Consider the following 56506-nt stretch of genomic DNA (forward strand, 5'->3'; position numbering starts at 1 on the left):
GGGGGCGAAGGGGCACTCGGAGGAACGCGGCGCCGGGAAGTCGGGGATGTCACGGCCCCGTGCGTCGGGGGTGGTGGGCGTGCTGGTCATGGTGTCCTCCAGTGGGGGCCGCCTCCGTGCGGAGAGGCGTAAGAGGCGTATGGGGGTGGGAGGCGTACGGCGGGTCACCGCGGGGCGGCGGCCGGTGCGGACCGGGACGCGGGGGCGTAACGGTCGAGGAGGTGCTGCCGGTGCAGGCGCGCCTGCTTGGGCATGTTCCAGCCGAGTACGGCGACCGGGCGGCCTTCGCCGTCGAGGTACCGTGCGACGAACCGGCCCTGTCCGACGGCACCTTCGGCGATGTGCACGGTGGCGCCGGGCGCGGGCAGCCCGTACACCTGGAGCTTGACGCCGAGCTGGTCGGTCCAGAAGTAGGGGACGGGGCTGTACGGGCGGTCCTCGCCCAGGATGTTCGCCGCGACCAGCACGGCCTGCTCGGTGGCGTTCGTGCGGTTCTCAAGCCGCAGTGACCGGCCGAGGCCCTCGTGGTGGAAGCGGGCCACGTCGCCCGCGGCGTAGATGTCCTCGGCGGCGCGGCAGCGGGAGTCGCACACGACACCGTCCCGCAGTACCAGTCCGCTGCCGGTCAGCCAGTCGGTGGCGGGGACGCCGCCGACCGCCGCGACGACGAGATCCGCGGGAAGGACTTCGCCGCCGGCCGTGCGGACACCGGTGACGCGTCCGTCGGCCGTCTCCAGACCGTCCACGAGCGAGCCGGGGCGCAGCCGCACCCCGTGCTCGCCGTGCAGCCCTGCGAGGAGTTGGGCGATGTCGTCGCCCAACTGCGCCTGCATCGGCGCCTTTTGGGGCCCGGCCAGGGTCACGTCGACGCCCATGAGGCGGGCCGTGGCGGCGATCTCGGCGCCGAGCACGCCGTCGCCGACGACCACGACCCGCTCGGCCTTCAGCAGTTCCTCGCGCAGCCGGCCGGCGTCGTCGAGGGTCCGCAGCACATGCACGCCCGCCGCACCCGAGAGACCGGGCAGCCTGCGGGCGTGCAGGCCCGTGGCCAGCACGACCGCCTCCGCCCGCAGCTCCGTCCCGCTCTCGGTGCGCACCGTGCGCGCGGCGGCGTCGAGGGCCACCGCGCGCTGACCGAGGACGAGTTCGGCGTCCAGGGCATCCAGGACGTCACGGGTACGCAGCTGGGCGCGCTCGGCCTCCCAGGTGCCGGCCAGTACCTGCTTGGACAGCGGCGGGCGGTCGTACGGCGCACCGGCCTCCTCGCCGAGCAGGGTGATCCGACCGCCGTAACCCTTGCGGCGCAGACTCTCCGTGACGGCCAGACCCGCGGCGCTCGCCCCGACGACGAGCACGTCGGACGGCGCGCTCACGCGTCCTCGTGCAGGTGGATGGCGGCGGCCGGGCAGACGCCCGCGGACTCGCGGGCTCCCTCGTACTGGTCGGCGGCGGGCGCGGCGTCGAGCAGGACCACGATCCCGTCCTCGTCCCGCTGGTCGAACACCTCGGGCGCGATCACGACGCACTGGCCGGCACCGCAGCACTTCTCCTCGTCGACGGTGATCCTCATGCTGTCTCCTCTGCTGGGTGTGTCCCTCGGTCGGCTCTGCCGGACGGACCGGCCCCGGAGGGCCGGTTCAGTGGGGTGTGGTGGGCGCGGCGAGCAGTCCCACCAGCGCGTCCTCCAGGGCGTCCGCGGTGCGTTCCCAGGTCGTGCCGGGCTCGGCCGCGGCCTCGGCCAGGGTGCGTTCGCGCTCCGCGCAGACATGGGTGATCAGATGGCGGGCCATCTCGGCGCGCAGGGGGCGCATCTCGGGCGGCACGATGTCGTACAGGCAGCGGCCCAGTCCCTGAAGGGTGCGGCGCAGGCTGTCGCGGGTGAGCGACTCGTCCTCCACCAGCGTCCGCATCAGCGGGTCGGTCATCACCTGCGCGGCGAACCGCGCGTGCCAGGAGGGGACACCGAGGGCCGCATGGTGCTCGGTCACCGGACGCAGCAGGCAGCGCACCCAGTCCCGTAGGTCGGAACTGTCTCCGGCCGCCTCCACATAGTGCGTGCGGAGCGTGTCGACCTGGCTGCCGTGCCGGGTCATGATGGCCCGTACGAGCGTCGCCTTGCTGCCGAAGTGATAGCTGACGGCGGTGGTGTTCCCCTGCCCGGCCGCCTCGCCGATCTGCCGGTTGGAGACGTTCGACAGTCCGTGCTCGGCGTAGAGCCGCTCGGCCGCCGCCATGATGGCCTCGCGGGTGTCGGCGCCGCGGCCGGTGCGGGACTGGACGCTGTCCACCGTGCCACCGGCGCCGCCCGCCGCGGCCGGTCGCGTCCTGTGCGTGTCACCCATGTCAGCCTCCTCGAACCGGCGTTCCCGATCACTAGACATCGGCTCGTCGATTAAGTCAACCGACTGACTTAAATGAGGCGGGTGCATTGTCCGGTACCAGCGGAGGCAATGTCGGAGGTATCGCGAAATACGGTCCGTAGTCATATGCCGTCGGTAATCTGCGGGTCTCCTGCTGCCGAGTGGATGGGATGAGGGGGATCCGCTCCGGCGGGTTCCGAACCGATGGTCTCCTTGCCGGAGCAGAAGAGCACCCGTGGTCCGGAACGGAAGAGCACCCGTGGTCCGGAGCAGAAGAGCACCCGTGGTGTGGTCCCTGCCGCGCGGGGCTGCGAACCGTTTCCAGCGGTCACGGTGGACGCGTCCGGCATCGTGCTGTCCCACAACGCGCAGGCCGCCGCTCTGCTGGCACGGGTCGCCGTCGGTGTGGCGCTGGGCGAGGCCGCGCCCGCCTGGCTGACCGAGGCCCACCTGCGGCGGGCCGGCGGCGCGGGGGAGGAGCCGCCGGCGTGGGCGGAGGGCCGGATCGGCGCGCACCGGGTGACGGCACTCGCCGTACCGGGCGCGGACGGTGCGGTGACCTGGTGGCTGGTCGGCGGGAACGCTCCGGCGAGTACCGCGCGGGAGCCGGCGCGTGAGCGGGTGCGAGCCGGACTGCTGCAGGAGCTCTCCTCCGAACTGCTCGCCTCGCCGGACGTCGACCGCTGCACGGCGATGACCGCGCAACGGGCCGCCCGGCATCTGGCGGACGCGGCGGTCGTCGTCGGGACGGGCGACGGACGCACCTTCCCCGTGACGCGGTGCACCGCCGACGGTCCCGTGGCGCAGCAGAGGATCGCCCTGGATCCCGGGCAACTGCCGGGTCTGGAAGAGGCGTTGCAGGGGCTGCCCGCGGTGTCCTCCCGCTGGATCGATCCCCGCCAGGTGCCGTCCTGGGCGGTACCCGAGGGCTTCGTGGGCGGCGTCGCCGACATCGGTTCGGTCGTCGTGGTGCCCTTGCCGGGCCACGGTGTGCCGACCGGCTGCCTCGTCCTGCTGCGCCGCCGCCGGGACGCCGGATTCACCCCCGCCGAGGAGTCCTTCGCCCAGCTCTTCGCCGCACGCGCGGGAGCCGCCCTGTCCGTGGCCCGCGACCACACCCGCCGGGCGCGCAGCACCGAGGTGCTGACGCGCGACCTGCTGCCGCCCGCACTCGGCCGGGTGCACGGCATCTGCTTCTCCGGCGGCTACCGCGCCTCGGTGGCGGGCGAACTCGTCGGCGGCGACTTCTACGACCTGTACCCGGCCGGCACACCGGAGGCCGAGACCGTCGCGGTCCTGGGTGACGTGTGTGGCAAAGGGCTGGAAGCCGCGGTCGTGGCCGGCCGGGTTCGCAACGTACTGCAGGCGCTCCTTCCCTTCGCCGCCGACCACACCCGCCTGCTGACCCTCCTCAACGGCGCACTGCTGTCCTCGTGCCGGACCCCTTTCGTGACCCTGGTCCTGGTCACCGCCGTGCGCCAGGACGCGCGGGTGCGACTGCGCATCTCCAGCGCGGGCCATCCCGCCCCGCTCCTCGTGCGCCTCACCGGCCGGGTGGAGGAGGTCCGCGCCTGCGGCTCGCTGATCGGCGTGTTCGCCGACATCGAGTTCAGGACCGCCGAAGTCGCTCTGCAGCCCGGTGAGACCTGCCTGCTGTACTCCGACGGAATAACCGAAGCGCGCGGCGGGCCGCTGGGTGACGTGATGTTCAGCGAGGAAAGGCTGCGCGCCGTACTGGCCCAGTGCGCCGGAATGCCGGCCGAAGCGGTCACCGAACGCGTGCAGATGATCGTCGCCCAGTGGGTGGGGCAGGGCCCGCACGACGACATGGCCGTCCTGGCGATCGGCGCGCCCCGCGACCGCCGTCCGACGACCGTGCACGAACCCACCGGAGGAAGGTGAACCACGTGACCGACGGCAAGGACGTCCGCTCTCTCGCCGAGCCGCGTGCGCAACTGTGGCAGGCACTCGGCGAGTGCGACGAGACGCGCGCCGTCGCCGTCGTGCGTGGCGCGCTCCACACGGCGGGGCGCGCTCCGGCGGCGGCGGAACACCAACAGGTGCCGGCGGGCGTGCACTTGACCGCCCAGGACACCGCGGCTGCCGGTCGGCTGCGTGCGGCGGGCGAGCGGGTGCTGCTCGAACTGATCGCGCCGGCGCAGGAACGGGTGGGTCTGGCCTGGGCGGCTGACGACATCACGGTGGCGCAGGAACACGCTGCGACGGCGATCAGCGAACGGTGCGTCGCGGCCGTCGCCGACGCCACCGCTCCCGCCCTGGCAGGCAGGTCCGTGGGAAGGGTTGTGGTGTCGTGCGTCGACGGCGAGTGGCACTCCCTGCCCGCCCGTCTGGTCGGCGAGGTACTGCGGTTACGGGGCTGGCGGGTCGACCAACTCGGGGCGCAGGTCCCCACCGAGCACCTGGTCGCGTATGCGCGCCGCACCCGTGCACAGGCGGTACTGCTGTCCTCGTCCATCCCCACCCTGCTGCCCGGCGCCCACAACGCGATCAGCTCGTGCCAGGCTGCCGGCATCCCGGTACTCGCCGGGGGCGCCGCGTTCGGCCCGCAGGGCCGCTACGCCCGGCTCATGCGGGCCGAATGGGCCAAGGACGCACCTGACGCGGCCACCCTGCTCGGCAGACGCCCGACGCCGCCCGGCGCACACGCGGCCCGCCTGCCCGATCTGGACCTGCCGCATTTGGCCGACCAGGAGTACACGATGGTCCGCCGCACCAGGCTCCAGCTGGTCAAGCAGACCCTCGCCGACGTCGAGGAGGGGTTTCCCGAGACGCGCCACTACAGCGAGCGCCAACTGGAGCGCACCGTCGAGGACATCGACTTCATCGTCAGCCACCTCGCCACCGCCCTCTACGTCGACGACCCCGACCTGTTCACGACGTTCATCACGTGGACCGCGGACATCCTGGCAGCCCGCGACATCCCGCCGCGGTGCCTGCTCCCGGCACTGGACTCGCTGCGGACCCAGCTCAAGGACTTCCCCCGCGCGGTCGGCATCCTCACCGCGGCCCGCGGCGTCCTCACCCCTCCACCCGCACCTCCCGGCTGACCACATCGTGCCTACGGCTGGTCGAGCACCGTCCCCGTCAGCACCGGCCGGCCGGGCAGCGGCTCGGCGTTGCCGTCGGTCAGGGCGAGGCGCATCGACTCGGTCGGCTCGGCCACCTGGTCCCGCAGGACCGGCACGACGAAGTCCACGCCGGTGCTCCCGGGCGGAATGTTCAGCCACGCCCACAGACTCGCGTCGGACAGCCGCCGCTCCGGGTCGGGCACTTCACCGGACCATTCCTTGAGCCACTGCGGGTCCACGTCCTTGGTGGACAGTTCGGCGCCGTCGGTGACCGGAAGCACCCGTACCGGCTGCCAGATGTCCACCGCCGCGGGCGCGTCCACGGACAGCCGCCAGGCCAGCGACTCTCCCTCGGTCACCCGGTCCGCGACCGGCGTCAGGGTGACCACCGGCTCGGGGTCGTCGTTCCCGACGGTGATCCCGCCCCGGTACTTGCCGACGACGGCGTGGTCGACGGCCTTGACGGCGATGTCGTGCTCCACGTCGTAGCCGTAGACCGTGTCGCCCTTCACCTCGACCGGCACGTCGATCGCGTGGCTGCCGGGCCGTACGGTCACGAGGCGGTTCTCGGCCCGGCCGCTGTCCGGGTCGAGGACGTACACGCGGACCTGCCCGCTGCCGTCCCCGGATATCTCGACCGGGATCCGGTAGGTGCGGGTGCCCGAGTCGCCCTCCTGCACGATCGTGCGGCCCACGTCGACACGCGGCACCGCGGCCGCCCGCACCGCCGACATGCCGGGCGCCCAGCCCCAGGCGTCCATCAGCCAGGCCCGCCCGGACCGCGAACGGGGCGTCAGCTCAAGGGAGGTGACATGTCCCAGATCGAGCCCGGCCCGGGTCGCGGCCGACAGCGGGACACGCAGCTCCTGAGCCCAGTGGGAGGCGGTGTTCGCGGAACCGGGCAGACCGTCCACGCGGACCTGGCCCAGCGTCACCCGACGGCCGGAGGAGTCGGTGACGGACACGTCGAACTTCGTGCCGGTCGTGTTCGGCGGTACGAAGACCCGCAGCGCGAGCTTCCGGGAGCCGCTCAGGGAGAGCGGCTCGGCCGGAGTGACACGCGCGGCCGTACCCGGCGCGGACCACTTCACATCCACCGCGCCGCGGCCCAGCTCCCGATCCGTCTCCCACGACGCGAAGTGCGGTGACGATCCCGGCGTCCCCGGGTCCAGACAGGCCGCGGCCGGGTCGGGGTCGACCGCCGCACACAGCCGGGCGCCGGTCACCTTCACCCCGCCGCCGTCCGGCAGGAAACCACCGCTGCGGCGCCCGCCGACCGCGTGCGTCAGCACCCGGGCCGGGTCCGCGGACGGGGCCCGCCTGCCGGAGCCGTCGAGCAGCGGCCGCACCCGGTCGTCCCCGGCGAGGAAGAGCCGGGCCGCGGCGGCGATGTACGTGGCGCCCGCCCTGTGCTGCTGGGCGGCGGTCAGCCGGGTCGCGGCACCCGGCGTGCACACCGGGTCCGGTTCCTCCTCCGGGTCGGTCCGGAAGTCGTCCTCGGCCGGTGCGGCTGCCTCGCCGGGGGTCCACTCGCTGTTGAAGAAGTTGTGGTTGGCGCCGACCATGTAGACCGCGCTGTGCAGTGCCGTGCCCCGGCCGGTCCCGCGCGTCCCGTCGACGAAGTTCTCGCCCTGCAGGTCGGACACATCGCCGTCGCAGCCCGGCAGCAGCGTCACGGACGGCACGTCGGCGACCGGATTCTGGCCGAAGATCGTCGGCCCGATGAGCATGGTCCCGCGCACCTTCCAGCGCACCGGGCCCCGGTAGCCGTCCTCGGCGGCCGGTGGCGGGTAGAGGCTGTCCATGGCGGCCCGGTTGACGCCCTCGCCACCGCGCGAGTGGCCCACGAGCAGGACACGGGAGAGGTCCGCCTTCGCCGCCTCGCGTACGACGGCCGGGGCGGCGGAGCGACGGGCGGCCCACCCGGCCCAGCGGGCGAGATGCTGCCGCACCAGCGAGGAACGCGCCTGCGCGCCGGCGTCCTCGGCCGCCCAGTCCTGGGCGTTGATGCCGTTCGCCGAGATCGACACCGTCACATAGCCCTGTGAGGCGAGCAGTTGCTGGTCGCGCAGATAGCCCAGGTGGCTCGGGATCGGCTTGTAGCCGTCCTCGCAGGGCCAGTCGCCGGTCACGTCGTCCTCGGAGCCCGGCTTGTAGCAGGTTTCGTGGCGGCCGTGCAGGAACAGCGCGAGCGGCCGGCTGCCGGTGACACCCTTCGGCGCCACCACCTCGGCGGTCATCTCCACCGGGGTGTCGAACCCGGGCAGGCGCACCGGGTCGAGGTCGTACGCCCCGGTGACCGTGCGGTACGAGCCGGGTCTGCCCGGATCGACGCCGTTCGCGGGTGACTGCGCGGGCATCCGTGGCACGCGCGGGCCGGATCTGCGCCTGTCATCGGGCACCGCGTCCAGCCGGCGCCCCGCGGCCGTCACCCGAAGGTCCGACAGCTGCTCGGGCGGCGTCCCACCGAGGTTGAGCCGGAAGGTCCGCCCGTCCTTCGCCGGCTCCGGCACCCCGAGCAGCCGCTCCCCGCTACGGAACTCGACCCGCGCGTCCCCCATGGGCACGGCCTTCGGCGCCCGCCAGACCAGCTCGGGCGCCCCGCGGCCCTCGCCGATCCGCCACCCCGGCGGAAGCGGCGTGCCGTCCGTCGCGCCGGTCGCGCCGAACACCCCTGCTCGCTGCGGCTGTCCGGCCTGTGCCGGTCCGGGCGAGCCCGCCAGGGCCGTCGCCAGTACCGCCACGGCGGTCACACATATTCGCCGGGCACGGATCAATGATCCACTCCTCAACACCCCGAGCGCAGACGTCCCGTCGGTCCCGGGCGCCTCCCGCGTCACCTAGCGCCACTTAGGACGGGAGCGGGGGGTCTGTGGGTTGTCCGTGCGGACACACGGGCGGAGGGCGGGCGATGCGATCAAGCCAGGGCGCCGGTCGGCGCCCTCGGCATGGTCGGGCGTCCCTGTCGTGGCGGCGCGGTCCGGGGTCCTTGTCGTGGCGCGACTTGGCGCCTCGGCATCCACTGGACGCCGGGGCGCCAAGTCCGGTCCGCCGGTCCGGCTACCACCAGTCCGTGCACTGCACCGCCTGGCCGCCCCCGCCACCGCAGGCACGGAACCGGTAGTTCGGGCTGTTGTCCGTCAGTTTCGCGGCGCTCGTCAGCTGAAAGCCGTCACGGCTCGCTCTGAACGGTCCGCACTGGAGGTGGACGGTCCTGCCGTCCAGGGTCCAGTCCATCCATACGTCGTCTCCGGTACGCGGGACCGTGAGCGCGGCGAATCCGTAGACCTTGTTGTCGATGCTGACACCTGTCAGGGTGCGCGCCCCGGACGAACGCGCGCACACTCGCCTTGGCCTTGGCCTCGGATGAAACCCCGGCCCGCCCGGCTTCCCGGCAGAGCGCGTTCCGGCCGGTGCAGCGCGTACGTGCGGGTCCATCCACCACATCCGGTCGCCGTCCGGTTGCGAATACCTCATGGCAACGACGTTCGCCGCAACCCGGTTCGGAACCAGCCCGACCCATCCGCACAGGAGGTCAGCCAGTGACTCTTCATGCCCGCCCGCGCCCGCTCAAGCCCACACTCACCCTGCTGGCCTGCGCCGCGTTGACGGTGGCCGTTCCTGCGGGGGTGGCCACGCCCGCGCAGGCCGCGGGCCGGTGCAACACCGCCGGCCACGCCTACCTGACCCAGCCCGGCAAGGTCTACTTCTCCGGCTACAACGGGGACCAGAGCCTCGGCGTCCCTACCTTCAACACCTTCCGCGGCGACACCTTCCGCCTGGGCGGGAACGGCATTCTGCCCGGCACGACGATCCGGTTCCAGGCCGTGAACGTCGACACCGGCGCGCAGATCAACTTCTACCGCGGCCAGCCGGTGTACACCACGCGGGGAGCCGGGGGCAACTGTGTCGTCAACGAAGAAGGCCCGCTGACGGTCACCGCACCCTCCGGCACCTACCGGGTCACGGCACTCTACGACCCGGGGAACACCCCGCCCGTCACCCCCGGAGACATCGTCGACCAAGTGGTCGACGTCGTGGTCTCCTGACTCCGCAGCGCGTGCGGCCGCCCAGGGCGGCCGCACGCTGCCGGACTCGCACTCACCGCCGGTGCCCCGCCGGATCCCGACGTCCACTCGGGACGTTTGTGGGCCGTCGCCTCCTACGGCACACGCGGCTGAGACTGAGCCCACCTGTACCGGCCTCCTCGCCGCCGGCGAGTCCGGAGGGAGAAGACCAAGCTCAGGGCGAGCACCACGGCGTGCGGCGCGCGTCTGAATGCCGCCTTGTCCGCACAGGTGCAGTCGGTCACTGTCGTAGCGATCATCTCGTCCCGTCCGATGACCGACCACCATCGGAGACCTCATGCTGCGGGTCCACTTCACCGCTGACGACCTCGCACGCGTACGCGTCGCGGCCGCCCCCGATCCCCTGTGGGAGATCACCAACAGTTTCCAGGCGCTCATCAGCAAGGACGCACCGCTGCTGTTCGGGCAGTGGCGTTCCCTCGTGCGCCCGCGGATGGGACGGGCGCACAGCCTGCTGGCCGCGCTGCTGCCCACCAGGGGGTACTCCCCGGACTTCCTCACCCCTGATCTGCGCGGCTCCTCCGGCCTGGCGAGTGCGGTCGAGACCGTGCTCGGGACACCCCGGCTTCGGTTGCGTCGCGATCTGGCCCTGCTTGCCGCCTCCGCCCACCGCCCCCACCCGATGCCGCCCCTGACCCGAGGGCTGGCAGAGGGCGAGCCCACGGCGCTGCGCCGCCTCGGTTCCGCTCTGCAGGCTCAGCACCACAGCGCGCTCGCCCCGTTCTGGGGTCGGATCGAGGCCCAGGTGGATGCCGACCGGGCGCTACGTGCCCGCTCGGTGCTGGACGGGGGCACCGACGGTCTGCTGGCCGGATTCCGTCCCGTGCTGCGTTGGTGTCCGCCCGTGCTGGAGGCGGACTACCCGGTCGAGCGCACCGTGTACCTGGGCGGGCGGGGGCTGCTGCTCCAGCCGTCCTTCTTCTGCCTGCGCAGACCCGTCACGGTCGCCGACGAAACGCAGACGCCCGTCCTGGTGTACCCGATCCAGCACACGCTCGGCTGGGCCCTGGAGGGCGCCGGCGCCGAAGGCAAGGCATCCCTGGCGGCGCTCATCGGCCGGACCCGGGCGGCCATCCTGGAGAACGTTGTCATGGGGGCGACGACGGGTGAACTCGCCGGCCGCCTGGGCATCTCCGGCGCGGCGGTCAGCCAGCACACGGCCGTCCTGCGCCACGGCGGCCTGCTGGTGAGCGTGCGCCGCGGCAGGCATGTCCTGCACACCAGCACGCCCACGGGTCTCGCCCTCCTCAACGGTGTGCGGCCTTCCGTTTAAGGCACTGCTTCAACGTGTGGCGCAGCAGAAGCCGGCAGGAACAGCCTGGGAGCACGCACCAACGACCAGGGGGTTCAACGCATGCGCACAGCACGTGCCCGACGTTCCGTCCTCGGCGTCCTCGGCGCCCTGATCCTGGCCCTGGCGGCCGTGTTCGCCGCCGGACCCGCCCAGGCCGCATCGCCCTCGCCCGGCGCCGCGGCCGACCAGCGTTTCTTCGCCCCGCCCGCGCCGTCGGACGCCCAGGCAGGTGCGTCTCTCGCCGCCGCGTCCCCGGGCATCTCACCGGCGGTCAACACCCAGCACGTACCGGCGGGCGGCTCGTTCAGCTGCGGTAACGGCAACTTCTGCGCCGCGGTATGGGACCCGACCACAAGCGACTGGAAGATCTTCTTCCTCTTCGCCTGCCAGCGGTACTCCGTGTCCAACTGGCTCGGCGGCGGCGCCTACTACAACCAGCAGACCGGCAACGCCACCGCAAGCATCTACGGTCAGAGCGGCAACGTCCTGGTCAGCGCTCCGGCTGACGGCGGCATCCTCCACGACATCAACTGGGACGCAGTCTGGTCCATCCGCAACTGCTGACCCACCGCCACACCAGACATGGGGCCCGGAGCGTTGACCGCTCCGGGCCCCACGTCGCTGGTCTGGCCGTGCCTGCTTGAGATCTAGAAGAACCCGAGCTTCTGAGGGCTGTACGAAGCGAGGATGTTCTTCGTCTGCTGGTAGTGCTCCAGCATCATCTTGTGGTTCTCCCGGCCGATGCCCGACTGCTTGTAGCCACCAAACGCAGCATGCGCCGGATACGCGTGATAGCAGTTCGTCCACACCCGGCCCGCCTGGATCGCACGCCCCGCGCGGTACGCCGTGTTCATGTCCCGCGTCCACACACCCGCGCCGAGTCCGTACAGCGTGTCGTTGGCGAGTTTGATGGCGTCGTCGAAGTCCGCGAACGACGTGACGGACACGACGGGACCGAAGATCTCCTCCTGGAAGATCCGCATCCTGTTGTCGCCCTGGAAGATCGTCGGCTGTACGTAGTACCCGCCCGCCAACTCGCCGTCGTACTCGATACGGTGGCCGCCCGTGAGTACCTTGGCGCCCTCCTGCTGGCCGATGTCCAGGTAGGAGAGGATCTTCTCCAGCTGGTCGTTGGAGGCCTGAGCGCCGATCATCGTCTCGGTGTCGAGCGGATGACCGGGTTTGATCAGCTCGGTACGGGCGACCGCCGCGTCGAGGAACTCGCTGTAGTGGCCCTGCTGGACGAGCGCCCGGGAGGGACAGGTGCACACCTCGCCCTGGTTCAGCGCGAACATCGTGAAACCTTCGAGCGCCTTGTCCCGGAAGTCGTCGTCCTTCGCCCATACGTCGTCGAAGAAGATGTTCGGCGACTTGCCGCCCAGTTCGAGCGTGACCGGTTTGATGTTCTCCGAGGCGTACTGCATGATCAACCGCCCCGTCGTCGTCTCGCCGGTGAACGCGACCTTCGCCACCCGCGCGCTGGACGCCAGCGGCTTGCCCGCCTCGACACCGAAGCCGTTGACGATGTTCACGACGCCCGGCGGCAGCAGGTCCGAGACCAGACTCATCAGGTAGTGGATGGACGCCGGGGTCTGCTCGGCGGGCTTGATCACGACGGCGTTGCCCGCCGCGAGCGCCGGCGCCAGCTTCCACACCGCCATCAGGATCGGGAAGTTCCACGGAATGATCTGCGCCACGACGCCCAGCGGCTCATGGAAGTGGTACGCCACCGTGTCGTCGTCGATCTCGCTGAGCGACCCCTCCTGCGCCCGGACAGCCCCCGCGAAGTAGCGGAAGTGGTCGATGGCGAGCGGGATGTCGGCGGCCAGGGTTTCCCGGACCGGCTTGCCGTTCTCCCAGCTCTCCGCGACCGCGAGCTTCTCCAGGTTCGCCTCCATCCGGTCGGCTACCTTGAGCAGGATGTCGGCCCGCGCCGTCACCGACGTGCGGCCCCACGCGGGTGCGGCGGCGTGCGCCGCGTCCAGGGCCCGTTCCACGTCCTCGGCCGTGCCCCGCGCGATCTCCGTGAACGGCTGCCCGTTCACCGGACTCGGGTTCTCGAAGTACTGCCCACGGGCGGGCTCCACGTACTCGCCGCCGATGAAGTGGTCGTACCGCGACTGGTAGGAGACGATCGCGCCTTCGGTGCCGGGCGCCGCGTAACGGGTCATGTGCTCTGCCTCCCGAGGAAGGGCCGCCCGCCGTTGGACGGCTCTCGCGGCGAGCGTAGGGACGGGGAGGTTGCAGATACGTTGCGTGGCGGATCCGGTCGTGCCCGTCAGCGCCGTGCCCGCCACGGGGACGCCGACTGCTCCGCCTCCAGCTCCGCCAGCCGCGCCCGTATCGGAGCCGTCGGGCGCACGGCGGCCAGCGCCCTCCACACTTCGAGGTCGTCCTCACCCCAGGACGCCTGGGCCCAGCATGCCAGCAGGTCGGGGTCACCCCCGCAGACGAGGGCCGCGCGCAGCCCGTCCGCGAGCCGTCGGCGCAGCCGCACCACCGCCGGTGCCTGGGAACCTGGCAGCAACGGCCCGGCGTACGCGGTCACAGCCGCCGTGATCGCCCCGGCGGCGAGTCTGCGTTCGACGACCGCGACATCGGACTCGACCGGAACCGCGAGCCGGTAGGGCCGCGAACCCAGGACTCCGGCCCCGAGCAGCCGACGCAGGCGGGCCAGTTCCGCGCGCAGCGTCACCGGTGTCACCGACTCGTCCTCGTACAGCGAGCACTGCAGTTCGTCGCCCGTCAGGCCGTCCGGATTCCTGGACAGCAGGATCAGCAGTTCGCTGTGCCGACGGCTCAGGCGCAGTGTGCGGCCGCCCGCCACGAGGAGGGCCTCGTCCCGGCCCAGAGCGGTCAGCTGCAGGGCGTCGGTGGCGGCCGGTATCGGAGCGAGCAGCGCCAGCTGGGACTCGGCGGCGCGCGCCACGGCCTGTACGAACCCCAGACTGTGCGGATGCGCCAGCCCGTCCCCGCCGGTGATGTCGACGGCGCCGAGCAGCCGTCCCGTGCGCGGATCGTGTACCGGAGCCGCCGCGCACGTCCACGGCTGGACGCGCCGGATGAAGTGCTCCGCCGCGAACACCTGCACCGGCCGGTCGAGCGCGACCGCCGTACCCGGTGCGTTCGTGCCCATGGCGGACTCCGCCCACCGCGCGCCCGGCACGAAGTTCATACCGTCCGCCTTCTGCCGGGTGGCTGGATGGCCTTCCACCCACAGGAGTCTGCCCTGTGCGTCGCAGACCGCGAGGAGGTGCTCGCCGTCCGACGCGAACGTGCCCATGAGTTCACGGAACAGTGGCATCACCGGCGCCAACGGGTGCTCCGCCCGGTACGCGCCGAGGTCTCCGTCGGTGAGTTCCACGTGCGCGGAGCCGTCCGGTCCGACCCCGGCCCGCGCCGAACGCCGCCACGAGTCGGCGACCACGGACCGCACCGGCCGCGAGACCGTACCCGCCTCGGTGAACGTCTCGTGGGCGCGGCGCAGTACGCGAACCCGCTCGACGGGGTCGGCGCCCGGATTCAGGGCCACCCATGGATCGGTCAACCCGGCCTCCCGCGAAGCGATGGGACTGGACGTGATGCGGATCGGACGTGACGAGGATCGGACGTGCTGGGAACTCGACGTGATACGGCTCCGGACATCGTCACTCGGGCGGCGGACGCGGACAAGCGTCCGTGACACTCCGTCCTCGGCCGGTCAGGCGAAGTTGACGAGTCTGATGTAGCGCGTCCAGTCCCAGTTCGGGCCCGGGTCGGTGTGGTCGCTGCCCGGTACTTCGTAGTGGGCGATGATGTGGGAGCGGTCCTTGGGGATCGCGTACTTGGTGCAGATCGCCGCGGTGAGTTTCGCCGACTCCTCGTACAGGGCGTTGGTGAAGTACTGCGGTTTGTCCACCCAGCCCTCGTGCTCGATGCCGATGCTGCGGGTGTTGTAGTCCCAGTTCCCCGCGTGCCAGCCGATGTCGCGCTCGCGCACCATCTGGGCGATGTGGCCGTCGGCGGACCTGACGACGTAGTGCGCGGACACCTGTTTCTTCGGGTTCTGGAAGATGGCGAGGGTGTCCGCGTACGTCGCCTGTGTCACATGGATGACGACGAAGTCGACGGGGTGGCTCGTCGGACGGTCGGCCACCGTGTAGTTGGACGTGCTTGCCGGGGACCACTCGGACTGCGGGTAGTCGAGGCCCCGCGGCGCGGCGCCCGCCCGCACGGTGGGGAGCAGAGCGGTGGACAGCGTGGCGAGGGCCGCGCTCTGGAGCAGGCGCCGCCGGCTGGGCAGGGTGGCTGGCAGGTACTTGGCTCGGTCCACAGGTTTCCTCTCGGCGGGTGCGGTTCAGGTCGTGGAGACAGGGGCTCAACGAGTCGGCGCCGCGCGGGTTTCGTGCCTGAACTCGTGGTCGCGCCGTCCTCACGTGAAACACGGTACGGCTCTTGCCGGTTGGGGAGGAGAGGCCTGCCCGGGTCCGTGGACAGCACTGTGACTGTGGACAACTCGGCCACCCGAAAGGGTGATTGCCGCCCCCGCGACCCGCTCAGGTGCCCCCACGCAGGCGCCCTCGCTCAGGCCTCAGGCCGACGCCCCGCCACCCACCGCCGCCGGATCGTCGAGCACGGCGCGCACGACGGAATGCGCGGCGCCCAGCAGCGGGCCCTCCGGGCCGAGCCGGGAGACCGACACCGCGCAGGCGGGCCCCGCCGTCCTGCGGGCCAGTTCCCGCTCCAGCGAGGGCAGCAACCAGGGCGCCAGCCCGGACAGTGCCCCGCCCAGCACGACGGCCTCCGGATCCAGCAGATTGACCGCGCCAGTCAGCGCGATGCCCAGCGCGGTACCGGCGTCGCGCAGGGCCCGCCGTACGTTCTTGTCGCCTTCCGCGGCGCGCGCGGCCAGCAGTCCGACCCGGTCCTCGCCCGGTTCCAGGCCTGCCGCGCGCAACACGGCCTCCTCACCGGCGTACTGCTCCAGACAGCCGCGCCCGCCGCAGGCGCAGGCGGGTCCCTCGGGCCGTACCGGCACATGTCCCAACTCGCCCGCGAAACCACGGGTCCCGCGCAGCAGCCGCCCGTCCACGACCACGGCCCCGCCGATGCCGATCTCCGCGGAGACGTGCAGGAAGTCGCGCGGCGCCTCCTCGTTCAGCCAGAGTTCGGCCAGCCCGCCGAAGTTCGCCTCGTTGTCGACGGTCAGCGGCAGGACGTCCGGCAGCAGGGGAGCGAGGTCGGTGTCGAGCCAGCCGAGGTTCGGAGCGCGCACCACGGTCCGGGCGTCGCGCGCCACCAGACCGGGCACGGCGACGGCGAGACCCGCGGGCCACAGCCCCTCCTGGTCCGCCTCGGCGACGATCTGGCGTACCAGCGCGGTCAGTTCACCCAGGACGGGCACGGGCGCACGGCCGCGGTTGGTGCCGTGCCGCACGACCCGAGCGCGCACCTTGCCGCGCAGGTCGACCGCGCACACGGCGAGGTGGTCGACGCCGATCTCCGCGCCGATCCCCGCAGGGCCGCGTCCGCTCAGGGCCAGCGCCGAACCGGGCCGCCCCACCCGCCCCGGCCGCTCGGGGCCCAGTTCGTCGAGGAGCCCGGAGCGGATCAGCTCGTCCACGAGGGTCGACACGGCCGCCCGTGTCAATCCGATGCGTGAGGCGACGGCGGCGCGGGACAGCGGCCCTTCGGCGTTCACGGTGTGCAGGACCCGTGCGAGATTGCGGCGGCGCATGCCCTGTTGCGTATCGGGCAGTCGTCGGCCGGGGCTGCTGGGGTGGGCCTCGTGGAGCGGTGCGGTCATCTGCCTGAGTCGGTCCTCGTCCGGCCGGTCCCCTGAGGGCTGTCCTGTCCGTGCTGGCGCCCCGGGGAGCCGGCGGCGACCGGCCCCGCTCCCCGGAGGCGAAGCCGTCAGCGCTGATCGGCCTCCCGCTCCAGCAGCGGGGCCGCGTCGGAGATTACCCCGGCGATCCGCGCGAGCGCCGCCTCGTCCCGTTCCCCGACTTCGAGGACCGGCCCGCGCGCCGTGTTCCAGCGCCGGGCCACCGCCGCCGGATCCTCGCCGGTCAGCACTCCCGCGGCCTGCGCGGCGGCACCGAGCGCGACCAGTTCCTTGGCCTCGGGCACCTGGACGGCACGCCCCGAGAGCCGTCGTACGGTCTGCTGCCAGGCCCTGCCCCGGGCGCCCCCGCCGATGAGCAGGAGCGGCGCCGAACGGTCCGCGTCCTCGTCGAGCACCAGGTCGAGCGCGCCGAGCAGGGAGTGGACCGCCCCGTCGTACGCGGCCTGGAGCAGTTGCCCCGCCGTCGTGTCGTGCCGCAGCCCGTGCAGCAGGCCCGAGGCATGGGGCAGGGCCGGGGTGCGCTCTCCGTCCAGGTACGGGAGCAGCGTCACGCTCGCACCGGGCTCGACGGCCTCGCGGTCGATGCCGAGGAGGGCGGCGACGCGGTCCACGGCGAGCGTGCAGTTGAGGGTGCAGGCCAGCGGCAGCCAGTCGCCGCGCGCGTCGGCGAAGCCCGCGACGGTTCCGGTGGGATCGGCGGGCCGCCGCGTCGACACCGCGTACACCGTGCCGGACGTGCCGAGGCTGAGCACCGCGGTGCCCGGACGCAGGCCCAGGCCCAGCGCGGCGGCTGCGTTGTCACCGGTGCCGGGAGCGACCAGCGTTCCCTTGGCGAAGGGCAGACCGGCGGAGTCGCGGACGGTGCCGACGACCTCGCCGGGCCTGACCACCCGGGGCAGCAGGGTGGGGTCGAGCCCCACGTGACCGAGGACCTCCTCGTCGTACGCCTCCGTCCCGGACGCCCACCAGCCCGTACCGGAGGCGTCGCCGCGGTCGGTCGTGCCCTGCCCGGTGAGGAGCTCGGTGAGGTAGTCGTGAGGCAGTCGCACGGCCGTGGTGGCGCGGACGGACTCGGGCTCGTGCTCGGCGAGCCACGCCCATTTGGTGACGGTGATGGACGGACCCGGCACGCTGCCGGTGCGCTCCGCCCAGGCCTTGGGCCCGCCCAGTTCCTCCACGAGGCGGCGGGCCTGCGGCGCCGACCGTACGTCGTTCCACAGGAGCGCGGGACGCACCGGGGCGCCCTGCGCGTCGAGGGTGACGAGCCCGTGCTGCTGACCGGCGACGGACACCGCCGCGGCCTCGCGTGCCGCGTCCCCGCACTGGTGCAGCGCCTCGCGCAGCGCGTCCCACCACTGGCGCGGATCGCTCTCGCGGCCCGCTCCGGAGGACACGGTGTGCGGCGCCTGGCCGCTCGCCACCACCTCGCCGGTGGCCACATCCACGACCAGGGCCTTGGTGGATTGGGTGGACGTGTCCACGCCAACGACGAGCGGACCCTCGGCTGCTGACATCGGGCTCTCCCTCTTCCGCGGCTCCGCGGGGTCTGACCTGGTGTTTTCGGGTTCCGTCCGGGGCGTCACCGCCCTGATTTCGCCCGCCGTCCCTCTTCCGGGACATCTTCTCCCTTCCCAGGGATGCCTCCGCATACTAATTTGTTAAGCGCCATGACGAAATAGTCGGAGCAAGCAAGGAGCCGCGGCATGAACTACCAGCCCACCCCCGAGGACAGGTTCACCTTCGGCCTGTGGACCGTCGGCTGGCAGGGAAGGGACCCGTTCGGCGATGCCACCCGGGCCGCCCTCGACCCGGTCGAATCGGTGCAGCGTCTGTCGGAACTCGGCGCCCACGGAGTGACCTTCCATGACGACGACCTGATCCCCTTCGGGTCCTCGGAGACCGAGCGCGAGTCGCACATCAAGCGCTTCCGGCAGGCTCTCGACACGACCGGTATGACCGTGCCGATGGCCACCACGAACCTGTTCACGCACCCCGTCTTCAAGGACGGCGCCTTCACCGCCAACGACCGGGACGTGCGCCGCTACGCGCTGCGCAAGACGATCCGCAACATCGACCTGGCGGCCGAACTGGGCGCGCAGATCTACGTGGCGTGGGGCGGCCGTGAGGGCGCCGAGTCCGGCGCAGCCAAGGACGTACGCGTCGCACTCGACCGCATGAAGGAGGCCTTCGACCTCCTCGGCGAGTACGTGACCTCCCAGGGTTACGATCTGCGCTTCGCGATCGAGCCCAAGCCGAACGAGCCCCGCGGCGACATCCTCCTGCCGACGGTCGGCCACGCGCTGGCCTTCATCGAGCGCCTGGAACGCCCGGAGCTGTACGGCGTCAACCCCGAAGTGGGCCACGAGCAGATGGCGGGGCTGAACTTCACGCACGGCATCGCCCAGGCCCTGTGGGCGGGCAAGCTCTTCCACATCGACCTCAACGGCCAGTCCGGCATCAAGTACGACCAGGACCTGCGCTTCGGAGCGGGCGATCTGCGTTCCGCCTTCTGGCTGGTCGACCTCCTGGAGACGGCCGGTTACGCCGGCCCGAGGCACTTCGACTTCAAGCCGCCGCGGACCGAGGACTACGACGGCGTCTGGGCCTCGGCCGCGGGCTGCATGCGCAACTACCTGATCCTCAAGGAGCGGGCCGAGGCCTTCCGGGCCGACCCCGAGGTCCAGGAAGCCCTGCGGGCCTCGCGCCTGGACGAACTGGCGCAGCCCACCGCCGCGGACGGCCTCCAGGCGCTGCTCGCGGACAGCGCCTCCTTCGAGGGCTTCGACACCGACGCGGCCGCCGCGCGCGGGATGGCGTTCGAGCGTCTCGACCAGCTGGCCATGGACCACCTGCTGGGTGCCCGCGGCTGATCGCGCACAGAGCCGACGAACGATCTCTGCGCGGAAGCGTCCGGATTCATGCGGTCCCCGCCGTGGATCCGTACCGAGTTACGTAGCAAGTTCCGCGCAGGGGTCGCTTCGTGACCGGTTCGAGGCGACTCTTGATGGTATGGCCACGCCGCCCTTACCGCCCGAGCCTCCTCGGCCGCCGGACAACACGCCGCCCTACGGTGGTGGCGGGTACGGCCCACCGCCGGGAGGCTTCGGCCCTCCTCCTGACGGTTACGGCCCACCGCCAGGTGGTGGCGATCCGCCGTGGAACGACGGGGGAGGCGGCGGCTGGCAACCGCCTCCGCCGTCGTCGCAACCCGGACCGCCGGGCGGCCCCGGCGGGCGCCGCAGGACGCTCCTGATCCTGCTGGCCGTGCTCCTGGGGATCGGCGCGGTGTCCGCGGTCGCCCTGGTCGTCACCAGTGGTGACGGGTCGTCGGACAACAAGCCGCCGACGGAGAGCAGTTCCAGCAAGGGGCGGCTGCCGTCACCCTCACTGAGTATTCCGTCGCAGCTCCCGAGCGAACTCCCGTCGTCCCTGCCCTCCGGTGTGCCGTCCGAACTGCCCAGCGGCGTGGAGTCGCTCCTCCCGTCCTTCGCGAGCGACGAAGTGCCCTACTACATGCTGCGGACCGGTGACTGCTTCGACATCGACGGCAGCCGGCCGGGCCAGGCGGTGAAGCGCCCGTGCGACAGGAAGCACGACGCCGAGGTCGTGACGGTGACCGAACTGGAAGGCGCGTACGCGACCGATGCCGCCCTCAAGAAGGCGGCATCGGGCCTGTGCCAGGACCCCTTGGACAGCAAGGCGGCCAAGCAGCCCGCCGGCACCGTCCGCGGCACGCTGGTGCAGTACCCCGACCCGGCGGGATTCAAGATCGGCATCGACAACGTCGCGTGCAGCCTGGCCGCCGACGGCGCCGAGGGCAACCGCAAGCTCACCAAGCCGCTGAGGTGAGCCACGCGCGCGTGCACGATCGCCCACACCGCGCCTACGCGATCCCCCCACACACACCGAGTGGCCGGAGTGCTGCACGCACGCGTGGAGAGCGAAAACGCCGGGCGGAGCCGTCCGTTCAGATCCCGTGCGGCAGGCGTACGTACGTCACGGTGGTCTCGATCCCGCTGTCCACGAGGCGTCCCTGCGCGTCGAAGGCCCCTGTCCCGTCCGTCATCCCGAAGTCGTTGTCGTTGATCAGCGCGAGCGTGTCACGGTTCACGCGCGCGACGCCCTCGATCTTCCCAGGCACCCCCTCCACCTTTCCGAGGTCGACGACAAGACGCTTGCGCAGCACGGGGACACCCGACGCGGCGGGGTCCTCCAACTGCTCAAGGGACGGTGACGTCGTGCTGTCGTCCCACTTGTCCCCGAGGATGTCCGCACCGCGGCTCAGCCTCACGACCTGCAACCGGGCCGCCTTGTCGGTGCGCTCCTCCACCAGCAGTTCGTCGCGGCCCACGGCCACCACGGACGAGATCTTCAGCTCGGAGGTGTCGTCCTCGCCCGGGTCGACCGTGCCCACCGGGTCGAACCGGTACGCGTACTCGGCGGTGACGGCCCGCTTCTTCGGTGAGAAGCGCAGCAGACGCGCGGTCAGGGACTCCTCACCCGCATCCGTGTCCGGCAGGGACAACGGGCTCTGCACGGCCAGCACCAGGTCGCCGCCCGGGAGCAGGGCGAGCCCTTCGAAGCCGCGGTTGATCTTCCGGTGCAGCAGGACCGCGGGCAGGGCCTCGACCACCGGATAGCCGGCGCCGGTCAGGTTCAGCCCCTTCGGGACGTACCGGGTGAGTACCTTCCCGCGCGCGGAGACGTGGACCAACGAGGGCCCGTACTCGTCGACGAGCCAGAAACTGTCGTCCTTGGAGCGCACGATCCCTTCGGTGTCCAGACCGTTCGGGTCGTACGAGAGCGGGGTCTGCGCGTCGTAGGAGTACGGGGCCTCGTCGCGTGCCCGCTGGTTCGGCAGGCCGGTGACGGCCCTGCCCGAACCGGTGGTTATCGGTATCGCGTCCAATACCTTCACCGAGTCGCCGGACACCCGGATCCTCACGATCGCCGGGTCGAAGCCGGGCACGGGAAACGTGCGGCGCTTGACGCCGTCCACCTTGATCTGGCCGTTGGGCCCGCGGTCGGTGACGGTCCAGAACTCTCCCTTGCGGCCCGCGGGGTAGATGTCGCTCCCGATGCCGCCGAGGTCCACATCCCGGTCGTCGGCCACCGTGCCAGGCAGCAGCCCGTTGCTGAACGTGCCAAGAGGGAGGTCACCGAGCGTCGCGGAGCCCGTGACCCGCGCGTCCCCCGAGGACGCGCCGACCGCGGGCCCCGCCACCACGAGAGCGGCCAGCACGGCGAACGGCACGCCCGTGGCGACGGAACGATGGACACGGCGCCGGCCTGCGGCGTGCGGGGACATGGGGCCTCCTGATGCACAAGTTCGATGACTGTCGCCAGATTTCGCCCTCTCGTCGAACGCCGTACGGCCGCCGGATGAACGCGAGGCGTCCAGCGCTCATCCGGTGAACGCGGAAGACGTCCGGCCTGTCCCGCGCCCCTGCGCCCCGCCTGTCCCGCCCGCGCTTCTGCCCTGCCGGTCCCGCACTTCTGTGCCTGCCTGTCCCGGGACCCGGTGTCCACTTCCGGCCACAGGCCAACTGCTACTCCAGCCCGTAAGCCTGGGCCAGCGCTGTCGCCGGGTCCTGGGAGGCCGGGCCGACGGGAGCCCAGCGGCCCCGTTCCTTGCGGTACGGCCACCACCGGCCGTCCGGCCCCAGCCGGAGCTGGGCCTGTCCGCCGTCGACGGTCCAGCGGCTGCGGGTCGCGCGCAGGACGGGCCGTTCGTGCTCCTCCCAAGCAGACTCCAGGGCGGCACGCGCGCGTGCGAGCGTTTCCGCCTCGGCCTGCCGGTCCGTCTCCAGTACGTCGAGTGCGGCGACACCCCCGTACTCCCAGGAGCGGACCGCGAGCGCCAGGCCCTCGCGGTCGCGCCCCGACCCTTCGGCGAGCCTGGCGGCCACCGGGACCTCGGGCCCGCCCGAAGCCAGCCGTACGGCATCCTGCGCAGGCGTCAGCCCAGCCTCCGCGACGCGCTGTTCATGGCCCGCCCTGAGCGCGTCGACAAGCATCCGGTGCGCGTCACGGGCGGCCTGCGCCGCCAGGAACTCCAGGGCGGACGGATCGACCCCGGGCGCCGGGTCGGTCTCGGTGTCCAGCGACGGCGGCAGCCCCGGTTCCCCGGGCACGGCAGGCGCCTCGGGCAGCGGCGGCAGAATCTCCCCCGCCGCGTACGCCTCGGCGGCGTCCACGCCCGCGTGCGCCTCCTGCCGCGCCGTCTCCTGCCGCGCCGCGGTGGTTTCGGATGCGGAGACGCTGCGCAACTGCAACTCGTCGAGGAGTTCGCGCTCGCCGCGGCCGCGCAGAAGGAGCAACACGAAAGGATCCTGGTCGAGCAGGCGCGCCACCTGGTAGCAGAGCGCGGCGGTGTGACCGCAGTGGTCCCACGCGTCGCAGTCGCACTCCGCCTCCAGATCGCCCATGCCCGGCAAAAGTTCGACACCGGCGGTCGCCGCGTCCTCGACCAGATGCGGCGGCATCTCACGGTCGAGCAGTGCCGCGATGTGCCCCGCCCGCTCGACCGCCATGCCCAGGAACCGGTCCCACTGCTCCTCGGACAGCTCCGGGAGCAGGACGTCCGCACGATGAGCCGTGTGGTCACGGTCGTTGACCACGGCGGTGACACGCCCGGGGCGGACCGACACGGCGCCCACGGCTCCCGCGCGCGCGAGCCGGCGGCCCGTCTTCAGCTGCTTCAGGTCCAGCGTGGCGTCCTCCAGCGCCTTGAGCCAGGCCTGCCCCCACCAGCTCCGGGCGAAGCCCCCGCCCTGCGAGGGCGGCAGGGCGGCGAAAACGCGCTCCGGAGTGTTCTCGTACGGATCGCTCATCGGGCGCCTCCTCGCAGTTCCACCAGGTCGGCCAGTTGCGCGTCGGTGAGCTCGGTGAGGGCCGACTCCCCGGATCCGAGCACCGCGTCCGCCAGCTCCCGCTTGCGCAGCAGCATGTCCGCGATGCGGTCCTCGATCGTCCCCTCGGCGATCAGCCGGTGCACCTGCACCGGCCGCGTCTGGCCGATGCGGTACGCGCGGTCGGTGGCCTGTGCCTCGACGGCCGGGTTCCACCAGCGGTCGTAGTGCACGACATGCTCGGCCCGCGTCAGGTTCAGGCCCGTGCCCGCGGCCTTCAACGACAACAGGAAGACGGGCACTTCGCCCCCCTGGAAGCGCTCGACCATGGCCTCGCGCTCGGGGACGGGCGTACCTCCGTGCAGGAACTGCGAGTGCACACCGCGCGCGTGCAGATGGCGCTCGATCAGACGGGCCATGCGCACGTACTGCGTGAAGACCAGAACGCATGCCCCCTCGGAGAGGATGGTGTCGAGCAGTTCGTCCAGCAGCTCCAGCTTTCCGGAGCGCCCGGCGATCTTCGGCCGGTCCTCCTTGAGGTACTGCGCCGGGTGGTTGCAGATCTGCTTCAGACCGGTGAGCAGCTTCACGATCAGTCCGCGGCGCGCCATGCTGTCGGCGCCCGCGATCTCCGCGAGGGTCTCGCGGACCACGGCCTCGTACAGACCCGCCTGTTCCCTGGAGAGGGACACCGCGCGGTCGGTCTCCGTCTTCGGCGGCAGCTCCGGTGCGATACCGGGATCGGATTTGCGGCGCCGCAGGAGGAAAGGCCGCACGAGCTGGGCGAGCCGGTCCGCCGCCCCCGGGTCCTGCCCTCCCTCGACGGCCTTCGCGTACTGGTTGCGGAACGTGCCGAGCCGGCCCAGCAGACCCGGTGTCGTCCAGTCGAGGATCGCCCACAGCTCGGAGAGGTTGTTCTCCACCGGCGTGCCGGTGAGCGCCACACGCGCGCGTGCGTCGATCGTCCGCAACTGCCGGGCCGTGTCCGAGTACGGGTTCTTCACGTGCTGCGCCTCGTCCGCGACGACCATGCCCCAGGAAGCGTCCGCAAGTCGTGCCGTGTCGAGGCGCATGGTGCCGTAGGTCGTGAGGACGAACTCGCCGTCGGCCAGGTCCTCCAGGCTGCGCCGGGCCCCGTGGAAGCGGCGGACGGGAGTGCCGGGGGCGAACCTCTCGATCTCGCGCTGCCAGTTGCCCATCAGGGACGTCGGACAGACGACGAGTGTGGGTCCCGCCGCCGACTCGTCGGTCTGCCGGTGCAGATGCAGCGCGATGAGCGTGATCGTCTTGCCGAGGCCCATGTCGTCCGCGAGACAGCCGCCCAGCCCCAGGGACGTCATACGGGCCAGCCAGTTGAGCCCGCGGAGCTGGTAGTCGCGCAGGGTCGCGGCCAGCGCGGGCGGTTGCCCGACCGGCTCTTGCCCCTCCGGGTCCGACAAATGGTCCCGCAGCGTCGCCAGCCACCCTGTGGGCCGTACGTCGACCCTGCGGCCGTCTACCTCCGTGGAGCCCGTGAGAACGGCGCTCAGCGCGTCGACGGGCGTCAGCTTGCGGTCCTGCTGGGTACGGGCGTGACGCACTTCCTGCGGATCGATGAGGACCCACTGGTCACGCAACCGCACCATCGGGCGGTTCGCCTCGGCGAGCTGGTCCAGTTCCTGGCGCGTCAACTGCTGGTCACCCAGAGCGAACCACCAGGAGAACGTCAGAAGTGCGTCGGCCGACAGGAAGGAGGGCGTGTCCGAGGCCGCTCCGCCACCGGCCCGCTCGTCGTCCGGGGGGCCGATGACCGCGCGAGCGGTCAGCTTGTGTGCCAGTTCCCTGGGCCAGTGCACCTCCACACCGGCGGCCGTGAGTGATCGCGCCCCCTCGCCCAGGAGTTCGGTGACCTCCTCGTCGGCGAGTTCGATCGAGTCGGGCACGGTCGCCGACAGCAGGGGCGCGAGCGGTGCCCAGGCCCTGGCCGCGCGGCGCAGCGCGAGCAGGGCGTCCATCCGCGCGCGCGGGCCGAAGGCCGGACTCGACCCGCTCCACACCTCGGCCGCGTCCGCCAGCAGGGCCGGGTCGCTGACACTGTGCAGTTGCAGCACCGCACGGAACGGCAACCGGTTCTCGTCCGACACGGCCGACGCGAGCCCCGGCACCTCGACGCGCAACGAGATCCGTACGCCGGCGTCGTGGCCCGCCGCGACATCGGCCGCCCACGCGCGATGCTCGGGCACATGCTGCGGTTCGGTGGCGGCGAAGGCAGGGCCGCCCGCGGCGAGCGCCGCCGCGGGGGAGCGGGGGAGGGTGTCGGCGACGGCGTCCAGGAAGGCGCGCAGCAGCCATTCCGGATCGGGCAGTCGCAGCGGTTCGGTCGTGTCGACGGGCACCGCGTGGGCGTGCGGCGGCATCGCGGCGGCCAGCTCACGGATCCGCTCCAGGTCCCGCGAGCCCAGAGGGCCCGCGCGCCACGCGTCATGGTCACCGGAGCTCAGGCCGGGCAGCAGCAGCCCGCGCGCGGCGAACTGCAGCGCCAGTACGGCCGCGGCACCCCAGAAAGCGGTCGAACCGTGTGTGTGCGCGGCGGCACGCGCGCGCGTGAGGACCGGGAGCGCCATCCGCACCGGCAGGACGACGGCCGACACCCGCACCAACTCGACCCCGTCCTCGCCGGGAAGGACGACGGACAGCTCCTCCACGGAGCCCGGCCCAGAGCCTGGACCGAAGTCGGAACCGGAACCTGAACAGGAATCGCTGTCCTGATCGGATCCGGAGTCGGATCCGTGACCAGTGCCGAAAACGTGACTGCCGGAACCGATGGCCGGGGGCTCCTCGCCGTCGGGCAGCCAGAAGGCGACGCTGCCCGTACGGGCCGGGTCGGCGGGAACGAAGACGGCGCAGCAGCGCGCCAGTTCGGAGATCTCGGAGGGGGTGGGGGCAGGAATCCTCTGCACAGGGATGAGTGTGTTCCTCAATTTTGACTACTGGGGGTTGAGCTCGCCGAGGGTACAGCGCGACACGGGAGGAACCAAGTCCTCGACCTGTGAGGCCGGTCACTTCTCGCCCAGGGTGGTGAGGCGGGGCTCGTGGACTCCTACCGGCAGGCCCTGACGCGCCTGTACGAGGCCGGAGAGCCCCTCAGGGTCGAATAGGGGGCGCACCTCAGGGTCGTATCAGGGTCGAGCCCGGAACCGTCGGGAGCGCGGGGCCGTTCTCAGAACAGAGAGCGGCAGCGGCCGCTAAGGAGGCTACGCACATGTCAAGGAACGCGAAGATAGCCGTAGGCGGTGTCGCGGTCGGCATCGTCCTGCTCTTCTGGCTGCCCTGGTGGGCCGCCCTGCTGATCGTCCTGGGAGTTCCCGCGGCGGCGTATCTGACGCTGGACCCCTCGCAGCGGCGCAGGCTGCGCCGTGTCGGCCGCAAGGAACTCGGCCGCTGAGACAGACACCACCTGCTCGATCAGTTCCTCGTCAGGCACTCCCTCTTCGATCAGTTCCTCTCCGGGCACTTCCTCTTGGGCGGCTCTCCGGAGAGAGGCAAGAGTCGACCTCGTCGCCGCTCGCAGGCCTGCCGATGGCGTGGCCCGCGGGTGGCGTCGGCACTGCCTGCGCACCACTGAGGTCCGCCGGGTTCAGTTCGGGCGTACGGCCATCTTGTCCAGTGCCTCAAGAAGGCCGGGCAATTCGGGTCCGCGGCCGACCGGAAGGATCTCGCCGGGCTTCTCGTCGAGCAGTACGAAGGCGATGTCGTCGGTCCGCGCCACCAACGACCAGCCGGGACCGTCGGCGCGCAGCGTCCGCGCGTCCCCCGGAGCGAAGGACGAGCGCACACGGCCGAGCGGCGGAGGAGCGTCCACGTAGGAGTGCGCTTCGGAGAGGACGCGCTGGACGCCGGTGAGCGGCGCCCGCCCGCCGTCCCTGTCGCCACCGTCCCCGTCGCCAGGGTCGCCACCGTCTTCGTCCGCACGGTCCCCGCCGGTCCGGGCGGTGCCATCACTCGGAGCGGGCCCCTCGTCCGGCGAAACGGCGAACTCGGTCTCGTCGATCTGTTCACGCCAGGCGGCCCACTGCAGCGCGATCTCGTCCGCGCCGAGGCGCCGTTGGGCCGCACCCCAGGCGGACGCGTCCGGCGGGCACAGCGGCGCCTGCTCCGCGATCTCGGGGGCGGGATCGTGCGGGGCGGGCACACCGGGCGCCGCGACCGCCACGGCCAGCGGCCACCCGGGCAGCGCGGCCACCATCGAGCGATCGTCCGGCGACAGGTCGTACTCCATGCCGCAGTCCCAGGAAGCGATGGCGACGGCCACCAGCGAGACGTCGTCGATGACGACGGTCCACCGCGCGCCGTCGCCGTCCTGCCCCAGCACCAGCCCGTACCCGTCGGCGAGGGGTGCGAGGCCGAGCGCGGCGCAGGCCTCCGGGTAGTCGTCGCCCAGCACGCTGGGGAACTGCGCCGGCGTCAAGAGCACCGCCGTCAGTACATACAGTGCGTCGTCGTCCCCGGTGGCGACGGTCTCGTCCTGCGTCCCGGCCATCCCAGCCTCCCCTCGCTACATCCGTCGGCGCACCCTAATGCGCGCCGGGGCCGTTGTCACGGGGCCGGAACACGCGGGGACCTGCTCTCATGCTGCAGAACGCGACCGAAGCGACCACCCGCGGTCGCACTGATTCCGCTTCCGCTCCCGTCAGGCGACCGGCAGGCCGAGGAGCGTCCGGGCCACCGCCGTGGGCGACTCGTCGCGTTCTCGCGCGAGCGCGATGACGGCCCGGCACGCCAGCTCGTTCACACCGAACGAGAGAGCTTCCGGCGACACCCAGGCCGCGGCCTCGTCGACCCCGTCCTGGTCGTCCTCGACGCCCGCCGCCACGTAGGCCGCCGCTGCTTCGAACAAGTTGTGCGTCTGCTTCTTGGGACGAGGCCCGGCCGAAGGCACAGGGTGCCCGGACCCAGCCGGCCGTGGGCGTGAAAAAAGCTTCCGTAGTCGAGCCATCGAGCCGGACATTCGGGCCACCTTCCCCCGCATACTGCGTCTTCGGTCATCGCCCATCTGTCTCTGCTCAACGTAGAGTTGAAACTTCGACACCAGAAGGGGGCGGTGTCGTGAACCCTTGCCGAACGCCCTCGTCGGATCGGCGAACAGGGCGGTCCCGGGCGGCGTTTCAGGGGTGCCGCACGGCAAGGGCGAGGAAACGGGCGTCCTCGTCCACATACGACGTCATGCGCCAGCCGGAGGCGGACAGGAGCGGGCCGAGGCTGCCCTCCGCCCGCAGGTCGTCCGGGGTGATCCGCCGTCCCTGGCGCGCGGCGAGCGCGGCCCGGCCGATCGGGTGGAAGAGCGCCAGGACCCCGCCGGGCCGTACGACCCGTGCCAATTCCCGCAGATTCTCGGCGGGGTTCGGAAGATGCGCGATGAGCCCGGCCGCGAAGACGGCATGGAGTGACTCCGCGCGCAGCGGCAGGCGCGACACGTCGGCGAGGAGCAACTGCCCCGCCCGGTCGCGTCGTGCCCGCACCGCCGCCTCCAGCATGGCCGGCGTCAGATCCGCGCCGAGGACCGTCCCGGAGGGCCCCACGGCGTCTCTGAGGGTCGGCAGAGCCCGTCCCGTGCCGCAACCCGCGTCGAGCACGTGATCGCCCTCCCGCAGCCCCAGTTCGGAGACTGCTGCCGCGTACGCCGGGCCGTCGTCGGGAAAACGGTCGTCCCAGCCGGCCGCGCGGGCCGAGAAGAACTCCTGGACATGCGTGTGGTCGTCGCTCATGCACCGCATGATCTCGCATCGCACGATGAGCGACACGATCGAACAGCGACGCGAAACACGAGGCGGTGCACACGTTCGAGCGTGCCGCGATCGTTCCCCCGCATCGCTACGCCATATTCCAGCAGTTTTCGAAACTCGCCCCCTGCTCGCGCCCCGGGCCGGACTAGCGTCCCGGAGCCATGGGACACCTGGACCACGCCACCTTCGGCTGGCTGACCCCCGTGCTGTCGTACGCCATGGCGTGCATCGGCGCCGGGCTCGGACTGCGCTGCACGGTCCGCGCGCTCGGCGCCCGTGGCCGCTCGCGCCGCAACTGGCTGCTCACCGCGGCCTCCGCGATCGGCACGGGCATCTGGACCATGCACTTCGTGGCGATGCTCGGCTTCGGCGTCAGCGGCACCGAGATCCGTTACAACGTGCCGCTCACCGTGCTCAGCCTCCTCGTCGCGATCCTCGTCGTCGGTGCGGGCGTCTTCGCCGTGGGCTACGGCCGGTACCGCGGCCGCGCGCTCGTCCTCGGCGGCCTGACCACCGGGCTGGGCGTGGCTAGCATGCACTACCTGGGCATGGCCGCGCTGCGGCTGCACGGCGAGGTGAGCTACGACCCGCTGCTCGTCGGAGTCTCCGTCGTCATCGCCGTGGTCGCGGCGACCGCCGCACTGTGGGCGGCACTCAACATCAGCTCGCCGGTCGCGGTCGCCGTCGCCTCGCTCGTCATGGGCGGGGCGGTCAGCAGCATGCACTACACCGGGATGTTCGCGGTCGGCGTCCACGTCACACCCTCCGGACAGGCCCTGCCCGGGGCAACGGCGATGCAGTTCGTGTTCCCCCTCGCCGTCGGCCTCGGGTCCTATCTCTTCCTGACGTCGGCGTTCGTCGCGCTCTCCCCGACAGCGGACGAGCGCGAGGCCTCCGCGTCGGCCCAGCGGCCCGTCGAAAGCGACCGCTTCTTGACATCGCCCAGGAGTACCTAACGGCGATCCCGGACCGGCGACCCGACAGGGCGTGCCCACCGAACCACCCCGAGCGAGAAGGCCATGCGTACATCCCGAAGGACCCCGACAGACGGTGCACAGCCGTCGACGGCCCGGACACGGGGCCGTCGCGCGCATGCCGGACCGCCGGCCGACGAAGACTCCGGCCCCGAGGAAACCGACGACACGGAACCGGGAAACGCGCCCACACGCGCGGGGAGATGGAGTCCGAGGCCCCGTACCGTGCGAGCGAAGATCGTCTGCCTGCTGATGGTCCCGGTCGTCTCCCTGCTCGCCCTGTGGGCACACGCCACCGTCACCACGGCCCAGGACGTCGCACGGCTGCGCCAGTTGCAGCGGGTGGACGCCGAGGTGCGTACCCCGGTCGCAGCTGCCGTCATCGCGCTCCAGGACGAACGCGTGGCAGCCGTCCGCCACGCCACGCGCCCCTCGGCCGACCGGGAGCGCGACCTCAAGAAGCTGGCGGCGCGCACCGACCGGACCGTGTCGGAACTCCGCCTCGGAGAAGGCGGCACCGTCGCCGACAGCGGGGAACTTCCCGCCGGGGTGGCCGCACGTCTCGAAACCTTCGTGACCGGCGCGGAGCAGCTCCGCGCCGTGCGGACCGCCGTACTCGACCGCAGGACCGGCTGGGACGAGACATACAGGCGGTACACCGGGACCATCGTGACGGCCTTCGGGGTGGGCGGAGCGCTCACCGGCATCCAGGAGGCGGAGATCGGATCCGACGCGCGCGTACTGCTTGAGTTCTCCCGCGCGGGAGAGGCGTTGGCACAGGAGGACGCGGTACTCGCAGGCGTCCGCCGCACAGAGCCCCTCGACGGCCAGCGGCTGCGGCTGTTCACCGGCGCCGTCGACACGCGCAGGCTGCTCACCGACTCCGCTGTCGTCGACCTCCGCGGACCTGAACGAGCCGCCTGGCGGAATCTCACGGAGGGCGCCGCGTACGCCGACATGACGGCCGCCGAGGACAGGGTTCTCACCGCCCCGCCCGGTGCCACGCCCCTCCAGGCCTCGCCCGGGGAGACCTGGAACGCCGCCCACGCGCGCGTGCGGGACGACATGCGGACCATCGAGGCGGACGCCGGCCGTGACGTCGCGGACCGGACGGATCCCCTCCGGCGCGGCCTGCTCTCGCCTGCGGGTGCCGCGGTCCTCCTGGGGCTCGCAGCCGTCGCCGCCTCGCTGCTCATCTCCGTACGCATCGGACGCGGCCTGGTCGTCGAACTCGTGACCCTGCGCAACAGCGCCCTGGAGATCGCCCGGCACAAACTGCCCGACGCCATGCGGAAACTGCGGGCCGGAGAGGAGATCGACGTCCGTTCCGAGGCTCCGCCGGGGCCGCCCGCCGAGGACGAGGCGGGGCAGGTCGCGGAAGCCCTGACCACCGTGCACCGCGCCGCCCTGCACGCGGCCGTCGAACGAGCGGAACTCGCCGGCGGGATCTCCGGTGTCTTCGTCAATCTCGCCCGCCGCAGCCAGGTTCTCGTCCACCGTCAACTCAGGCTGCTGGACAGCATGGAGAGGCGCTCCGAGGACCCGAACGAGCTGAGCGACCTCTTCCGGCTCGACCACCTCACGACCCGGATGCGACGTCACGCGGAGAGTCTGATCATCCTCTCGGGAGCAGCCCCCGGCCGGGCGTGGCGCATGCCGGTCTCCCTGACGAACGTAGTGCGCGCCGCAGTCTCCGAAGTCGAGGACTACGCGCGCGTGGAGGTACGACAGCTTTCGGAGACCCTGGTCGTCGGAGCGGCGATCGCCGACCTCACGCATCTGCTGGCGGAGATCGTCGAGAACGCCGCCCAGTTCTCCCCGCCCCACACCAGAGTGCGGATCACCGGCGAGCCGGTCGGCAACGGATACGCCGTGGAGGTCGAGGACCGGGGACTGGGCATGGGCAAGGAGACCCTCGCCGAGGCCAATCGCCGCATCGAGCAGTCCCAGGCACTCGATCTGTTCGACAGCGACCGGCTCGGCCTCTTCGTGGTGAGCAGGCTCGCCGCCCGGCACGGCATCAAGGTGCACCTGCGGACCTCGCCCTACGGAGGCACCACGGCGGTGATCCTCCTGCCCACCGCGCTGTTGCACACGAGCACGGAGGAACGTTCCGGTGCTCGTCGCGGCAGGGCCGGGCGACCTGCTGGACCGCCTCCCGGACGATCTGCCGCACGGCCGACGGAACAGCCCGCCGAACCAACCACAGGACAGGGCGTCGGACGCCAGTACGCGCGCGTGCCCGGTCCCGCGCGGCGACAGGACCACGAGGGGCCCGCGCCTCGACAGGACTCCGTGGGCTCCGTGGGGCCCGCGCCTCGACAAAACTCTGTGAGGCCGGCTCCGCGGCAGGACTCCGTGGAGGCCCACATCGAACGACCCGCACTCGTCCCGCCCGTAGCCGCCCCGGCGGAGGCGACGGCGGACGGCTCGCACGCCGGACCACCGCCCGAGGTGATCACCCTGCGCCTGCACCGTTCCCTCGACGATGCCGAGCCGTCCGACGCGTCCGGCGCGTCCGACGGACTCCCGCGGCGCGTTCGTCAGGCCAGCCTCGCCCCGCAACTGCGCGAAGAGCGCGCCGCAGAGCCCGTGGACCCGGCACGTCATCAGGACGACGCCGAGCGCACCCCCGAAGCGGTACGGGACCGGATGGCGGCCTACCGCGCGGGGTGGGCCCGCGGCGGCGGCCGTTCCCCCGGTCCCCGCGCCACGCCCGGCCCCGCAGAGGACGGCGACAGCAGCGAAGGAGACCTCGCATGATCCAGGATCCGGATACCGGCACAGCGGCACGGTCCGGCGAACTCGGCTGGCTGCTGGACGACTTGGTGCTGCAGGTCGCCGAGGTGAGGCATGCTGTCGTGCTCTCCGACGACGGGCTCGCGGTGGGCGCGTCCACCGGCCTCGGACGCGAGGACGCGGAGCACCTCGCTGCGGTCTCCTCCGGTTTCCACAGTCTGGCCAAGGGCGCGGGCCGCCACTTCGGCGCCGGCGGAGTACGCCAGACCATGGTGGAGATGGATGACGGCTTCCTGTTCGTGGTGGCCGCCGGAGACGGGTCCTGCCTCGCCGTCCTGAGCGGTGTGACGGCCGACATCGGCCTGATCGCCTACGAGATGGCGCGTCTGGTCAGACGGGTGGGCGAGCATCTCCACTCGGCTCCTCGCGCCGGCGTCCGTCCGCCCGCGGCCGGGTGAGCGGGGGGCTGAGCGCATGACCGAGGACCGGGCAGCCGCCCCCGAGCAGCCGGGCAGCCAGTGGTACGACAGTGAGGCCGGGCCGCTCGTCCGTCCGTACGCCATGACGGGTGGACGCACCGAATCGGGACCCGCAGGGGTGCGCTTCGACCTGATAGCGCTCGTCACACTCGACGCCGGGGTACCCGAGGCCGACGCGCACACCGCACTCGGTCCGGAACACCGGGCCCTCGTCGAACTCTGCCGGGCCGAGACCCAGTCCGTCGCCGAACTGGCAGCGGACACCGATCTGCCCGTGGGCGTGGTGCGCGTGCTCCTGGGCGATCTGCTGGAACTGGGCTGCGTGACGGTCAGCCGCCCTGTGCCGCCCGCGCGCCTGCCCGACGAACGCATCCTGCGCGAGGTCATCGACGGACTGAGAGCCCTGTAGACGTCGACCGATTACCTGCGAATCCGAGAGAAGTGATCGATGGTCCATGAACACTCCGATGCCACCAGCGGTGAGACGGCCGCCCTGGCATTGAAGATCCTCGTCGCCGGCGGCTTCGGCGTCGGCAAGACCACCCTGGTGGGCGCGGTCAGCGAGATCAGACCGCTGCGCACGGAGGAACTGCTCAGCGAGGCCGGCCGGTCGGCGGACGACACCGGCGGCGTGGACCGGAAGGTGACGACGACCGTCGCCATGGATTTCGGGCGCATCACCATCAGGTCCGGCCTGTCGCTCTACCTGTTCGGAACGCCGGGCCAGGACAGGTTCTGGTTCCTGTGGGACGAACTGGCGCAAGGAGCCCTCGGCGCTGTCGTCCTTGCGGACACCCGCCGGCTTGAGGACTGCTTTCCGGCGGTGGACTACTTCGAACACCGGCACATCCCCTTCGTGGTGGCGGTCAACTGCTTCACGGACGCACGCACGTACGGCGCCCACGAAGTAGCACGGGCCCTCGATCTCGACCGGGGAACCCCCGTGGTGCTCTGCGACGCCCGTGACCGCGACTCGGGAAAGGAGGTGCTGGTACGTCTCGTCGAGTACGCCGGGCGGATGCACACCGCCCGGCTCCTCGACTCGGTCGGCTGACGGACTCGGCCGACGCGCGGCCGACCGAGCGCTCTGCCTGCGCGACGCAACCTGTCCCGGAGGTCAGTCGGCGACCGATCCCTCCGCGAGAACCTTCTCGATACGCACGCGTACGACGAGTTCGCCGGGTACGCCGTTCCGGGCCGCGAACTCCTCGGCGCGCTCCTCGCCCATGTACCGGCTGCCGATCCGGCCCGCCCAGAGCCGGACGTCGTCGAGGTCCTCCGAGATCCGGGCCTGCCCCTGTACGACGACGTACGCGAACGGCGGCCGGTCGTCGTCCACGCACAGGGCCACCCGGCCGTCCCGCGTCAGATTCCGCCCCTTGACGGTGTCCTTCCCCGTGTTGAAGACCAGGTCGTCGCCGTCGAGCACGAACCAGATCGGTGCCACGTGCGGGCGCCCGTCGGCCCGGACGGTCGACAACTTGCCAGTGCGGGTTCCGTGCGAGACGAACGCCCGCCATTCCTCATCGGTCATCTTGTGTGCCATGCCCCTATCCTCCTTGCCCGGACGGCGACGGTGGGGAAGGCTGGTCGATCGGATCCTCCAGCCCGGGGGAGCCACCATCACGGGGAGACGGATCATGGCGGAGAACCGGGGACTTGACTGGCTGCTCGACGACCTGACCCAGCGTGTCGAGCACATACGCCACGCGCTCGTGCTGTCCAACGACGGGCTGGTGACCGGGGCGAGCACAGGTCTGCGGCGGGAGGACGCCGAACATCTCGCCGCCGTCTCCTCCGGCCTGCACAGCCTTGCCAAGGGCTCGGGCCGGCACTTCGGCGCGGGCCGGGTCCGCCAGACCATGATCGAATTCGATGACGCGGTCCTCTTCGTCACGGCGGCCGGCACCGGTAGTTGTCTGTGCGTGCTCAGTGCGGCCGAAGCCGACATCGGCCAGGTCGCGTACGAGATGACTCTGCTCGTCAATCGCGTCGGTGAGCATCTTCACGTCGATGCCCGACATCCGGAACATTCGCCCTCCATAGACATCTGACCTGCACAGACGTTGTCGCGATCGAAGTTATCCACAGGCTCGGCGCGAGGCGCGGTGAACCGGCTACGGTTTTTCTCGAAGCAAGCGCACGCACAGCGCACACCGCTGCACGGGGGAGAACCACCATGTCCGGCAACACCGTCACGCAGTCCGTCATGCCTGTCGCCACGCAGGCCGCTACACAGGCCGTCACGCAGGCGGCCGCGCAGTCCGTCACGCAGTTCGTCGTCTCCGGTCCGAACGGGCCTGCCGGGTCGACGCCGACACAGGCCTCGACACTCGCGCAGAGCCGCGCCGCGCGGGAGCTGGGGTTCAAGCGGGGCGAGTTCGACCTCGCCGTACGGCTCGGGCGCATCCGCACAGTTCCCGACGAGGGCGGTGGAGGCCATCGCGTCACCCGCGCGGAGATCGACAGGGTGCGGGCCGAGGACGGCTTCCCCGAGGCCCTGCGGGAACGGGTCAAAGCAGTCGGCACCTCGGAGGGCGCGGCCCTCATGGGCGTCACGACCGCCCGGTTCACGCGCTTCGCGCGCCTGGGTCTTGTCGTGCCTGTGAAGTTCTATTTGAATCGCTACCGCGCCGTGGTGTGGCTGTATCTGGCCGAGGAGCTGCGGCAGTTCGCCGACGACAAGAAGCACGCGCCGCTGCTGAACGGCCGTGTGCCCGAGAGCCTGCGTGACCAGCTGAAGACGGGACTGGACCTGCGGGCCCGGAACTGGCGAGGCCGGCACCTCGGGTTCCTGCTTCGGCAGAACGAGGACCCATGGGCACGAGCCGCGGTCGTGGCCTCGCTGCTCGACCCCGTCCAGGTCGCCGAGATCGTCCCCGATCCGTACGAGCGGGCCTACCTGGACCGGTTCCGGCCCGAACAGATCACTCACGGTGCGCCCGACTCGCCCGCCGCCCACACCACGGCCCGGATCGTGACAGCGGCGGATCCGGACGAGATCAGCTGGCTCCGCGCCGATCTGGCGAACGGGCTGGAGGAGGCGCGCGACCGCCGGGCCGCCCCGCGGCCGACGACGGAGACCGAGACGACGGAGACCGGGACGACGGAGACCGGGACGACGGAGACCGGGACGCCGGAGACCGGGACGCCGGAGATGGGGCACGACCGGTCGGCGCCTCTCGGAGAACGCCGCACGCCGTTCGACCACCGGCAGCCCGTCGAGCTGCGAGAGGCCACCGAGCTGCGGCGCCGGACCGAAGCGCGTCGTCCGGCCGGAGTACGACGTCCGGCCGGGCCGCGACGTCCGGGAGAGCAGCGGGGCCCGGCCGAAGTACGGCTTCATCCGGCCGGAGGGCATCGGGTCCAGGGGCGGCACCCGGCCCGAGCGCTGCTCCCAGCGGTAGCGCCACATACAGCCGTAGAGCCGCACCCAGCCGTGGCGCCATCACCGGCCGCAGCGCCACACCCGGCCGTAGTACGACGGTCGGCCGAGGTGCGACCCGTCATCGATGAACCGGGGCGACCCGGGCGCCTCCTAGGTTGGCTGCGGCGCAGAAACCTCTGACCCGGCCCGGTGCCCGGTCAGTCCTCCAGCTTGCGGAACAGCCCTTCCTGGACGACGGAAACGAGCAGGCGTCCCTCCTGGTCGTAGATCCGCCCCCGGGCCAGCCCTCGGCCACCCGTCGCGATCGGGGACTCCTGGTCGTACAGGAACCACTCGTCGGCGCGGAACGGCCGGTGGAACCACATGGCGTGGTCCAGGGAGGCCATGTCGAAACCGCGCCGGCCCCACAGGGGTTCCACCGGGATACGGACGGCGTCCAGGAGGGTCATGTCGCTCGCATAGGTGAGCGCGCAGGTGTGGACCAGCGGATCGTCGCCCAGCGGTCCGACGGCGCGCATCCATACGGCGCTGCGCGGCTCGGCGTTCTCGATCTCCTCCGGTGTCCAGCGCAACCGGTCCGCGTAGCGGATGTCGAAGGGCTGACGCCGGGCCATGCGCTCCAGCGTCTCGGGGAGCGCGCCCAGATGTTCCTTGATCTCCTGAGTGACGCTCGGGAGCGACTCGGGGTCCGGGACCTCGCGGGCCGGCGGCAGCTGGTGCTCGAAGCTCCCTTCCTCAGGCTTGTGAAAGGAGGCGGTCAGATTGAAGATCGTGCGGCCCTGCTGCACGGCGGTGACGCGGCGCGTGGTGAACGACCGCCCGTCCCGCACGCGCTCCACCTGGTACACGATGGGCACGCCCGGCCGGCCCGGACGCAGGAAGTACGCGTGCAGTGAGTGCACGGGCCGTTCCGGGTCCGTGGTGCGGCCGGCGGCCACGAGGGCCTGGCCCGCGACCTGTCCGCCGAAGACCCGCTGCAAGGATTCCTGCGGGCTGGGGCCACGGAAGATGTTGACCTCGATCTGCTCCAGATCGAGCAGGTCGACGAGTCGTTCCGCTGGGTTCGTCATGTGTCGCGTTCTCCTGTGCTCACAGCTGGCCGACGGCGGTGACCTTGACGATGGCACGTCCCTCGGCGTCGGAGGCCACGAGGTCGATCTCCGCACTGATGCCCCAGTCGTGGTCGCCGTTCGGGTCGGCGAACGTCTGCCGCACCCGCCACAGACCGTTCTCCGGCTGCTCGTCGATGAGCAGGAGCTTGGGACCGCGTGCGTCGGGGCCGGTGCCGAGGTCGTCGTACTCGTCCCAGTAGTCGTCCATGGCCTCGCCCCAGGCATCGGCGTCCCAGCCCGCCTCGGAGTCGAGCTCTCCGAGCTCGGCGACGTTGTCGAGGGCGGCGAGTTCGACCCGCCGGAACATGGCGTTGCGGACGAGGACCCGGAAAGCGCGCCCGTTGGCCGTGACCGGCTTGACCTGGTCGGCCTTCTCCTGGGCCTCCTCGGCGGTCATCACCTCGGGGTTGGCCAGCTGCTCCCACTCGTCGAGGAGGCTGGAGTCGACCTGACGCACCATCTCGCCGAGCCAGGCGATCAGGTCCTCCAGGTCCTCGGACTTCAGGTCGTCCGGGACGGTGTGGTCAAGGGCCTTGTAGGCGCTCGCCAGGTAGCGGAGCACGATGCCCTCGGTGCGGGCGAGCTCGTAGTGGGACACGAACTCGGTGAACGTCATGGCCCGTTCGTACATGTCGCGGATGACGGACTTCGGGGAGAGCGGATGGTCGCCCACCCACGGGTGACTCTTGCGGTAGGTGTCGTACCCGTGGAAGAGCAGCTCCTCCAGCGGTTTGGGGTACGACACGTCCTGGAGCCGCTCCATGCGCTCCTCGTACTCGATGCCTTCCGCCTTCATCGCTCCCACGGCCTCGCCGCGGGCCTTGTTCTGCTGGGCGGCGAGGATCTGTCGCGGGTCGTCCAGCGTGGACTCCACGACGGACACCATGTCCAGGGCGTACGAGGGCGATTCCGGGTCCAGGAGGTCGAACGCGGCAAGAGCGAAGGTCGACAACGGCTGGTTGAGGGCGAAGTTCTGCTGCAGGTCGACGGTGAGGCGCACGATGCGCCCTTCCGCGTCCGGCGTGTCGAGCTTCTCGACCACTCCGCCGTCGAGGAGGGAGCGGTAGATCGCGATCGCCCGCCTGATGTGCCGCAGTTGCTGCTTGCGCGGCTCGTGGTTGTCCTCCAGCAGATGACGCATAGCGGCGAAGGCGTTGCCGGGCCGCGCGATCACGGACAGGAGCATCGTGTGAGTGACCCGGAAGCGCGAGGTCAGCGGCTCGGGATCGGACGAGATCAGTTTTTCGAACGTGCCCTCCGTCCAGCCCACAAAGCCTTCCGGGGCCTTCTTGCGTACCACCTTGCGGCGCTTCTTCGGGTCGTCGCCGGCCTTGGCAAGGGCCTTCTCGTTCTCCACGACGTGCTCGGGGGCCTGCGCCACGACGAAGCCCGCCGTGTCGAAGCCGGCCCGGCCGGCCCGGCCCGCGATCTGGTGGAACTCGCGTGCGCGCAGAGTCCGTACGCGCGTGCCGTCGTACTTCGCCAGAGCGGTGAACAGCACGGTGCGGATGGGCACGTTGACGCCGACGCCGAGGGTGTCCGTGCCGCAGATGACCTTCAGAAGACCGGCCTGCGCCAGCTTCTCGACCAGGCGGCGGTACTTGGGCAGCATGCCGGCGTGGTGCACACCGATGCCGTGCCGTACGTACCGGGAGAGGTTGCGGCCGAACTTGGTGGTGAAGCGGAAGTTGCCGATCAGCGCGGCGATCTGGTCCTTCTCCTCGCGCGTGCACATGTTGATGCTCATCAGCGCCTGTGCCCGCTCCACGGCCTGCGCCTGGGTGAAGTGGACGATGTAGACGGGCGCCTGCCTCGTCTCCAGAAGCTCGGTGAGCGTCTCGGTGAGCGGAGTCAGCTTGTACTCGTAGGAGAGAGGGACGGGACGCGTCGCCGAACGGACCACCGAGGTGGGTCGGCCGGTCCGCCGGGTCAGGTCTTCCTCGAACATGGAGACGTCGCCGAGCGTCGCCGACATCAGGATGAACTGCGCCTGCGGCAGTTCGAGGATCGGGATCTGCCAGGCCCAGCCGCGGTCGGCCTCGGCGTAGAAGTGGAACTCGTCCATCACGACCTGGCCGACGTCGGCACGCTTGCCGTCGCGCAGCGCGATCGAGGCGAGGACCTCGGCGGTGCAGCAGATGACCGGGGCGTCGGAGTTCACGGACGCGTCGCCGGTCAGCATGCCGACGTTCTCGGTGCCGAACATCTTGCACAGCTCGAAGAACTTCTCCGAGACGAGAGCCTTGATCGGCGCGGTGTAGAAGGTGACCTCGTCACGGGCGAGCGCCGCGAAGTGCGCACCCGCGGCGATCATGCTCTTGCCGGACCCGGTGGGGGTCGACACGATCACGTTGGCACCCGAGACCACCTCGATCAGCGCCTCCTCCTGGTGGGGATAGAGCGTGAGACCGCGTTCCCCGGCCCACGACTCGAAGGCTTCGTAGAGAGCGTCGGGATCTGCGGTCTGCGGCAGCTGATCGATAAGGGTCACACACCCATCTTGCCTGTCATCCCACCCGATGAGGGAATCGGATGCGAGGCCGAAGATCACGAACGCTACGCTGTGTCGCCGACCAGGTGTCAGCTCACCGGGGCAACTGGCAGTCAGTACAAGAGGAATGGGGCGGGGCACGGCCATGATGGGACCAGCACACTCACTGTCGGGGGCGGCGGCCTGGCTGGGCGTCGGGGCGGCGGCAGCCGCCGCCGGCCACACGATGCCCTGGCCGGTCCTGGTGGCCGGCGCGCTGATCTGCGCGGGTGCCGCGCTCGCCCCGGATCTGGATCACAAGGCCGCCACGATCTCGCGGGCTTTCGGACCCGTGTCCCGGGGCCTGTGCGAGATCGTCGACAAGCTCTCGTACGCCGTCTACAAGGCGACGAAGAAGCCCGGCGACCCGAGCCGTTCCGGCGGCCACCGGACTCTCACGCACACCTGGCTGTGGGCGGTGCTGATCGGCGCGGGAGCGTCGGTCCTCGCGATCACGGGAGGCCGCTGGGCGGTGCTGGCGCTGCTGGCCGTCCACATGGTGCTCGCCATCGAGGGGCTGCTGTGGCGGGCGACGCGTGGCTCCAGCTCCGACGTCCTGGTCTGGCTGCTGGCGGCGGCGAGCGCGTGGATCATCGCGGGAGTGCTGGACAAGCCGGGCAACGGAGCCGACTGGCTCTTCACGGAGCCGGGCCAGGAGTACCTGTGGCTCGGGCTGCCGATCGTCCTGGGGGCACTGGTCCACGACATCGGGGACGCGCTGACGGTGTCGGGCTGCCCGATACTGTGGCCGATCCCGATCGGCCGCAAGCGCTGGTACCCGATCGGGCCGCCCAAGGTGCTGCGGTTCCGGGCGGGCAGCTGGGTGGAGCTGAAGGTGCTGATGCCGGCGTTCATGCTGCTGGGCGGAGTGGGGGGCGCGGCCGCGCTCAACTTCATCTGAGGCCGACGCATCCGAATGACCTCGCCACCGGGACGCGGGGCGCGGCTGTCGGACGGGGTACGGCCGGCGGACGGGGTGCGGCCGTCACCCGGCGCCGTGAGGCACCCGTTCCGGTCGGGTCAGGACGATTCGCCCTCGCCCGACGCCTTGTCCTGGCCCGCGCCGCCGTACCGCTTCTCGAAGCGGGCGACCCGTCCCTCGGTGTCCACGGTCCTGGCCGTACCCGTGTAGAAGGGGTGGCTCTCCGAGGAGATCTCCACATCCACGACGGGGTACGTCCGGCCGTCGTCCCACTCGATGGTCTGGTCACTGGCAGCGGTGGACCGGGTCAGGAAGGCGTATCCGGCGGCGCGGTCGCGGAAGACGACGGAGTGGTAGTCGGGGTGCGTGTCCTGCTGCATGAGTGCTCCTTGCGTGGGGGAGAGGTGCGCGGACCGGGCAGCGGGGGAGAGGCGGTCAGCCGGACAGGGAGTCCTCGTCGACGATGTGCATGGCGGCCTCCTCCGCCGAGGCGGCGGCTCCGTCTATGCCCACGTCGGTGGCGATCAGGCCGCTCTCCGAGTCCTCGTGCGCTCCTTCTCCGGGGGACACGAGACGTCCGGAGCGGAGGGTGCCCACTTCGTTGTCCAGGGGTTCGCCGTCCGAGTCGGGGCAGTCTCCGATGCCGTCGCCGTCGGGTGCCGCTATGTCCGGGAGCTCTTCGGCGAGGCGTTCGTCGAGGGTTTCGCCGCGGTGACGCCCGGCCGCTGTCACGTCTTTGCGTTCCACCGCCCAGGGGCGTTCCGGAGGTGACCAGCCGCGGTCCAGAGGGTCGCTCACACCGTCGGTTTCGAGTGTGTCCTCGGCGTCGAGCAGTCCGGCGTCGTCCTGAACCTCGGATCCGTCGGGCTGGTAGACATCGTCTCCCCAACCGTCGGCGCTGTCCACGGGTACCTCCAGGTGGTGCGGGCCGGCCTGCTGTCGCCGACCTCCACACTTCCACCCACCTGCGACACCGCGCAACGTCACGGAGCCCGACGGGGCGCGTGGGGCCGCTCGGGGAGTGCGGGGGTGGGCCGGTCGCGGGGTGCGGCGCCGCGACGGACCGGCCCGGTCACGAGCGGGCCTCCCACGAGGCCCGGGCCTGCCGATTCAGGCCCGCCGGACCGCGGCCCGCCCGAGCCCCGCACGCCCGGCACGCCCGGCTCCGGCCCGTCGGGGTCCGCCGGTCGGCCAGGCCCGACCGGCACCGACCCGCTGGCCCGGCCGGACCGCCTGGTGGCAGCCTGTCCACGGCCGGACCACTCGGGGCGACCGACCCGCGGCCGGACCGCCCGTGGGCAGCCGGCCACGGCCGTGTCGCCCGTGGACGGCCCCCCTGGGGCAACCCGCCCGCGGTCGGTCCGCCCGCGGCCGGACCACTCGGTGGCAGCGTGCCTACTGCCGGACCGCCCGCAGCCGGTCACCTGAGGCAACCCAACCCTGGCTGGTCCGCCCCCCAGCTGGCCCGCCCCCGGCCGGTCCGCGGCGGGTCTGCGGCCGGTAGGTCCGCGGCCGAATCGCCCCGGCCGACCCGCCCACGCCCGCGCACCCCTTCACCCGTGCCAAGACCGCCACAGTGCCGCGTACGCGCCGTCGGCGGTGACCAGTTGATCGTGGCTGCCGAGTTCGCTGATGCGGCCGTTCTCGACGACGGCGATGACGTCCGCGTCGTGGGCGGTGTGCAGCCGGTGGGCGATGGCGACCACGGTGCGGCCGTCCAGGACCCGGGCCAGGGAACGTTCCAGGTGCCGGGCCGCCCGCGGGTCGAGGAGCGAGGTGGCCTCGTCCAGGACCAGCGTGTGCGGGTCCGCGAGCACCAGGCGGGCGAGCGCGATCTGCTGGGCCTGGGCCGGTGTGAGCGCGACACCGCCCGAGCCGACCTCGGTGTCGAGGCCGTCGTCGAGCGCCCGCGCCCACCCGTCGGCGTCGACCGCGCCGAGGGCGGCCCACAGCTCGGCGTCGACGGCACCCGTGCGGGCGAGGAGCAGGTTGTCGCGCAGGGCGCCGACGAACACGTGGTGTTCCTGGTTGACCAGGGCGACGTGGGAGCGGACCCGTTCCGCGGACATGCGGGACAGTTCGGCGCCGCCCAGGGTGACGTGGCCTGTGCGGGGCGCGTAGATCCCGGCGAGCAGCCTGCCCAGGGTGGACTTGCCCGCGCCGGACGGGCCGACCAGGGCCAGCCGGGTGCCGGGCGCGACCGCAAGGGAGACCTCGCGCAGCACGTCGACGCCCGCCCGGTAGCCGAAGTGCACCTCGTCGGCGTGCACGTCACGGCCGTCGGGGGCCAGCGCCCCGTCACCCGCGTCCGGCTCGATCTCGCGGACGCCCACCAGCCGTGCCAGCGACACATGGGCCACCTGCAGCTCGTCGTACCAGCGCAGGATCAGACCCACCGGGTCGACGAGCATCTGAGCGATCAGGGCGCCCGTGGTCAGCTGGCCCACGTCGATCCAGCCCTGGAGGACGAAGTAGCCGCCGATCATGAGGACCGAGCCGAGGACCGTGGTGTGGGTGGCGTTGACGACCGGGAAGAGCACCGACCGCAGCCAGAGGGTGTACCGCTCCCAGGCCGTCCACTCCTTGACCCGCTGGTCCGACAGCGCGATCCGGCGCTCGCCCAGGCGGTGTGCCTCGACGGTGCGCCCGGCGTCCACGGTCTCGGCGAGCACGGCGGCCACGGCCGCGTAACCGGCGGCCTCGGAGCGGTAGCCGGACGCGGCGCGCTTGAAGTACCAGCGGCAGCCGACCACCAGGATCGGGACGGCGACCAGTACCGCGGGCGCGAGCGGCGGCGCGGTCACGACGAGCCCGCCGAGCAGCAGCGCCACCCACACCACGGCGATGGCCAGCTGGGGCACGGCCTCGCGCATGGCGTTGGCCAGCCGGTCGATGTCCGTGGTGATGCGGGAGAGCAGATCGCCCGTACCGGCCCGCTCCAGGACGCCGGGCGGCAGCCCCACGGCCCGTACGAGGAAGTCCTCGCGCAGGTCGGCCAGCATCCGCTCGCCGAGCATGGCCCCGCGCAGTTGCACCTGGTGCACGAACACGGCCTGGACGACCAGGGCGAGGGCGAACAGCGCGGCGGTGCGCTCCAGGTGCAGTTCGCGGGCGGCGGTCGTGCCTTCGGAGACGTGCTGGACCAGGGAGCCCAGCAGATAGGGGCCCACCATCGAGGAGACGACGGCGACCGTGTTGACGGTGACGAGCACCAGGAAGGTCCGGCGATGCCGTCGGAACAGTTCGGCCACGTAGGCGCGTACGGTCGTGGGGGCTCCGACGGGCAGGGTCTCCGCGGTCGTCGGGGCCGCCGGATCGTAGGCCGGGGGCGCTACGCCGATCATGCCGTCTCCTCGATCTCTTCCAGTTCCTGCAGCTGGTTCAGTTCCTGTTCGGCGGCCTCGTCGTCCGTCTCGCGGGTCACCACGGCGCGGTATCGCACGTCGCTGTGCAGCAGCTCGCGGTGCACGCCGACCGCCGCCACCTCGCCCTCGTGGACGAGTACGACCCGGTCCGCGTGGTCGAGGAGCAGCGGCGAGGAGGTGAAGACCACCGTCGTGCGTCCCTGCCGCAGGGAGCGGATCCCGTCGGCGATGCGCGCCTCGGTGTGCGAGTCGACCGCGGACGTCGGTTCGTCCAGGACCAGTACGCCCGGGGCCGTGACCAGCGACCGGGCCAGGGCGAGACGCTGGCGCTGGCCGCCGGACAGGGACCGGCCGCGTTCGGTGATCCGGGCGTCCATCGGGTCGTCGGCGTCCAGCGAACCCTGGACGAGCGCGTCCAGGACATCGCCGCACTGGGCCGCGGACAGCGCCTCCGCGGGGCTGACGTCTCCCGAGGAGGGCACGTCGAGCAGTTCGCGCAGCGTGCCGGAGAGCAGGACCGGATCCTTGTCCTGGACGAGGACGGCCCTGCGGGCGAAGTCGAGGGGCAGTTCGTCGAGCGGTACGCCTCCGACCAGCGCGGACGGCAGTTCCGAGGACTCGGCCGTATGACCGCCGAGCCGTTCGGCCAGTTCACCCGCGGCGTCCGGGTCGCCGCACACCACGGCGGTGAGCCGTCCCTCAGGCGCGAGCAGACCGGTCGCGGGGTCGTACAGGTCCCCGGTCGGCACGAGGGCCTCGCGCGATCCCTCGCCGTCCGTGGCCCGTTCGAGGGACAGCACCCGCGCCGCACGCCTGGCGGACGGCCGGGAGAAGGAGTACGCCATCGCGATCTCGGTGAAGTGCCGCAAAGGGTAGGTGAGGATCATGACCGCGCTGTAGACGGTGACCATCTCACCGACGGTGATCCGGCCCTCGCGGGCCAGGTGCACGCCCTGCCAGACGACCACGATCAGCAGCAGACCGGGCAGGAAGACCTGGATAGCGTGGATCAGTGCCCACATGCGGGCACTGCGCACGGCGGCGTGCCGGACCTCCTGCGAGGCACGGCGGTAGCGGTCGAGGAAGAGTTCCTCGCCGCCGATCCCGCGCAGCACGCGCAGGCCTGCGACGGTGTCCGAGGCCAGTTCGGTGGCGCGTCCCGCCTTCTCGCGCTGGAAGTCGGCGCGGCGGGTGGCACGGGGCAGCAGCGGCAGCACCGACAGCGCCAGGACGGGCAGGCCCACGGCGACGACGACGCCGAGTGCCGGCTGGTAGACGACGAGGGCGACGCAGACGAGCACGACGGTCACCGCGGCCGCGGTGAACCGCGACACGGCTTCCACGAACCAACCGATCTTCTCGACGTCGCCCGTCGAGACCGCCACGATCTCGCCGGCCGCGACGCGGCGGGTCAGCGCGGAGCCCAGCAGGGCGGTCCTGCGGGCCAGCAGCTGCTGCACGCGCGCGGCCGCGGTGATCCAGTTGGTGACCGCGGCCCGGTGCAGCATGGTGTCGCCGAGCGCGATACCGAAGCCGCACAGGGCGAGCAGCCCGCCCGCCAGGGCCAGCCGCGCTCCGGAGCGGTCCACGACGGCCTGGACGGCGAAGCCGACGCAGAAGGGCAGGGCGGACACGGACAGGAAGTGCAGCAGCCCCCAGACCAGGGCCTTCAGCTGTCCGCCGAGCTGATTCCGGCCGAGCCATACCAGGAATCGGGGCCCCGAGCGTGCGTCCGGCACACCCGGGTCGGGATACGGAAGGTCTTGAATCTGCATGACGTCCCAAAGGGCTCGTAGTACGGAGGTGGAGAGGCAACACGTGGGGAGGCAACAAACCGTGTCAGGTTCGCGTCGCAGCGTGTCCGCAGGCAAACGCTTTTCCGTCGTGAGGCAAAGATTCGGCCCGGACCGCCCGGATATGACCGCCAGGTCGAAAGGGTTTACACGGTCGCCCGCGTCGTGGTGCGACGATGGACGGATGCACGAGAACGGACGGATGCACAAGAACGGACGGATACGCACGACGGCCGTGGCCGCGGTCCTGGGCGCCCTGGTCATGCCACTGGCGGCCTGCGGCGGTTCGGACGACGGCAGCGGGAAGAAGAGCAACGGGCAGGCGGGCGGCGGGTCACGGCCCGGACAGGCGCGCACGGTCGACCTCAAGCGCATCCCCGACGTGGGGGACAAGCTGCAGAAGCAGATCCCCGCGAACTCCCGGCAGGTCGTCGCGGTCTACGGACAGGGCAAGGACTCGGCGAAGTCCACGATCGTCCTCTACACCAAGTCCGGCTCCACCTGGGACAAGACGCGTAGCTGGGAAGGGCACAACGGCAAGAAGGGCTGGACGACCGACCACAACGAGGGCGACAAGCGCAGCCCCGTCGGAGTGTTCACGCTCAGCGACTCGGGCGGTGTCCTCGCCGACCCCGGCGCCAAGCTCCCGTACACGCAATCCTCGGGCTTCCAGGCCCCGCACTACTGGGCCAAGTCGCACTGGCACGACTTCGACCACGTCATCGCCATCGACTACAACCGCGTCAAGGGCACCTCGCCGAACGACCCGACCCGTCCCCAGGGCCAGTCCAAGGGCGGCAGCATCTGGCTGCACATGGACCACGGCAGCGGTACGTCGGCCTGCGTGAGCCTGTCCAAGTCGGGCATGCAGTACCTGCTGCGCACCCTCGACCCCGACCGGCACCCGGTCGTGGTGATGGGCGACAAGGCGGACCTCAAGGCCTGACAGCCCCTCACCACCGGGCCCCGCCCCCACCGCCCTCAGTAGTAGTGGCGCAGCGAAGGCCACAACCGGGACCACGGCTTCGTGGTCCCCGAGCACAACAGCACCGCCGCGCCCTGCTCCTCGTTCTCCACCTCGTCGTTCTCCGCCCCTTCGCCGTCCGGAGCGCCGTCTCCGTTGTCCACGCGGGCGACCTGCCGGCAGTCGGTGAAGTACCGCTCCGCACCGTCCGCGTCCTCCTGCTGGACGACGAGCACCGGTCCGTCCATCGAGTCGGGCGGCGGACCCCAGTCGGCGTAGCTCATATGGCCGGAGTAGGGGCGAGGCAGCCCGCGCGCGGGCCCGTAGCGGTCCAGGGCGCCCGCCTCGCCGTAGTTCCGCGTGAAGACCACGGCCCGTGCCCGCTTGGGTGCGGGAATCGTGGACCACCCCTCCTCGGCCGCGTCGGCCAGTTCCGGCCAGCCGATCTGCTCGCCCTGCTCCTTGTTGAGCGCCAGCGGCACGGTGAGCGCGCTCCGCGGCAGCACGGGCAGGGTCACCGCCGCGTTGATCGCGACGACGGCCGCCACGGGCCAGGTGCGGCCGTGCCGCCGCACCCAGCCGACAGCGGGTTCGCAGCCCGCCACGAGCAGCACGAGCAGCAGCGGAACGACGTAGTACCCCTTGCCGCCCAGCGCCAGGACCAGCACGCACAACACCGGGTACGCCACCGCCGTCGCCCGGGCCCAGCGCAGCGGCGGATCGTGCCACAGCCGCAGCCAGCCGATCACCCACACGGGCACGAACAGCGGGGAGAGGTAGATGAGTTGCTGCGGTAGGAACAGGGTCCGGTTTTCGGCCCCGTCGTCCGTGCCGATCCCCTCCGCCACGGTCAGCTGCGGCCAGTCGTGCTCGGCCTGCCACCACAGGTTGGGTGCCGCGACAAGGAGGGCCGCTGCCGCGCCGACGGGCAGCCACGGGCTGCGCAGCACCCGCCGCGGGCCGACGGCGAGCACGGCCGCGAGCAGGGCGAGAACAAGCAGCGCCACCAGGTACTTGTTCAGCAGGCCGACCCCGACGCACAGGCCGATCGGCAGCCACCACCGCCCGTCACCCGTGCGCAGCAGCCGCAGCGTCAGCCAGCAGATCACCAGCCACGCCAGCAGATCGAAGCCGGCGGTCGACAGCAGGTGTCCGACCGCCAGCGGCTGTGCGGACACGCCCGCGAGCCCGGCGGCGAGCACCTGCGTCCGCCGGTCGCCGCCCAACTCCCGCGCGACGAGGGCGACCACGACGACGGATGCGACGAAGGCGAGCGTCGCCGGTACGCGCAGCCCGGCAACCGAGTTCCCGAACAGTTCGGTGGCGGCCCGTGCGATCAGTGGTGTGAGCGGCGGCTGGTCGACGTATCCCCACGCCGGGTGATCGCCTGCCGCAAGGAAGTACAACTCGTCCCGGTGGTAGCCGTACCGGCCCGACAGCGCGGTCAGCGCCACGGCCAGGACAGCTGCCAGGGCCGCCACGGGGCCGAGGGTGAACCGGGGTAACCCGCGCGGTGCGTCGTCCCGTTCCCGATCCACAGTGCCCCCTCGCCAACCGGTCGGACCACGGTACTGACGAGGCCCGATCCGGTCGAGGGTTACCGTCGGAGCCCGAGGCAGCATTGCGGGCCGGCAGGACGCCAGGAGCACGCACGTCACCGGGAAGCTCGCCGCCCACAGGACCGGCGACCTCGCGAACTCCTCCACGTTCACGCCCGGTTCCGTGCACCGCTGGACCGACGGTGAGAACACGGACGAGCTCGACGGGGCCTGGACCGACGACGAGAAGGTCACCGTGGAAGGGCGCGGGCCCGCCGCGACGACCCGCACGGACACCATGGACGGCGCCCCCTGCGCTCGGTGCGGGTGACCGGCGGCGGACCGCGCTGTCCCCGGGGGACCGGGCGTCCGTCGTGGACAGACCTCAGCCGTTCCGTCGGAGGTCGTCCTGCGGTTTCGGCGAGTCCATGCCCTGTCGTTCCTTCTTCCACAGGCCTCGGGTGAAGTCCGGGATCGCCTGCGGTGCCCCGTTCGCCTTGATGGAGGCGTGGCTCAGCGGCACCGGGGCGGTCCAGGTGGCGGCGTCGTAGACGTCGAAGTCCGGTACCAGCCCGAGGCGGATGGACTGCATCAGACGGAACAGCATGATGTAGTCCATCCCGCCGTGTCCGCCGGGCGGGTCGGAGTGCTCCTTCCACAGCCAGTGGTCCCACTCCGCGTACGCCGAGAAGTCGCCCCAGGCGTCGTCCGTGTGGTCCGGCTCTATATAGATCCGCTCGGGGTAGTCCTCGAACACACCCTTCGTGCCGCCGAGGCTGTTGATCCGCGAGTAGGGGTGTGGCGTCGACACATCATGTTCGAGCCGGATCACCCGCCCCTTGGCGGTCTGCACGAGGCTGATGGTCCGGTCGCTCTCGATGTACGTCTCCTTCCAGCTCGGGTCGCCCGGCGGCATGTGCTCCGCGCGGTACTCGGCGAGGCCGAGCGAGGGGGTGCCGAAGCTGGAGATGTGGGTGACGCGGTCACCGCGGTTGACGTCCATGTAGTTGGCGACCGGGCCGAAGCCGTGGTTCGGGTAGAGGTCGCCGCGCAGCCGGGTGTGCCACAGCCGCCGCCAGGGCCCTTCGTAGTAGTCCGGGTCGAACATCAGGCCGCGCAGATCGTGGTTGTAGGCCCCGGCGCCGTGCAGGAGTCGGCCGAACTTCCCCGCGTGCGCCATGCGCAGGACCCGCATCTCGTTGCGGCCGTAGCAGCAGTTCTCCAGCTGCATGCAGTGTCTGCGGGTGCGTTCGGAGAGGTCGACCAGTTCCCAGAGCTGGTCGAGCCGCATCGCGACCGGACACTCCACGCCGACGTGCTTGCCGTTGAGCATGGCCGTGCGCGCCATCTCGAAGTGCAGGTCCCAGGGCGTCGCCACGTACACGAAGTCGAGGTCACCGCGTGCGCAGAGGGCGACGAAGTCGTGCTCGCCCTTCGTGTACGTCGCCGGGGCGGGCTGGCCCGCGGCCACCACCTTGGCCGCGGCTCCCGCGGCCTTGTCCTTGACCGGATCGCACAGTGCGACGACACGGACGCCGTCGAGGGCCAGGAAGAGGTCGATCATGCCGCCGCCGCGGTTGCCGAGTCCGATGATCCCGACCCGTACGGTCTTACGCCGTTCGAACGGCACGCCGATCATGGTTCTGCCCTGCGCGGCGGGTGCGGCGGGTTCGCCGTCCGCGGCGGCTTCCGCCGACGCCCCGGATGCGGCGGCGTGCGCCGTGCCGCCGCCCGCCGCGAGGGCGCCGAGGCCCAGCCCCAGGCCCAGTCCCGTTCCGGTGACGCCCGCCGTGCGCAGTACGGAGCGCCGGGAGTGGCCCTCGGGGTTCTCGTCGGCTTCGGCTCTGGATTCCGGTGTCGCGTTCTCGTCGTGCATCGGACCTCCTCGGTGGGGGAGCGCGGGTTCACCGCGCTGTCACCCTCCTAGGGGGCCGGCCGGGGGGCAAGGGACGGAACTGGCCGGGGAGTTGGACTTTCCGCGCCGGGCCGTCAGCAGTCGTGTCCGGCCCCTCGGGTGGCGGCATCGGCGGCGGCATGGGCGCCGGCAGCGGTTTCGCCCCCGTCGGCCGAGACGGAAGTACCGTCGACCAGCGTGTCCAGCAGCCCGCCCAGTACCGCGCGCTGGTCGTCCGTGAGGGGCGCGAGGATGTCCTCCGCGGCCTCCCGGCGCGCGCCGTGCAGCTCCCGCAGCACCCGCCCGCCGTCCTCCGTGAGCTCGATGCGGATGACCCGCCGGTTGGTGGGGTCGGGTACACGTCGTACCTTGCCGCTCGCCTCCAGGCCGTCGACCAGCGTCGTCACGGCCCGCGGCACCACCTCAAGCCGTTCTGCCAGATCGGCCATGCGCGGCGGTGAGCCGTAGTGGGCGAGGGTGCGCAGCAACCGGGACTGCGCCGGGGTGATGCCGAGCCCCCGCGACTGGAGATGGCGTTTCTGGATGCGGTGCACACGGCGGGTCAACCGCAGCAGCTGCTCGGCGAGCAGGCCGTCGGCGTCGGGGGTGTCCATGCCGGGAACAATATCAGGACCTAGTTCATTGTGAGTATAGGTAACAATGAGCTATGCTCCGTCAATCCGTTTCTTCTCACCACCGTAGGAGCCCATTGCCCCGCGACGACATCAACTGGACGCCGCCACCCGTCGAGCCAGGACAGCCCCGGCAGGTGCGCCGTATCCTCACCCTCTTCCGTCCCTACCGCGGCCGGCTGGCCGTCGTCGGCCTGCTCGTCGGCGCCGCGTCCCTGGTCTCGGTCGCCACGCCCTTCCTGCTCAAGGAGATCCTGGACACCGCGATCCCGCAGGGCCGCACCGGCCTGCTGAGCCTGCTCGCGCTGGGCATGATCCTCAGCGCCGTGCTCGGCGGTGTCTTCGGAGTCCTGCAGACCCTGATCTCCACCACGGTCGGCCAGCGTGTCATGCACGACCTGCGCACGGCCGTCTACGACCGGCTGCAGCGCATGTCGCTCGCCTTCTTCACCAGGACACGTACCGGCGAGGTCCAGTCGCGCATCGCGAACGACATCGGCGGGATGCAGGCGACGGTCACCTCGACCGCCACCTCCCTGGTCTCCAACCTCACGAGCGTCGTCGCCACGATCGTCGCGATGGTCGCCCTCGACTGGCGGCTGACCGTCGTCTCGCTGCTCCTGCTGCCGGTGTTCGTGTGGATCAGCCGCCGCGTCGGCAACGAGCGCAAGAAGATCACCACCCAGCGTCAGAAGCAGATGGCGGTCATGGCCGCCACGGTCACCGAGTCGCTCTCCGTGAGCGGCATCGTGCTGGGCCGCACGATGGGCCGCTCCGACTCCCTCACCCGCTCCTTCGCGCAGGAGTCCGAGAGCCTCGTCGACCTGGAGGTCCGGTCGAACATGGCGGGGCGCTGGCGGATGGCCGTCATCGGCATCGTCATGTCCGCCATGCCCGCCGTCATCTACTGGGCCGCGGGAATGGCCCTCCAGCTCGGCGGCCCCTCGGTCTCCATCGGCACCCTGGTGGCGTTCGTCTCGCTCCAGCAGGGGCTGTTCCGACCGGCCGTCAGCCTGCTGTCCACCGGCGTCCAGATCCAGGCCTCGCTCGCCCTGTTCCAGCGCATCTTCGAGTACCTCGACCTGCCCGTCGACATCACGGAGCCCGAGCGGCCGGTTCACCTCGACCAGGTCAAGGGTGAAGTGCGCTTCGAGGGCGTCGAATTCCGGTACGACGACAAGAGCGGCCCGATCCTCGACGGCATCGACGTCACCGTGCCCGCCGGCAGCAGTCTCGCCGTCGTCGGCCAGACCGGCGCCGGCAAGTCCACCCTCAGCCACCTCGTCCCGCGGCTGTACGACGTCACGGGCGGCCGTGTCACCCTCGACGGGGTGGACGTGCGCGACCTCGACTTCGACACCCTCGCGCGGGGGATAGGCGTCGTCTCGCAGGAGACGTACCTCTTCCACGCCACGGTCGCCGACAACCTGCGGTTCGCCAAGCCGGACGCCACCGACGACGAGCTGCGCGCCGCCGCGAAGGCCGCGCAGATCGACGACCACATCGCGTCCCTGCCCGACGGGTACGACACGGTGGTGGGGGAGCGCGGACACCGGTTCTCCGGCGGGGAGAAGCAGCGTCTCGCCATCGCCCGCACGATCCTGCGCGATCCGCCCGTCCTGATCCTCGACGAGGCCACCAGCGCGCTGGACACCCGTACCGAGCGAGCCGTCCAGGAGGCCATCGACGCACTGTCGGCCAACCGGACGACCATCACCATCGCGCACCGGCTGTCCACCATTAGGGGCGCCGACCAGATCGTGGTCCTCGACCGCGGGCGCACCGCCGAACGGGGCACGCACGAGGAGCTGTTGGAGCGGGACGGGCCTTACGCCGCTCTGGTCCGCAGGGACGCCCAACTGGAGCCAACAAGATGAAGATATGTCGAGTTTGGAACGATATGCGGGTTAACGTGCCCGCATGCAGAACTACACTCCGCCCACTCCGCCACGGAGAACGATCCGACTGACGCGCCGGGGCCGGACCGCCCTCATCGCGACCGGCGCCGTCGTGGCGGCCACCGCCGTGGCGGTGCCGCTGCTGAGCACGGACGACAGGAACGAACCCCGGACCCTGGTGATCCCGGAGGGCTGGCGCACCGGCCAGGTCTACGCCGCCATGGACAAGGCCCTCGCCCTGCCCGCCGGCTCCAGCAAGAAGTCCCTGGACAAGGCCCGCCTCAAACTGCCCAACGACGCGAGCGGCAACCCCGAGGGCTACCTCTTCCCCGCGACCTATCCCCTCGACAAGAAGTCGACCCCCGTCTCCCTGCTCACGTACATGGTCGACACGGCGAACAAGAAGTTCGGCGGGGGCACGGTCACGGCCGGGGCCGAACGCAACGCGATGAACGTCTACCAGACCGTCACCGTCGCGAGCATCGTGCAGGCGGAGGCGGCCACCAAGGCGGACATGGGCAGGGTGGCCCGGGTGATCTACAACCGGCTCGACCGGGGCATGCCGCTGCAGATGGACTCCACCATCAACTACGCGCTCAACCGCAGCACCCTGCGGACCAGCGAGAACGACACACAGCTCGAAAGCCCGTACAACACGTACGCGCGGATGGGGCTGCCGCCGACGCCGATCGCGAATCCCGGTGAGGAGGCGATGCGTGCCGCGGTCACGCCGACCCAGGGCGACTGGCTGTACTTCGTCACGGTCAAGCGGGGCGACACGCGCTTCACGGCCGACTACGAGGAGCACAAGAGGAACGTCGCCGAGTTCAACCGCGCCGGCAAGGGTGCCTCGGCGTCGTCGGGCTGAGCCGGGCCGCGACCACGGCGTGGCAGGTGCGCCAGGGGCCCGCCGCGCCCCTCCGGGGGCGCGGGAAGTCATCGCGGAGATCCCTCACGTCGTCGCTCGGGCGCCGCCGACCCACGTACACATCGTGCGGATCAGCCGGTGGCCTCCACCGCGGCAGGGGCGACCGGAGCGACCGGAGTATCCGCAAGCAGCCGTCTGATGTCCCGCACCGCCGCCCGCCCGGCACGGTTGGCCCCGATGGTGCTCGCGGACGGCCCGTACCCGACGAGATGGATCCGTGGATCGACGGCCGCACGGGTCCCTTCGATACGGATGCCTCCGCCGGGCTCGCGCAGCCGCAGCGGCGCCAGATGGTCGACCGCCGCGCGGAAACCGGTCGCCCACAGGATGACGTCCGCCGCCACGCGCCGCCCGTCGTCCCACTCCACACCGTCCGGAACGATCCGGTCGAACATCGGCAGCCGGTCCAGGACCCCGTCCGCGAGGCCCTGCCGGATCGCGTCGTTGAGCGGCAGCCCGGTCACCGACACGACACTCCTCGGCGGCAGCCCCTGCCGGACCCGCTCCTCCACCATGGCGACCGCCTCCCGGCCCACGTCCTCGCTGAACGGCCCCTCCCGGAACACCGGTGGCCGTCGCGTCACCCAGGTGGTCCCGGCCGCGTACGGGGCGATCTCCAGCAGATGCTGCGTGCCGGACGCGCCCCCGCCCACCACGACGACGCGCTGTCCGGCGAAGTCCTGCGGGCCGGCGTACTGGGCGGTGTGCAGCTGACGTCCGCGGAAGGTCTCCTGACCGGGATAGCGCGGCCAGAACGGCCGGTCCCAGGTGCCCGTCGCGTTGATCAGCGCCCGCGTGGACCACGTACCGTCCGACGTCTCGACGAGCAGCCGTCCCGCGTCGCCCTCGCGGACGGCCTTCACGTCGACCGGTCGCCGTACGCGCAGGTCGAAGGCGTGCTCATAGGTGTCGAAGTACTCGGCGACGACCTCGGCGGACGGCCGGTCCGGATCCGCGTCCGTCAGCTCCATGTCCGGCAGCGAGTGCATGCCGTGCACCTTGCCGTACGTCAGGGACGGCCACCGGAACTGCCAGGCTCCGCCCGGCCGCGGCGCGTGGTCCAGGACCACGAAGTCCCGCTCGGGCTCGAAGCCGGTGCGCCGCAGGTGATAGCCGCTGGACAGACCGGCCTGGCCGGCGCCCACGACGACGACATCGACTTCCCGTACCCGGTCCCGTACCTCGTCCCGCGCCTGTTCCCGTACCTGCGCTCCGGTGTTGTTCACGCTTCTACCAACTGTGCGGGCGGCGCGGATCTTCCCGGGCGGGCGGGTTCAGGCGGCCGGTTCGGCACCCAGGCGCTCCCGCAGTCCGGCGCACAGCTCCGTGAACCGTGGGTCGGTGCGGTCGCGCGGCCGGTCCAGCCCGACCGCGGCCCCGTACGCGATGACCCCGTCCTTCATCACGAGAACACGGTCGGCGAGCAGCACGGCCTCCTCCACGTCGGGTGTGGCCAGGAGCACGGCACAGCCGCGGCGCCGCCACAGGTCGCCGACGAGCCGCTGGGCCTTGGCCCGGGCCCGCGCGTCCAGAGCGCCGAACGGATCGTCCAGCAGCAGAAGATCGGGTTCATGCGCCAACGCGCGGTCCAGCGAGGCCCGTTTCGTTCTCCATGGTCTCGGCACCGGCCGCGGTTCGAGGAGGGCGAGAGCCTTGCGGCGTGGTACGAGCACGGTGCCCCGGAGGTCATGGTCGAGTCCGGCGAGGATGCGCAGCAGGGTGGACTTGCCGCATCCACGACGACCCACCAGCGCCACGAACTCGCCCTGTCCGATGTCCAGCCGGAGACCGTCGATGACGACGCGGCCGTCGAAGGCGCGCGTCAGCCCTTCGACGCGTACCACCTGTGGGGCATGGCTGATGCTCACGGGATTCCATGGCTGGAGAGCGTCGGGGAGGAGCCGTGGCGCGGTGGGGCGCGCGGGCGGGTGCGCGTCAGCGGCCCGGTTTCGGCCCGCGGACGGGCAGGCGCACGGAAACGGGCGGATGCTGCGGCGCGGAGCGCGGAGCGGAGTGAGGGAACGGCTGAGAAGGCGTCAGCGGCCGGTGCGACACGCGGCGGAGGCCACCCGCAGCAGGTCG

At 71.5% G+C, this 56506-nt stretch carries 48 protein-coding genes and 2 pseudogenes (2 of these 50 only partly in view); 20 read left to right on the forward strand and 30 right to left on the reverse strand.

Features of this window, described 5'->3' with window-relative positions; all coding sequences use genetic code 11:
• The 4 genes from C6Y14_RS23950 to C6Y14_RS23965 all read right to left on the reverse strand — a co-directional run.
• Positions 1 to 90 carry the beginning of a cytochrome P450 gene (locus C6Y14_RS23950; RefSeq protein ID WP_107018846.1) on the reverse strand. 1149 nt of this gene lie to the left of the window's left edge, so 90 of the gene's 1239 nt are visible here — the first part of the coding sequence; its start codon is at positions 88 to 90; its stop codon lies off the left edge, out of view.
• Positions 91 to 164: 74 nt separating this feature from the next.
• Positions 165 to 1373, reverse strand: coding sequence for an NAD(P)/FAD-dependent oxidoreductase (locus C6Y14_RS23955; RefSeq protein ID WP_107018847.1), 1209 nt, complete (start codon positions 1371 to 1373; stop codon positions 165 to 167).
• Positions 1370 to 1570, reverse strand: coding sequence for a ferredoxin (locus C6Y14_RS23960; RefSeq protein WP_107018848.1), 201 nt, complete (start codon positions 1568 to 1570; stop codon positions 1370 to 1372). Before C6Y14_RS23960 ends, C6Y14_RS23955 begins: the two co-directional genes overlap by 4 nt.
• 67 nt (positions 1571 to 1637) lie before the next feature.
• Positions 1638 to 2234, reverse strand: a complete 597-nt coding sequence (locus C6Y14_RS23965; RefSeq protein ID WP_225891252.1) for a TetR/AcrR family transcriptional regulator — start codon at positions 2232 to 2234, stop codon at positions 1638 to 1640.
• 330 nt (positions 2235 to 2564) lie between these two features.
• Here C6Y14_RS23965 and C6Y14_RS23970 point away from each other — a divergent pair, with 330 nt between their 5' ends.
• Positions 2565 to 4262, forward strand: coding sequence for a PP2C family protein-serine/threonine phosphatase (locus C6Y14_RS23970; protein ID WP_107018850.1), 1698 nt, complete (start codon positions 2565 to 2567; stop codon positions 4260 to 4262).
• A gap of 5 nt (positions 4263 to 4267) precedes the next feature.
• On the forward strand, positions 4268 to 5428 hold the full coding sequence (locus C6Y14_RS23975; RefSeq protein WP_107018934.1) for a cobalamin B12-binding domain-containing protein: 1161 nt from the start codon (positions 4268 to 4270) through the stop codon (positions 5426 to 5428).
• An 11-nt stretch (positions 5429 to 5439) separates the two neighbouring features.
• On the opposite strand, the gene C6Y14_RS23980 is transcribed toward C6Y14_RS23975, so the two are convergent.
• Both C6Y14_RS23980 and C6Y14_RS23985 read right to left on the reverse strand, forming a co-directional pair.
• On the reverse strand, positions 5440 to 8226 hold the full coding sequence (locus tag C6Y14_RS23980) for an alpha/beta hydrolase (RefSeq protein WP_107018851.1): 2787 nt from the start codon (positions 8224 to 8226) through the stop codon (positions 5440 to 5442).
• Between the two features lie 283 nt (positions 8227 to 8509).
• A complete protein-coding gene (locus tag C6Y14_RS23985; RefSeq protein ID WP_225891239.1) occupies positions 8510 to 8794 on the reverse strand; it encodes a hypothetical protein in 285 nt (94 codons plus the stop codon).
• Positions 8795 to 8991: 197 nt separating this feature from the next.
• Between C6Y14_RS23985 and C6Y14_RS23990 the strand changes: the two genes are divergently transcribed.
• From C6Y14_RS23990 to C6Y14_RS24000, 3 genes are all read left to right on the forward strand, one after another.
• Positions 8992 to 9498 (forward strand): hypothetical protein, encoded by a 507-nt coding sequence (locus C6Y14_RS23990; protein WP_107018852.1) that lies wholly within the window; start codon positions 8992 to 8994, stop codon positions 9496 to 9498.
• A gap of 316 nt (positions 9499 to 9814) precedes the next feature.
• Positions 9815 to 10810 carry an ArsR/SmtB family transcription factor gene (locus C6Y14_RS23995; RefSeq protein ID WP_107018853.1) on the forward strand — a complete coding sequence of 332 codons (996 nt, stop codon included), beginning with the start codon at positions 9815 to 9817 and terminating at the stop codon, positions 10808 to 10810.
• An 81-nt stretch (positions 10811 to 10891) separates the two neighbouring features.
• A complete protein-coding gene (locus tag C6Y14_RS24000; RefSeq protein ID WP_107018854.1) occupies positions 10892 to 11395 on the forward strand; it encodes a hypothetical protein in 504 nt (167 codons plus the stop codon).
• Between the two features lie 83 nt (positions 11396 to 11478).
• Here the strand turns inward: C6Y14_RS24000 and exaC are convergent, their stop codons facing one another.
• The 5 genes from exaC to xylB all read right to left on the reverse strand — a co-directional run bounded on the left by exaC (position 11479) and on the right by xylB (position 18169).
• Entirely contained in the window at positions 11479 to 13002 is a 1524-nt protein-coding gene (gene exaC, locus C6Y14_RS24005; protein ID WP_107018855.1) for an acetaldehyde dehydrogenase ExaC, read from the reverse strand.
• A gap of 107 nt (positions 13003 to 13109) precedes the next feature.
• Positions 13110 to 14378 carry a GAF domain-containing protein gene (locus C6Y14_RS24010; protein ID WP_199854830.1) on the reverse strand — a complete coding sequence of 423 codons (1269 nt, stop codon included), beginning with the start codon at positions 14376 to 14378 and terminating at the stop codon, positions 13110 to 13112.
• A 153-nt stretch (positions 14379 to 14531) separates the two neighbouring features.
• Positions 14532 to 15143 (reverse strand): N-acetylmuramoyl-L-alanine amidase, encoded by a 612-nt coding sequence (locus tag C6Y14_RS24015; protein ID WP_107018856.1) that lies wholly within the window; start codon positions 15141 to 15143, stop codon positions 14532 to 14534.
• 258 nt (positions 15144 to 15401) lie between these two features.
• Positions 15402 to 16616, reverse strand: a complete 1215-nt coding sequence (locus C6Y14_RS24020; RefSeq protein WP_107018857.1) for an ROK family transcriptional regulator — start codon at positions 16614 to 16616, stop codon at positions 15402 to 15404.
• Between the two features lie 107 nt (positions 16617 to 16723).
• The gene (gene xylB, locus C6Y14_RS24025; protein WP_107018858.1) at positions 16724 to 18169 is read right to left on the reverse strand and encodes a xylulokinase; all 1446 of its coding nucleotides are present in this window, start codon (positions 18167 to 18169) and stop codon (positions 16724 to 16726) included.
• A 189-nt stretch (positions 18170 to 18358) separates the two neighbouring features.
• Here xylB and xylA point away from each other — a divergent pair, with 189 nt between their 5' ends.
• Together xylA and C6Y14_RS44590 are read left to right on the forward strand one after the other, a co-directional pair.
• The gene (gene xylA / locus C6Y14_RS24030) at positions 18359 to 19525 is read left to right on the forward strand and encodes a xylose isomerase (RefSeq protein ID WP_107018859.1); all 1167 of its coding nucleotides are present in this window, start codon (positions 18359 to 18361) and stop codon (positions 19523 to 19525) included.
• Positions 19526 to 19919: 394 nt separating this feature from the next.
• Positions 19920 to 20504, forward strand: coding sequence for a hypothetical protein (locus tag C6Y14_RS44590; RefSeq protein WP_199854831.1), 585 nt, complete (start codon positions 19920 to 19922; stop codon positions 20502 to 20504).
• A 118-nt stretch (positions 20505 to 20622) separates the two neighbouring features.
• Here C6Y14_RS44590 and C6Y14_RS24040 read toward each other — a convergent pair whose 3' ends face one another.
• The 3 genes from C6Y14_RS24040 to C6Y14_RS24050 form a co-directional block, all read right to left on the reverse strand.
• Positions 20623 to 21963: an esterase-like activity of phytase family protein gene (locus C6Y14_RS24040; protein WP_107018860.1), complete on the reverse strand. Its 1341-nt coding sequence runs from the start codon at positions 21961 to 21963 to the stop codon at positions 20623 to 20625.
• Between the two features lie 241 nt (positions 21964 to 22204).
• Positions 22205 to 23488 carry an SWF or SNF family helicase gene (locus C6Y14_RS24045; RefSeq protein ID WP_107018861.1) on the reverse strand — a complete coding sequence of 428 codons (1284 nt, stop codon included), beginning with the start codon at positions 23486 to 23488 and terminating at the stop codon, positions 22205 to 22207.
• Positions 23485 to 26445, reverse strand: coding sequence for a DEAD/DEAH box helicase (locus tag C6Y14_RS24050; protein ID WP_225891240.1), 2961 nt, complete (start codon positions 26443 to 26445; stop codon positions 23485 to 23487). Before C6Y14_RS24050 ends, C6Y14_RS24045 begins: the two co-directional genes overlap by 4 nt.
• Before the next feature lie 302 nt (positions 26446 to 26747).
• Between C6Y14_RS24050 and C6Y14_RS24055 the strand changes: the two genes are divergently transcribed.
• Entirely contained in the window at positions 26748 to 26930 is a 183-nt protein-coding gene (locus tag C6Y14_RS24055; protein WP_107018862.1) for a hypothetical protein, read from the forward strand.
• 192 nt (positions 26931 to 27122) lie between these two features.
• On the opposite strand, the gene C6Y14_RS24060 is transcribed toward C6Y14_RS24055, so the two are convergent.
• The 3 genes from C6Y14_RS24060 to C6Y14_RS24070 form a co-directional block, all read right to left on the reverse strand.
• The gene (locus C6Y14_RS24060; protein ID WP_107018863.1) at positions 27123 to 28025 is read right to left on the reverse strand and encodes a hypothetical protein; all 903 of its coding nucleotides are present in this window, start codon (positions 28023 to 28025) and stop codon (positions 27123 to 27125) included.
• Between the two features lie 150 nt (positions 28026 to 28175).
• Complete coding sequence (locus C6Y14_RS24065) at positions 28176 to 28514, reverse strand: hypothetical protein (protein WP_107018864.1); 339 nt, start codon at positions 28512 to 28514, stop codon at positions 28176 to 28178.
• Positions 28515 to 28650: 136 nt separating this feature from the next.
• Entirely contained in the window at positions 28651 to 29250 is a 600-nt protein-coding gene (locus C6Y14_RS24070; RefSeq protein ID WP_107018937.1) for a class I SAM-dependent methyltransferase, read from the reverse strand.
• Positions 29251 to 29429: 179 nt separating this feature from the next.
• Here C6Y14_RS24070 and C6Y14_RS24075 point away from each other — a divergent pair, with 179 nt between their 5' ends.
• The 5 genes from C6Y14_RS24075 to C6Y14_RS24095 all read left to right on the forward strand — a co-directional run bounded on the left by C6Y14_RS24075 (position 29430) and on the right by C6Y14_RS24095 (position 34514).
• Complete coding sequence (locus tag C6Y14_RS24075; protein ID WP_107018865.1) at positions 29430 to 30224, forward strand: MHYT domain-containing protein; 795 nt, start codon at positions 29430 to 29432, stop codon at positions 30222 to 30224.
• Positions 30225 to 30287: 63 nt separating this feature from the next.
• Complete coding sequence (locus C6Y14_RS24080) at positions 30288 to 33005, forward strand: sensor histidine kinase (RefSeq protein WP_107018866.1); 2718 nt, start codon at positions 30288 to 30290, stop codon at positions 33003 to 33005.
• Positions 33002 to 33439 (forward strand): roadblock/LC7 domain-containing protein, encoded by a 438-nt coding sequence (locus C6Y14_RS24085; RefSeq protein WP_107018867.1) that lies wholly within the window; start codon positions 33002 to 33004, stop codon positions 33437 to 33439. Before C6Y14_RS24080 ends, C6Y14_RS24085 begins: the two co-directional genes overlap by 4 nt.
• A gap of 16 nt (positions 33440 to 33455) precedes the next feature.
• Positions 33456 to 33869, forward strand: coding sequence for a DUF742 domain-containing protein (locus C6Y14_RS24090; protein ID WP_107018868.1), 414 nt, complete (start codon positions 33456 to 33458; stop codon positions 33867 to 33869).
• A gap of 39 nt (positions 33870 to 33908) precedes the next feature.
• A complete protein-coding gene (locus tag C6Y14_RS24095; protein ID WP_107018869.1) occupies positions 33909 to 34514 on the forward strand; it encodes a GTP-binding protein in 606 nt (201 codons plus the stop codon).
• Positions 34515 to 34577: 63 nt separating this feature from the next.
• Here C6Y14_RS24095 and C6Y14_RS24100 read toward each other — a convergent pair whose 3' ends face one another.
• Positions 34578 to 35006, reverse strand: coding sequence for a PPOX class F420-dependent oxidoreductase (locus C6Y14_RS24100; RefSeq protein WP_107018870.1), 429 nt, complete (start codon positions 35004 to 35006; stop codon positions 34578 to 34580).
• A 94-nt stretch (positions 35007 to 35100) separates the two neighbouring features.
• Here C6Y14_RS24100 and C6Y14_RS24105 point away from each other — a divergent pair, with 94 nt between their 5' ends.
• Both C6Y14_RS24105 and C6Y14_RS24110 read left to right on the forward strand, forming a co-directional pair.
• Positions 35101 to 35514, forward strand: coding sequence for a roadblock/LC7 domain-containing protein (locus C6Y14_RS24105; protein ID WP_107018871.1), 414 nt, complete (start codon positions 35101 to 35103; stop codon positions 35512 to 35514).
• 125 nt (positions 35515 to 35639) lie between these two features.
• A pseudogene (locus tag C6Y14_RS24110) lies at positions 35640 to 36542 on the forward strand (DUF6397 family protein); the annotation flags it as partial.
• Between the two features lie 503 nt (positions 36543 to 37045).
• On the opposite strand, the gene C6Y14_RS24115 reads toward C6Y14_RS24110, so the two are convergent.
• Together C6Y14_RS24115 and C6Y14_RS24120 are read right to left on the reverse strand one after the other, a co-directional pair.
• Positions 37046 to 37918 carry an acyl-CoA thioesterase gene (locus C6Y14_RS24115; protein WP_107018872.1) on the reverse strand — a complete coding sequence of 291 codons (873 nt, stop codon included), beginning with the start codon at positions 37916 to 37918 and terminating at the stop codon, positions 37046 to 37048.
• A gap of 19 nt (positions 37919 to 37937) precedes the next feature.
• Positions 37938 to 40451, reverse strand: coding sequence for a DEAD/DEAH box helicase (locus C6Y14_RS24120; RefSeq protein ID WP_107018873.1), 2514 nt, complete (start codon positions 40449 to 40451; stop codon positions 37938 to 37940).
• A 145-nt stretch (positions 40452 to 40596) separates the two neighbouring features.
• Here C6Y14_RS24120 and C6Y14_RS24125 point away from each other — a divergent pair, with 145 nt between their 5' ends.
• The gene (locus C6Y14_RS24125) at positions 40597 to 41391 is read left to right on the forward strand and encodes a metal-dependent hydrolase (RefSeq protein ID WP_107018874.1); all 795 of its coding nucleotides are present in this window, start codon (positions 40597 to 40599) and stop codon (positions 41389 to 41391) included.
• Between the two features lie 119 nt (positions 41392 to 41510).
• Here the strand turns inward: C6Y14_RS24125 and C6Y14_RS24130 are convergent, their stop codons facing one another.
• From C6Y14_RS24130 to C6Y14_RS24145, 4 genes are all read right to left on the reverse strand, one after another.
• Positions 41511 to 41792, reverse strand: a complete 282-nt coding sequence (locus C6Y14_RS24130; RefSeq protein WP_107018875.1) for a type B 50S ribosomal protein L31 — start codon at positions 41790 to 41792, stop codon at positions 41511 to 41513.
• Positions 41793 to 41847: 55 nt separating this feature from the next.
• On the reverse strand, positions 41848 to 42318 hold the full coding sequence (locus C6Y14_RS24135) for a DUF5709 domain-containing protein (RefSeq protein WP_107018876.1): 471 nt from the start codon (positions 42316 to 42318) through the stop codon (positions 41848 to 41850).
• 647 nt (positions 42319 to 42965) lie between these two features.
• The gene (locus tag C6Y14_RS24140) at positions 42966 to 44756 is read right to left on the reverse strand and encodes an ABC transporter ATP-binding protein (RefSeq protein ID WP_107018877.1); all 1791 of its coding nucleotides are present in this window, start codon (positions 44754 to 44756) and stop codon (positions 42966 to 42968) included.
• Positions 44753 to 46552, reverse strand: a complete 1800-nt coding sequence (locus C6Y14_RS24145; protein ID WP_107018878.1) for an ABC transporter transmembrane domain-containing protein — start codon at positions 46550 to 46552, stop codon at positions 44753 to 44755. Before C6Y14_RS24145 ends, C6Y14_RS24140 begins: the two co-directional genes overlap by 4 nt.
• 202 nt (positions 46553 to 46754) lie before the next feature.
• Between C6Y14_RS24145 and C6Y14_RS24150 the strand changes: the two genes are divergently transcribed.
• Positions 46755 to 47516 (forward strand): hypothetical protein, encoded by a 762-nt coding sequence (locus tag C6Y14_RS24150; protein WP_225891241.1) that lies wholly within the window; start codon positions 46755 to 46757, stop codon positions 47514 to 47516.
• Between the two features lie 35 nt (positions 47517 to 47551).
• On the opposite strand, the gene C6Y14_RS24155 is transcribed toward C6Y14_RS24150, so the two are convergent.
• Entirely contained in the window at positions 47552 to 49015 is a 1464-nt protein-coding gene (locus C6Y14_RS24155; RefSeq protein WP_225891242.1) for a glycosyltransferase family 39 protein, read from the reverse strand.
• Between the two features lie 151 nt (positions 49016 to 49166).
• Between C6Y14_RS24155 and C6Y14_RS45125 the strand changes: the two are divergent.
• A pseudogene (locus tag C6Y14_RS45125) lies at positions 49167 to 49449 on the forward strand (peptide-N4-asparagine amidase); the annotation flags it as partial.
• A gap of 8 nt (positions 49450 to 49457) precedes the next feature.
• Here C6Y14_RS45125 and C6Y14_RS24160 read toward each other — a convergent pair.
• Both C6Y14_RS24160 and C6Y14_RS24165 read right to left on the reverse strand, forming a co-directional pair.
• Positions 49458 to 50948, reverse strand: coding sequence for a Gfo/Idh/MocA family protein (locus C6Y14_RS24160; protein WP_107018879.1), 1491 nt, complete (start codon positions 50946 to 50948; stop codon positions 49458 to 49460).
• Between the two features lie 113 nt (positions 50949 to 51061).
• Positions 51062 to 51580, reverse strand: a complete 519-nt coding sequence (locus C6Y14_RS24165; protein ID WP_107018880.1) for a MarR family winged helix-turn-helix transcriptional regulator — start codon at positions 51578 to 51580, stop codon at positions 51062 to 51064.
• 95 nt (positions 51581 to 51675) lie between these two features.
• On the opposite strand from C6Y14_RS24165, the gene C6Y14_RS24170 reads away from it, so the two are divergent.
• Both C6Y14_RS24170 and mltG read left to right on the forward strand, forming a co-directional pair.
• The gene (locus C6Y14_RS24170) at positions 51676 to 53475 is read left to right on the forward strand and encodes an ABC transporter ATP-binding protein (protein ID WP_199854832.1); all 1800 of its coding nucleotides are present in this window, start codon (positions 51676 to 51678) and stop codon (positions 53473 to 53475) included.
• A gap of 43 nt (positions 53476 to 53518) precedes the next feature.
• The gene (gene mltG / locus C6Y14_RS24175) at positions 53519 to 54364 is read left to right on the forward strand and encodes an endolytic transglycosylase MltG (RefSeq protein WP_107018882.1); all 846 of its coding nucleotides are present in this window, start codon (positions 53519 to 53521) and stop codon (positions 54362 to 54364) included.
• A gap of 131 nt (positions 54365 to 54495) precedes the next feature.
• Here the strand turns inward: mltG and C6Y14_RS24180 are convergent, their stop codons facing one another.
• The 3 genes from C6Y14_RS24180 to C6Y14_RS45900 form a co-directional block, all read right to left on the reverse strand.
• Positions 54496 to 55650 carry an NAD(P)-binding domain-containing protein gene (locus C6Y14_RS24180; RefSeq protein ID WP_107018883.1) on the reverse strand — a complete coding sequence of 385 codons (1155 nt, stop codon included), beginning with the start codon at positions 55648 to 55650 and terminating at the stop codon, positions 54496 to 54498.
• A gap of 48 nt (positions 55651 to 55698) precedes the next feature.
• Complete coding sequence (locus tag C6Y14_RS24185; RefSeq protein ID WP_107018884.1) at positions 55699 to 56292, reverse strand: ATP-binding cassette domain-containing protein; 594 nt, start codon at positions 56290 to 56292, stop codon at positions 55699 to 55701.
• Positions 56293 to 56460: 168 nt separating this feature from the next.
• Positions 56461 to 56506 carry the 3' portion of a putative leader peptide gene (locus C6Y14_RS45900; RefSeq protein ID WP_373466074.1) on the reverse strand. It continues 38 nt past the right edge of the window, so the window shows 46 of its 84 coding nt (coding positions 39-84); its start codon lies beyond the right edge, outside the window; the stop codon is at positions 56461 to 56463.

The organism is Streptomyces dioscori, from assembly GCF_003024195.1.
Classification (GTDB): domain Bacteria; phylum Actinomycetota; class Actinomycetes; order Streptomycetales; family Streptomycetaceae; genus Streptomyces; species Streptomyces dioscori.

What these genes read in the sequence shown, in the direction of transcription:
- C6Y14_RS23960 (WP_107018848.1), bottom strand. Translation starts at nt 1,570, where the DNA reads ATGAGGATCACCGTCGACGAGGAGAAGTGCTGCGGTGCCGGCCAGTGC.
- C6Y14_RS23965 (WP_225891252.1), bottom strand. Translation starts at nt 2,234, where the DNA reads ATGGCGGCGGCCGAGCGGCTCTACGCCGAGCACGGACTGTCGAACGTC.
- C6Y14_RS23970 (WP_107018850.1), top strand. Translation starts at nt 2,565, where the DNA reads ATGGTCTCCTTGCCGGAGCAGAAGAGCACCCGTGGTCCGGAACGGAAG.
- C6Y14_RS23995 (WP_107018853.1), top strand. Translation starts at nt 9,815, where the DNA reads ATGCTGCGGGTCCACTTCACCGCTGACGACCTCGCACGCGTACGCGTC.
- C6Y14_RS24000 (WP_107018854.1), top strand. Translation starts at nt 10,892, where the DNA reads ATGCGCACAGCACGTGCCCGACGTTCCGTCCTCGGCGTCCTCGGCGCC.
- exaC (WP_107018855.1), bottom strand. Translation starts at nt 13,002, where the DNA reads ATGACCCGTTACGCGGCGCCCGGCACCGAAGGCGCGATCGTCTCCTAC.
- C6Y14_RS24020 (WP_107018857.1), bottom strand. Translation starts at nt 16,616, where the DNA reads ATGACCGCACCGCTCCACGAGGCCCACCCCAGCAGCCCCGGCCGACGA.
- xylB (WP_107018858.1), bottom strand. Translation starts at nt 18,169, where the DNA reads ATGTCAGCAGCCGAGGGTCCGCTCGTCGTTGGCGTGGACACGTCCACC.
- xylA (WP_107018859.1), top strand. Translation starts at nt 18,359, where the DNA reads ATGAACTACCAGCCCACCCCCGAGGACAGGTTCACCTTCGGCCTGTGG.
- C6Y14_RS24040 (WP_107018860.1), bottom strand. Translation starts at nt 21,963, where the DNA reads ATGTCCCCGCACGCCGCAGGCCGGCGCCGTGTCCATCGTTCCGTCGCC.
- C6Y14_RS24045 (WP_107018861.1), bottom strand. Translation starts at nt 23,488, where the DNA reads ATGAGCGATCCGTACGAGAACACTCCGGAGCGCGTTTTCGCCGCCCTG.
- C6Y14_RS24055 (WP_107018862.1), top strand. Translation starts at nt 26,748, where the DNA reads ATGTCAAGGAACGCGAAGATAGCCGTAGGCGGTGTCGCGGTCGGCATC.
- C6Y14_RS24060 (WP_107018863.1), bottom strand. Translation starts at nt 28,025, where the DNA reads ATGGCCGGGACGCAGGACGAGACCGTCGCCACCGGGGACGACGACGCA.
- C6Y14_RS24065 (WP_107018864.1), bottom strand. Translation starts at nt 28,514, where the DNA reads ATGCGGGGGAAGGTGGCCCGAATGTCCGGCTCGATGGCTCGACTACGG.
- C6Y14_RS24070 (WP_107018937.1), bottom strand. Translation starts at nt 29,250, where the DNA reads ATGAGCGACGACCACACGCATGTCCAGGAGTTCTTCTCGGCCCGCGCG.
- C6Y14_RS24075 (WP_107018865.1), top strand. Translation starts at nt 29,430, where the DNA reads ATGGGACACCTGGACCACGCCACCTTCGGCTGGCTGACCCCCGTGCTG.
- C6Y14_RS24080 (WP_107018866.1), top strand. Translation starts at nt 30,288, where the DNA reads ATGCGTACATCCCGAAGGACCCCGACAGACGGTGCACAGCCGTCGACG.
- C6Y14_RS24085 (WP_107018867.1), top strand. Translation starts at nt 33,002, where the DNA reads ATGATCCAGGATCCGGATACCGGCACAGCGGCACGGTCCGGCGAACTC.
- C6Y14_RS24090 (WP_107018868.1), top strand. Translation starts at nt 33,456, where the DNA reads ATGACCGAGGACCGGGCAGCCGCCCCCGAGCAGCCGGGCAGCCAGTGG.
- C6Y14_RS24095 (WP_107018869.1), top strand. Translation starts at nt 33,909, where the DNA reads ATGGTCCATGAACACTCCGATGCCACCAGCGGTGAGACGGCCGCCCTG.
- C6Y14_RS24100 (WP_107018870.1), bottom strand. Translation starts at nt 35,006, where the DNA reads ATGGCACACAAGATGACCGATGAGGAATGGCGGGCGTTCGTCTCGCAC.
- C6Y14_RS24105 (WP_107018871.1), top strand. Translation starts at nt 35,101, where the DNA reads ATGGCGGAGAACCGGGGACTTGACTGGCTGCTCGACGACCTGACCCAG.
- C6Y14_RS24115 (WP_107018872.1), bottom strand. Translation starts at nt 37,918, where the DNA reads ATGACGAACCCAGCGGAACGACTCGTCGACCTGCTCGATCTGGAGCAG.
- C6Y14_RS24125 (WP_107018874.1), top strand. Translation starts at nt 40,597, where the DNA reads ATGATGGGACCAGCACACTCACTGTCGGGGGCGGCGGCCTGGCTGGGC.
- C6Y14_RS24130 (WP_107018875.1), bottom strand. Translation starts at nt 41,792, where the DNA reads ATGCAGCAGGACACGCACCCCGACTACCACTCCGTCGTCTTCCGCGAC.
- C6Y14_RS24140 (WP_107018877.1), bottom strand. Translation starts at nt 44,756, where the DNA reads ATGATCGGCGTAGCGCCCCCGGCCTACGATCCGGCGGCCCCGACGACC.
- C6Y14_RS24145 (WP_107018878.1), bottom strand. Translation starts at nt 46,552, where the DNA reads ATGCAGATTCAAGACCTTCCGTATCCCGACCCGGGTGTGCCGGACGCA.
- C6Y14_RS24150 (WP_225891241.1), top strand. Translation starts at nt 46,755, where the DNA reads ATGCACGAGAACGGACGGATGCACAAGAACGGACGGATACGCACGACG.
- C6Y14_RS24160 (WP_107018879.1), bottom strand. Translation starts at nt 50,948, where the DNA reads ATGCACGACGAGAACGCGACACCGGAATCCAGAGCCGAAGCCGACGAG.
- C6Y14_RS24165 (WP_107018880.1), bottom strand. Translation starts at nt 51,580, where the DNA reads ATGGACACCCCCGACGCCGACGGCCTGCTCGCCGAGCAGCTGCTGCGG.
- mltG (WP_107018882.1), top strand. Translation starts at nt 53,519, where the DNA reads ATGCAGAACTACACTCCGCCCACTCCGCCACGGAGAACGATCCGACTG.